The organism is Endozoicomonas sp. ALB115, assembly GCF_049310245.1.
GTDB lineage: Bacteria > Pseudomonadota > Gammaproteobacteria > Pseudomonadales > Endozoicomonadaceae > Endozoicomonas.
In genome coordinates this window covers 115,343-166,282 of record NZ_JBLYZG010000004.1, presented here as the reverse complement: position 1 = coordinate 166,282, position 50,940 = coordinate 115,343, and the positions used below count along the sequence as shown (strand labels likewise).

The window sequence follows — 50,940 nt, the reverse complement described above, 5'->3', positions numbered from 1 at the left end:
CCGATGACAGAAACTTCAACGGCCACAGGAACAGCTCCATCAACAAAATCACGGACAGCCACTACAACTCAGGCAACAGTTGATAAAACAGCGATACGCCAATCAACAACCGGGCAAACAGCATTACCACCTGAAACCACCATAACAGAAGGCAACCCTGGTATATCTGACAGCACAACAGCGCCTCCAACCTCAAAAGCCATCTCAACCGCTGCACAAACCAGGCAATCAAGCCAGACTGCAACAACAATCCACGACACCACCTCTCAGGCAGTCACTTCTGGTTTCACGGATGGCTCAGTCGCTTCTTCATCAATGGCTCCTGCATCAACAGGCACGACAACCGAGCAGACAACAACGCAACAACCAATAACTCAGGAAAAAGCACGACCAAAGTCTGATACCACCAGTCAAACAATGACTTCTGGCATTTCGGATAGCACAACGGCTGCTGCACCGCTGACAGAAACTTCAACAACCACAGGAACAACTCCATCAACAAAATCACCAACAGACACTACAACTCAGGCGACCATTGATAAAACAGCAACACATCAATCAACAACCGGGCAAGCAGCACTATCATCTGAAACTACTGCAACAGAAGGCAACCCTGGTATATCTGACAGCACAACAGCGCCTCCAACCTCAAAAGCAATCTCAACCGCTGCACAAACCCGACAATCAAGCCAGACTGCAACAACAATCCACGACACCACCTCTCAGGCAGTCACTTCTGGTTTCACGGATGGCTCAGTTGCTTCTCCATCAATGGCACCTGCATCAACAGGCACGACAACCGAACAGACAACAACGCAACAATCAATAACCCAAGAAAAAGCACGATCAACGACTGATACCGCCAGTCAACAAATAACTTCTGGCATTTCGGATAGCACAACGGCTGCTGCACCGATGACAGAAACTTCAACGGCCACAGGAACAGCTCCATCAACAAAATCACGGACAGCCACTACAACTCAGGCAACAGTTGATAAAACAGTGATACACCAATCAACAACCGGGCAAACAGCATTACCACCTGAAACCACCATAACAGAAGGCAACCCTGGTATATTTGACAGCACAACAGCGCCTCCAACCTCAAAAGCCATCTCAACCGCTGCACAAACCAGGCAATCAAGCCAGACTGCAACAACAATCCACGACACCACCTCTCAGGCAGTCACTTCTGGTTTCACGGATGGCTCAGTCGCTTCTTCATCAATGGCTCCTGCATCAAGAGGCAGGACAACCGAGCAGACAACAACGCAACAACCAATAACTCAGGAAAAAGTACGACCAAAGTCTGATATCACCAGTCAAAAAATAACTTCTTCCATTTCGGATAGCACAACGGCTGCTGCACCGATGACAGAAACTTTAACAGCCCAAGGAACAGCTCCATCTATAAAATCACCAACAGCCACTATAACTCAGGCGACAATTGATAAAACAGCGATACACCAATCAACAACCGGGCAAACAGCATTACCACCTGAAACCACCGTAACAGAAGGCAACCCTGGTATATCTGACAGCACAACAGCGCCTCCAACCTCAAAAGCAATCTCAACCGCTGCACAAACCAGGCAATCAAGCCAGACTGCAACAACAATCCACGACACCACCTCTCAGGCAGTTACTTCTGGTTCTACAGATGGCTCAGCTGCTTCTTCATCAATAACACCTGCATCAACAAGCACGACAACCGAACAGACAACAACGCAAGAATCAATCACCCAGGGAAAAGCACGATCAACGTCTGATACCACCAGTCAAACAAGGACTTCTGGCATTTCGGGTAGCACAACGGCTGCTTCATCGCTGACAGAAACTTCAACGGCCACAGGAACAGCTCCATCAACAAAATCACCAACAGCCACCACAACTCAGGCGACCATTGATAAAACAGCCATACATCAATCGACAACAGGGCAAACAGCCTTATCATCTGAAACCACCGCAACAGAAAGCGACCCTGGTATATCTGACAGCACAACAGCGCCTCCATCTTCAAAAGCAATCTCAACCACTGCACGAACCAGACAATCACGCCAGACGGCAACAACAATCCACGACACCACCTCTCAGGCAGTTACTTCTGGTTCCACGGATCGCTCAGCTACTTCTTCATCAATGACACCTGCATCAACAAGGACGACAACCGAACAGGCAACAACGCAACAATCAATAACCGAGAAAAAAGCACGATCAACGTCTGATACTACCAGTCAAAAAATAACTGCTGGCATTTCAGATAGCACAACGGCTGCGTCACCGCTGACAGAAACTTCAACGGCCACAGCTCCATCAACAAAATCACCAACAACCACTACAACTCAGGCAACAACTGATAAAACAGCAATACATCAATCAACAACCGGGCAAACGGTATTATCATCTGAAACCACGGCAACAGAAGGCGACCCTGGTATATCTGAAACCACAGCAGCGCCTCCATCTTCAAAAGTAAAATCAACCGCTGCACAAACCAGGCAATCAAGCCAGACGACAACCACAATCCACGAAACCACCACTCAGACAGTTACTTCTGGTTCCACGGATAGCTCAGCTGCTTATTCATCAATGACACCTGCATCAACAGGTAAGAGAGCCGAACAGACAACAACGCAACAATCAATAACCCAGGAAAAAGCACGATCAACGTCTGATACCATCAGTCAAACAAGGACTTCTGGCATTTCGGATAGCACAACGGCTGCTTCACCGCCGACAGAAACTTCAACGGCCACAGGAACAGCTCCATCAACAAAATCACCAACAGCCACTAACACTCAGGCGACAATTGATAAGACAGCAATACGTCAATCAACAACCGGGCAAACAGCATTACCATCTGAAACCGCCACAACAGAAGGCGACCCTGGTATATCTAAAACCACAGCAGCGCCTCCATCTTCAAAAGCAAAATCAACCGCTGCACAAACCAGGCAATCAAGCCAGACGACAACCACAATCCACGACATCACCACTCAGACAGTGACTTCTGGTTCCAGAGATAGCTCAGCTACTTCTTCCTCATCAATGACGCCTGCATCAACAGACACGGCAGTCGAAAAGACAACAACCACAACCACAGCACCTGACACCACACCGCAAGAGAAGACCGCCAGTATTCCCAATCGTACAAACCCGACCGAAAACACAACGGCCACGGCAACAACAAATGCTACGTCTTCGCCAAAGACGGAATCTGATAACAACCAACGACTGCGGCGATTCATCAAATCATTCACAGACAAATGCAAAACGATCCATTTACGATTCAATAAAGACATGGCCAAAATCTATGCCGATACCCGCAACAAGGTCCGCCAGGCACCAGCAACCGAGGGGCAACCATTAGACTGTTTGGAAAAAGGGATTCTTCCGGGGGATTCATTGCTCCAACTGAATCAACAATTCAGCAACAAGTTCCTGAATATTTATAAAAATGCTCACCAGTTTATGAAGCATCTGACCCCGGCTGCAATCAGTGAAAAAAATCACCGTACTGTCCAGTCCATCATCAGCGCCAAGGTCATTTCCGAGTTCCAGACAATGTATGCCACGTTCAGCAATGTACGCCTGCAGATGCTGTCAGACCTGGGCTGTAGCAACCAACAACCTCTGGACCGTGCCGCCATCATACGACTTTCGTCTGGTGTTTATACTCCTCCTGCAACGGCCTCCGTGAACACAGATCATCTGCTCAAAGCCATAGAGCAGCAACCACAGTCAGCCAATCCTGACGGCTTTGATCGTTTTTTGAACGACCTGAGCCAAATTCTGCATGGAAAAACTGGCCAGAAACAGCAGACGACGCCGGAAACCGGGAACTCCCGACCACAGGAAAAACCTGAGTCAACGGAAAAAGTGAACAGTGATATCATTGCCCGGCAACACAGGCCCCACAACCAACAGTTATTAATCCGTATCTTGCAACAGGAGCAAGCCCTGTTTCTTGAGAATATCCAGCAACCCGACATAAATCCTGTCAGGAAACTGAAGGGTAATACCGCTCCAACTCCCCCATCCCATGGCATGACCAGTGTCCAGCCTGATCCGGGCAAGACCGGCACACCATTGGCCATAGCCAGTACACCCAGCAACAATGGCCAAACTGCCACGAGTGCCATAACACCGACGAACTATTCAATCACCGACAACCTGACACTGGCTAACATGCTGGCTGCAAAAATCAGCGATCGTCCCATACACCTGAACCACACCATGGCACCAGGAACCCCAGGAAAGAACGCCTCCCCACTTGACCAGTCACCGGGTATGCAGCTGCTGACTAACAGCCTGGCTCTGGCCAGACAACTGCGGACAGAACTCATGGCCCTGGCCAACAATCTGGCCACCCAGGATAAAGATGTCAGTACACACTGGGACCAGGACGATCTGATTAACCTGGCCATTATCCAGACCCTGCCTGAAGCATCCGCTGGCAAGGCAACGGAAAACTTTCTATCAAGCGTTCTCACCTCAACGACATTGGGCATACAACACCAGAAACCTGACAATATATTCCGGGCTGACGGCTCCCTGCGCGGCACTAGCCAGGCACCTGGCACACCACTTTTCTATGATCCATCAACGGGCCAAACCATCGACCACGGTGCAACCAGGCAACTGGCGAGTGTCATGTTAAAGGCTATGGCTGCAAGCCGACTGGCTGAACAGACAACAAATGACGATATACCACAACATCTGTCCAAAAAGATTATTGACCAGGTAGCACAACTGAAGAATCACCGGCCGAAGAGGTGGGCCAATCGATTAAGCCAATTGCTTGGGCTGGAGCAAGGTTCACAGGCCAGCACCAGGGCCTCACTGGCCACACGTTTCAAACAGCGACTGTCGTTTAGTAAAAGTATCAAGATCACACCACCTACCGACATGCCACTGGTCAAAGGTCTGGCCTCCGGTCGTTACAATCAAACCCAGTCCCGCTTTATGAAACTGGCATCGGCCAGGCAACTGGAGCTGCTGAAATCGCTAGCCAGTCAACCCGACTATCTGGGCCTTGACCATTTTTCTGCCCCCCTGGCCCGGTTGGAGGCCGATGTTGCCGTCGCTACACAGACACCATCGCCTATCCCGGCAGGCTCGGATCAATCGTCGGACAGGCAGCCCCCCGATTGGCAAACCTTCCAACTTGATCAGAGAGCCTGGCAACTGTTTACCCATCTGTATAACGCCCGGTTTGAGGCACCGGCAGAAGCCATAGAACGGATAAAAACAGCAGAACTGATCCAGCGCCAGGGCATTGAGCCTCATCCGGATGAGGCCCAGCGTCTCAATCAGCTGGTGATAACACTATTGCCAGTGCGCACCAGTGCCAGTGACCGGGCCCAACTGATCAACACCAGGGGCAAAGCACTGCCAGGGCCAGTGAAACTGCACCAGTTCAACCGGCAACTCATCGGGGAAATTCTCAGCAGCTACGCAACCATCAAGTCACTGGTCAGCAGACAATTCCCGCAGATATTTGGCGATCGGGTTAGTGATGCCCGATTAAAGGATGAGCTGGTCTCCCAGATAGCAAGGGCGAGTTTGCAGAAGCTTAAGGGCAAAACGACAACCGGTCAGTGGCAACAGGCAGTGACACGGCAAATGATCAGTGAGTTTGCTGATTTCCGTAGCGACCAGGCTGAAGCCAGCTGAAAAAACAGTTGGGCTCTTTTCGTATTGCAGACTGCTGATGTCATAAATCAGGCTGGAATCCTCCTGTGGCAGGGCTTGGCAATATTTAGCCAGCAGTTTCCTGAAGGCATTGTATATCAAGGCCTTTGGCCAATTTTCATTGCAGAGCAGTCTGTAACCCGAAAAGAGCCAAAAAAAACATAACCCGGGAACTTTTACGTCACTGCATAAACGAACAAGGGAGTGCGTCGTCATTTTTTGTGCACTTTCTAATGTACTGTTATGCACTACTACATCATTTCAAGGAGATTGACGTGTACCAACTCCGTTCATCCTGAGCGGAGTCGAAGGGTGTTGGCACGATCTATCATGGCCCGGAGTTTGCGCCCTCCGATGCTTCGACAAGCTCAGTACTCAGGACGAACGAAGTGCAGAGGCTTGTGATAACTACAACCCGTCAAACTCATTGAAACCATGTACTACAACATCAGGAGTCCTGTTTATGATTCAGCAATCCAATCAGCAACCCATTCAGCAATCAATTCAGCAACCAATTTGCGACAGCGCTTCCCAATGTTCAGGGAATGGCACCGAACGTTCCTGGCTCGGCCATGGCGTTGCTATTTCTAAAGCATTTGTGAAATCATTGATTCCAATGGAAGACCCTTGCCTCAGTTTCAATTCCCGCAAAGCAGTGAAAGATCTTTTGCGACTGGCCACAACAACTATCGTGCCGTCGAGTTCCATCCTTTTCATGGCGAAAGATATGGCCAATGCCTGGTCCGGGAGCGGTTTGCCCGGGCCGGATGCAAAACCGGAATTACCACAGACATCAAAAGAAACCCGGGAAGAGGCTCAGGAAAAAGAACCCGGCTCGGAAGACGTATCCCTTCAACAGCCATCCACAGCCCGCTATCAAGGGAGTCAGGGAGCCAAGGGACTGCTTGCCCTTGGCACGCTGGCCAGTTCTTTTCAGTATGCGAATTCGAAACAGATTAAAAATGCAGAAGACCTGGGCAAGATTGGTCGAGATCCCGAATTTCCACCAAACGGCAAATATCAACAGACAGCGGATATTGTTGTCAATAAAGACCATAAACCCATTGGCACATTCACCGGCGATTTCGATGGGCAGTGCAATACCATCAGCGGCCTGTCTGCCTGTTTTGTTGACACTCTGGAAGGCAGCATCAGGAACCTTCACTTTACTGGTGCCAATATAACTTCCCAGAAGACGACCGGGTTAGCAGCCTGTGTTGTTGATGATACTGGCACAGTCAGTAATATCCGGGCGAAAGATGTTCATATTCTCACCAATGGTCATAAAAGTTACGCTGGCATCGGGGGGGGGGAGGTTAAAGGAACGGTTGGCAACACCACGGCGGTGAACAGCCATGTCAAAACCACGGGTCAAGAGGCAAACGCCGGCATCGGGGGGGGGCTGGTTAAAGGAACGGTTGGCAACACCACGGCGGTGAACAGCACGGTCGAAACCAATGGTTATTATGCACACGCCGGCATCGGGGGGGGCATGGTTAGCGAAGGAACGGTTGCCGACACCACGGCGGTGAACAGCAGGGTCCATACCCGGTTTACCGCTGCAGGCGCTGGCATCGGGGGGGGGATGGTTAGCGGAGGAACGGTTGACAACACCATGGCGGTGAACAGCCGTGTCGATGCCGCCACTTTGGAAAGAGCCGGTATCGGGGGGGGGGGGGTTCCCAATTCAGATTGGGTTACCAATACCAAGGCGGTGAACAGTTTTGTCAATGGCAAAAAAAAGAATTTTGGATCTATCCCCAATGATCAGCTTTTTTGCCAAAAAGCAGACCTACGAGTGTTAGCAGCCAATTGCTCTATCAGAACTGAATTTCAGGATTCGGGTTTTTCGTATAATGATGCTTGCCCGGGAAATGGCACTACAGCGTCAACAGACGCTACAGTATCAACAACCGCTTCGGCGTCAACAACCGCTAAAGAGTCAACACCCACTACAGCATCAACACCCATAAAGATTAATGATACAGAAACCCTGGGCAAGATTGGCCGACATCCCGACTATCCACTAGACGGTACCTATCAACAGACAGCAGATATTGTTGTCACTAAAGACTATCAATCCATTGGCAATGCTACCCATCCATTCACCGGGGAGTACGATGGGCAGCGCCGTACCATCAGCGGCCTGTCTGACTGTTTAGTTGATACTCTGAAACAAGGCAACATCAGTCGCCTTGGCTTTACTGATACCCATATAAATTCAACGAAGACGACCGGGGTGGCAGCCTGTACTGCGAATGGCACAGTCAGTGATATCCGGGCCGAAAATGTGCATATTTCCACCTCGGGTGACAATGCATACGCCGGCATTGGGGCGGGTTTGGTTGGTGGTGGAGGAATGGTTACCAACACCACGGCGGTGAACAGCACGGTCGAAACCTCGGGTGAAAATGCACTCGCCGGCATCGGGGGAGGGGGCGTTTTTGGAACGGTTGCCAACACCTCGGCAGTGAACAGCAGGGTCGAAACCTCGGGTGAAAATGCACACGCCGGCATCGGGGGGGGGAGCGTTTTTGGAACGGTTGCCAACACCACGGCAGTGAACAGCACGGTCGAAACCTCGGGTGAAAATGTACACGCCGGCATCGGGGGGGGGGGCGTTTTTGGAACGGTTGCCAACACCACGGCAGTGAACAGCAGGGTCGAAACCTCGGGTGAAAATGCACTCGCCGGCATCGGGGGAGGGATTGTTTGGGTCGAAGGAACGGTTGCCAACACCACGGCGGTGAACAGCAGGGTCGAAACCTCGGGTAAAAATGCACTTGCCGGCATCGGGGGGGGGGGGGTTTGGGTCGAAGGAACGGTTGCCAACACCACGGCGGTGAACAGCACGGTCGCAACCTCGGGTACACATGCAGACGCCGGCATCGGGGGGGGGATTGTTTGGGTCGAAGGAACGGTTGCCAACACCACGGCGGTGAACAGCACGGTCGAAACCTCAGGTACAGATGCAGACGCCGGCATCGGGGGTGGAGACGTTAGAGGAACGGTTGCCAACACCACGGCGGTGAACAGCTTTGTCAATGGCATTAAAGAGAATTCTGGATCTATCTCCAAGGATCAGCTTTTTTGCCAAACAGCAGACCCACGGGTGTTAACAGCCGATTGCTGTTTGAGAACTGATTTCCTGGTTGCATTGGATTCGTCGTACAGTGATGCTTGCAAGATAAAGATTAAAGATACAGAAACCCTGGGCAAGATTGGCCGACATCCCGACTATCCACTGGACGGTACCTATCAACAGACAGCGGATATTGTTGTCACTAAAGACTATCAATCCATTGGCAATGATACCCACCCATTCACCGGCGAGTACGATGGCGATTATCACAGGATCGACAACCTGACTAACTGTTTTGTTAAAAAGCTGCACCAAGGCACCGTTAGCAAGCTTCACTTTACCGGTGCCCATATAAACTCCGAGGGGCCCACAGGTCTGGTGGCCTGTAAAGTTAATGGCACAGTCAGGGATATCCTGGCCGAAAATGCACATATTTCAACCTCGGGCAGGAATGCACCCGCCGGCATCGGGGGGGGAGAGGTTTTCGATGACGGCACGGTTGCCAACACCACCGCAGTGAACAGCACGGTCGAAACCTCTGATTGGTATTCAAACGCAGGCATCGGGGCGGGAAGGGTTGGTGTCGGAGGAACGGTTGCCGACACCACCGCAGTGAACAGCAGGGTCGAAACCTCGCAATACAGTGCCGAGGCGGGTATCGGAGCGGGACTGGTTAAAGGGACGGTTACCGACACCCTGGCGGTGAACAGCACGGTCAAGACCTTGAGTTGGGGGTCAGATGCCGGCATCGGGGCAGGGCAGGTTGATATTGGAGGAAAGGTTGCCGGTACCACGGCGGTCGATAGCAGGGTCGAAACCGAGGGTTTTTATGCATACGCCGGCATTGGGGGAGGACAGGTTGAAGGGATGGTTACCAACACCACGGCGGTGAACAGCAGGGTCGAAACCTCAAGCTCGGGTGTCAATGCATGCGCCGGCATCGGGGGCGGGCAGGTTAAAGGAACGGTTGCCAATACCATGGCGGTGAACAGCACGGTTGAAACCTCGGGTGTCCTTTCAGGTGCCGCCATCGGGGGAGGGCTGGTTAAAGCGGGAGGAAGGGTTGCCAACACCACGGCGGAGAACAGCAATGTCACAACCTCGGGTAACGCTGCACACGCCGGCATCGGCGGAGGGGAGGTTGATATTGGCGGCACGGTTGCCAACACCAAGGCGGTAGATAGCCATGTCAGAACCTCGGGTATGAGTGCATGCGCCGGCATCGGCGGGGGGGAGGTTGATATTGGCGGCACGGTTGCCAACTCCACGGCGAGGAACAGCACGGTCGAAACCTCGGGTGAGGGTGCATACGCCGGCATCGGGGGCGGGCTGGTTAAAGCTAAAGCGACGGTTGCCAACACCTCGGCGAGGAACAGCACGGTCGAAACCTCGGGTGAGGGTGCATACGTCGGCATCGGGGGCGGGCTGGTTGAAGCTAAAGCAACGGTTGCCAACACCACGGCGGTAGATAGCCATGTCAGAACCTCGGGTGACAAAGTTTACGCCGGCATTGGGGGTGGGGAAGTTAGAGGAACGGTTGCCAATACCAAAGCGGTGAACAGCACGGTCAAAACCCTGGGTGAATATGCATACGCCGGCATCGGGGGTGGTAACGTTGTCGCTGGAGGAATGGTTGGCAACACCACGGCGGAGAACAGCACGGTCAATACCTCGGGTGAGAATGCATACGCCGGCATCGGAGGGGGGCAGGTTTCCGATCTGGGAACGGTTGTCAACACCACGGCGGTGGATAGCACGGTGGAAACCTCGGGTGAGAGTGCATACGCCGGTATCGGGGGGGGGAATGTTTACTTTGGAGGAACGGTTGGCAACACCAGGGCGGTGGGCAGCACGGTCAAAACCACAGAAGACCAGGCATACGCCGGCATCGGGGGGGGGTATGTTACAGGAAAGGTTGGCAACACCGCAGCGCAGGGTTGCACGGTCAAAACCTCGGGTGACAATGCATACGCTGGCATCGGAGGGGGCAATGTTGTCGCCAGAGGATCGGTTGCCAACACCATGGCGGAGAACAGCATGGTCAACACCACGGGTAAAAATGCCTACGCCGGCATCGGGGGGGGAGTGGTTTTCAATGGAGGAAAGGTTGCCGACACCGAGGCGGTGGGCTGCACGGTCAATACCACGGAAACGGAAGCATACGCCGCCATCGGGGTGGGATTGGTTGACTATAGAGGAGAGGTTGCCAACACCAAGGCGGTAGATAGCCATGTCAGCACCTCGGGTGAGTACGCACACGCTGGCATCGGGGGTGGGGAGGTTAACAATAGAGGAACGGTTGTCAACACCACGGCGGAGTACTGCACGGTCAAAACCTCGGGTAAAAATGCACGCGCCGACTTCGGGGCTGGGCAGGTTAACTATGGAGGAATAGTTGACAACCCCACGGTAGTGAACAGCACGGTCGACAGTGCCGTCACCGGGGCACACCACCGCGGGCGGAGGAGTGTTGGCGATGGAGGAATGGTTGCCGACACCGGGGTACACCACGGCATCGGGCACAAGAGTGTTGGCGATGAAGGAATGATTGCCGACATGGACGGCAGTAATGCCGCTACAGCGTCAACAGCCGCGGCGATGGGAATTACCACAGGTTCCCTTCTGGCTGCGGGCGGATTGGGGATTGCCGGCTATTCAACCTATCAATGGGTTACTGGTTACCAGGATGGGTTGCGTGGTAAGGAGCTGGCGATGAAACCACTTACCCGTGGTAAAGAACTGGCAAGCGCTGCGGTCAACTCGGTATCCCAGGGTATTAAGGGAATCCGGGAACGAATGAACAGGCAGAGTGTTCCTGTGCAGGAACCAGCCCGTGAAATAAATGAACTCGGTACAGAGTGGGACGGCTTGATAAAGTAGCTGAGATGGACAAACGTTTTAATCAGTGATCACAACTGGAATAATCCTGACTGATACCCGTCACCAAAAAAAACGAGGCTCCTACTACCAAAGGAGCTTTTTTTTAGAAATCAGTGCCATATATGGTCTTGAAATTTGAATGTGTTCAAAAAAATTAAACCAGCGTGGGTATTTTGCGGCGTGTTTCTGGTCACGTTGCTATGGGCAGTGGAGTTTGATAACCGGCCACGAGTCCGACTGGCCATTCCCTACTCATCCGATCATCTTAATTCATCAATCAGTGAGCAGGTCATGCAAAGTGACCGGAACATTGGCCTGAGGTCTGACGAACTTGCATCGAATATCATGGCTGATTACTAGTGTGCGGCTGCAATGCAATTGATGGTTAATGATTCCCAAACTCCGTTCGTCCTGAGCGGAGTCGAAGGGCGTAAACACCATACCTTGAAAAAGACTGTGCCAATCACCCTTCGACTTCGCTCAGGGTGAGCGGAGATTGTACACATCAAACTCATCGCAATGATGTGCTAGAGAGCCAGATAATAAGGTGACATCAACTGCCTGGTTTCTTCCGTGTAGTGAGGAGGCTGGGTATATATAGTGACCGTCTCCTCGTGCGTTTCCAGAGGTTTATCCCGGTTTAACACCAGGATATAGCGGTGGTTCCCATGACGGCTGGAAGAACGCAGCCCAATCTGCTTTATCAGACCCAGTCCTTCCGTGGCAGCCGCTTTCAAAAAATGCTGTGTGGAATCCACGGGCAGTAAAATCCAGGCTTCGCCAGTGGTCGCCAAATGCCGGGAAATCACCCTGGCAAGATCCGTAAAACTCAGGCTGTCGGTATGACGGGCCATGTTGCGTCGCTGGTCGTCCCCCTTGAAGGATTGTTGAAAAAAAGGCGGGTTCGAAATGATACAGTCAAAGCGTTGCTGACTGGTGGCAGAGAATATCTGGATAGCGCTATTGACCAGTTGCAGCTGATCGGCCCAGGGACTGGCGGCAAAGTTAAGGACCGCTTGTTGTGACGCTTCTTCATCCAGCTCCACGGCCGTGATTTTCCCATTGCAGTTCTGAGCAGCCATCAGGCTGAGCAGCCCGGTGCCTGCACCAATATCCAGAATGGACTGGCTATGTCGTAAGCCGGATGACTCAGCAATAAGCGCACCAAAGATGCAGGCATCCGTGGTGACTTTCATGGCGCATTCACCCTGGTCAATTCTGAACTGCTTAAAAGCAAAGTAGCTGTTTCTGGCCATGACGTTTATTTTCTACTCAAGTGCTGCTGAGCCAGAACGGCAACAATAATCATAATCAAGCCAGCATAGGTGGCCGGATAGATAGACTCACCAAGAATATTGGCGATGAAAATCAGTGATAGAAACGGACTGAGGTAGCTGATATTGCTGACCATGGCAGTATTGTCCGCCAGTTTAAGGGCTTTCAGCCACAGGATATAAGCAAAGCCCATTTCAATCAGACCAACATAGGCCGCTGCTGCCAGACCTTCAGAGGCAATGGGCCAGAAATCGGAGAAGAGGGCGGTGGCACCAATAATCCAGGGCAGTCCACAGAGGAAGCAGATCAGCAGGCCAACCACAGGATCCCCTTCGCGCCGGGTATTCAATAGCCAGTAAAGCGCCCAGATAATGGTGCTTGACAGTGCCAGAATAACACCGATGGGACTGGCGAAATTAAGACTTTCAAACTCCCCACGGGTACAGATAAGCAATACACCCCCGTAGGCCAGCAGGCAGCAGAGCAGGCTGGTAAGCGACAGTTTTTTACCCAGCAAAGGAACGGCAAGCAGGGTCAGTGCCATTGGCCAGCTGTAGTTTAATGCCTGCGCCTGTTGCGCCGGAAGCAGGTCGTAAGCGCCGAACAGGGCAACGTGATAGAGAAAAGGGTTTAACAGCCCCAGGGCCAGGAATAATCCCGATGATTGTTTGAATTGGGAGACAACTAAACCAGCCTTTCCCTGAATCATGACAATGATGGTAAGCAGGGTGGTGGAGGTTGCCACGGACCAGAATACCAGCTGCCATGGGTCGAGATATTTAAGGGCTATTTTAAAGGCGGTGGCAATGGTCGACCACAATAAGGCCGTGGCCAGGGCGTAGAAACAGGCTTTGCTATTGTCTGTCATGGATGCTGCTTGGAGACTTTGGGTGAGTAGGTTTGAGTATTGACCAATACTATCTCACAGGCTCCAAAAGAAACAGGTAAGGAATTGTCGCGGAATAAGTTCCGCCGTTGGCTGAGACTTGCTCGCTACCCGCTTCCCAAAAAAGCACAAGTGGCCTGTCTTTTTCGGGCAGCGGGTAGCGCTTATTGAAATGTCGAAGTTATTAAACAACAGTTCCTGAATAGTTAATGAAGGTTACCCTTCAATGGTGATGGTCACGTGACGGTTGTTTCTCCGGCCTTCTCTGGTTTGATCTCCGCTCTCCAGTACACCACCGGCCACGGCTTTGATGCGATTGCCACTGACGCCACGCTCTTCCAGGTATTGTTTGACACTTTCAGCCCTGCGCAGTGCCAGTTTTCGGTTGTGTTCCAGCGGGCCGGTTGAGTCGGTGTAACCAACAGCTGTCAGATGAATGTCAGACTTTTGTTTGGCAACATCAGCGATTTTGTCCAGCGCCTGACGGCCCGGCGGGTCAATGTCTGCTTTATCAAAGCCAAAGTAAACCATTCCCAGTTCTCTCTGTAGTGGGCAGCCATCCGCATCGACGGGAATGCCTTCGGGGGTATCCGGGCACTTATCACTGTCATCGGGAACACCATCCCCATCACTGTCGATCGGGCAGCCATATTGGTTAACCGCCATATCGACAGGGGTATTGGGGCAGCGATCCATATTGTCTGGTACGCCATCACCGTCGGAATCGGGGCAACCGTGAGCATCCACTGTGACACCGTAAGGGGTGTTGGCGCACTTATCCAGGTAGTCAGGAACCCCGTCATTATCGGAGTCTACCGGGCAGCCACTGTGATCGACGGTTACGCCTTTGGGGGTGTCTGCACAGCGGTCTTTGTTATCAGGAACACCATCGTGATCACTGTCACTGCCAGTCAGCGCACAGATAGCGGTACCGACCAGGGCACCACCTATAGCACCATAAGCGGCCGATTTACCTCTGTCGGATGAACTCGTACTGTTGGCTGCAGCGCCAACAAGACCGCCGGTACCCGCCCCGATCAGGGCACATTGGCTCCACCGGTTCAGATGGCCATCACTGGCGCAGCCAGCAAGAAAAAGGGTGATGATGAACAGTGTTAGTGTTTTAAGGGGAGTGATGAAGGGCATGAATCAAACTCCGGGTGTGTCAAGTTAGGGAAGGGTTGACGTCTAATCGGGTAGGGATTTCTCGCGCAGATAAAACAGACAGGTTATTGGATGACTGGCAGCTTCGAGTATAGGCCAAAATATTCACTGCCAGAGTCTCTTTCCATATGAAATGAGCCTGTTGTTTTCCATGATCAGATTATGAAGCCCATTACAGGTGCTTATCTTTATTGGCAGACGACCGATAACCATGACCATGAAAACCAGGATCGTTGTTTATCCTGACTGCGGGTCTTTATCAAGGCGGAAATATTAAGATGACAAATGTCCAGGCCGTTGCCATTCATGACCTTGAGCAGAGTATTGGTGAAACTGAAGTTTTGCGAATTCCGGAGTTGGTTATTGATGCTGGTGAAACGGTGTGCCTTCAAGGCAGGAATGGCTCTGGCAAAACCACCCTGTTAAGAGCCCTGATGGGGCTTGTTCGCTTTAACAGTGGTGACCTGATGGTTCTGGGCAATGATATGAGAAAAATTGGCACCTCCTCTCTGGAAAGACTCCGTGCCGACTCTATCGGATTTATTTTCCAGCATTATCGGCTGGTGCCATATCTAAGTGCATTCGATAACATTTTGTTGCCCTGCTATTTCTCGGCGAAAAGGCGGTCTGAAGCAGAAAGGAAATCTGAAACGGCCGCCAAGGATGCCATTCGTCTGATTCGCAAGCTCAGCTTAACAGACCCGTCACGGCTATCAAAAAATGCTGCGCAATACAGCGCCGGTCAACAGCAACGCTTTGCCATTGCCCGTGCGCTGATCGGCAAGCCTGAAATGGTGTTGGCGGATGAACCGGCTTCGGCTATGGATTGCAAGGGGAAGAAAGCCGTTTACCAGCTGTTACAGGATGAGTGTCGTGCAAGTGGAGCCACACTGATCTGTACCACCCATGATGAAAACGGCATTGATGGTTTTGACCGGTATGTGAACATGGATACCTTGAACCAGGCAAGGGAGCGTGAAAACCGATGGTCATTATGAAGATTATGCGCAGAAGCCTTGGTCAGAGAGCCGGACGCACAACCATTTCGATTCTGGCTCTTGCTTTCAGCATTGCGCTTCTTCTGGTGATCAGCCATATTCATGAAGCTGTACGATCCTATGCCCGACAGGTGTCTTCAGGTGCAGACCTGATTGTCGGAGCGCCTTCACAGCCAGCACATCTTGTCCTTTACAGCCTTTTTCGCATTGGCCCTCCTCCTCCGGTAATATCCTGGGATCTCTATGAAACCATTGCTGAACTGAAGGATGTGGAGTGGGCTGCGCCGGTGTCTACCAACGAAAGCCATCTTGGATATACAGTGACTGGCAGTACTGCACGTTATATGGAAACGCTGCAGCTGAAAGCCCTTAATTTTATTGGCAATGGATCAGGCACGGAGTTCAGAAATCATCGTTCGGCATTTATTGGTGCCAGACTGGCGGGAGACTATCAGCCCGGAGAAACCCTGAAGATAGCCAATGGCTTTTCACCCTCATCAAAAGATGAGTATCAAACGCCATTTATTATTCAGGGGGTTTTAATGGAAACCGGAACCTCACTGGACAGTAATATTTTAATTCCTATTGAAGGGCTGCGAAAAATCCGAAAAGCCCATGGCATAAAAACTGATCATCTTAATTTCATTTTGATAAAATTGCGCCATCACCACACCCTCTTTAAGGTGCAGAAAGAACTGAAGTCAACCTTCAATACACCACTTGAAGTAGTGATTCCTGCGTTAGAACTGGAAAAGCTTGGGCACTATCAGCGAATGCTCAATAATGTGTTTATGGCCATGAGTTTTATCATCGGATTGCTCTCTTTGATGATGATGTATTTTAATCTTTCTGCCGGTTTTGCCGAGCGAAAACAGGAAGTCGAACTGCTACGAATGGTAGGGGTAAGCCCGTGGCAGCTGGCAGTCCTGACATTGGCAGAACCGATGCTGCAAATCCTGTTTGCTCTTTGTTCTGGTGTTGTTCTCTATAAAGTATCGACTCTGTTCCTGGGGGGCTGGATTCCTGTTGTGAGCAGCATCGCACTGCCTTTTGAACAACTGCTTTGGTTGTTGTCGCTGTTTTTACTGGGTTTTCTGGTGGCCTGCCTGCCGGCATGGCGAATCTATGGTTTTTCCCGAAGAACTTAGATTGAATGGTTTAAGGCGGTATCCATGGATGGGGCTGCCACCATAAGTAGCTAACCATATGAAATCATATATTTCTGACTCCTTGTGCTGGCACTCTGCTTCGTTACAACTCCGGTCACATAGCTACGGCTATGCTCCCTCCGTTGTGCCTCGCATAGTACCAGCCCAAGTAGCCAGAAATATTCGATTCCATATGGCCAGCTACTTAAACGTTGAGAATCCTGTTATCTGTCACTGCGTATACCTTCATCTTTTATACAACAACCTGCCAATAAATTTCATCACGTTCGCAGAATTCAAACGTCAATCGATCTATATCTATTGATGATGGCTTGCAAGCTACATTCCCTGTTAAAAATCATAGCAATAATGTCTGACAAATTATGAGAAAAATACTCTAAAAAACATTGAAACCAATTAGAGGTAGTCAAAGTCTATGGTAGGTGTCTACTAAAGAAAAAAGAGGTTTTTATTTATGGACAGCTTGTCATCTTTACCAGCCACCACCCAGCCATTGACAACCTCTGCAAATTCGCCGGGTTCAAATGGTGCGGCAATAACCGTTTCTTCCAATATAGCTGGAACGGATACTGTAACAGTGGCCTCAGGGGATACGAAGAATGAAATGCCAGACAAAGCACCAGGAAAAGAAGGAGGGGCTGTAGGTGATTCAATAAGTGATAAAACCGTTAAGGAAACCAAAGCCGACGCTCAAATGAGTGACAAGGGGGCAGGTGATGCAGAAGAAACGGGCTCTGAAGAGAGTGCAGCAGAGGCAGGAGTAACTCCGAAAGAGTCTGATGAAAAGGAACAGCTTAAATCAATGACAGACAAGCTCCAGTCTGCTCAGATAGATGATGGCTCAGAGGCTCCGGAAGCTGCTGCAGAGCAACCCGAACCGGAGAAAAATGATTCTCCGGAAACTGAAGGTGAGACTCAGGGCGCGGATGAAGGTGCGGAACCTGACGAAGTCATCGAAAACACGCAAGAAGAAGGAAAAAAGGAGGAAAATTGATGGTGTCTGGCTCTTGCGATGCGCTGAAAGCGATGGCTTGTTAATCGGCTGTTTAAGCAAGAGACGCTTTAAAACTGAGTTTCAGAAGAGCCTTGTTGTCAAGCAAGGTATCTTCTGCTGAAAATGGTCGTGTAGATTATTGTCAGACTTTTGCTTTGCTCTCTCATTGATCAATTCGCTATTACTGCACAATAGCAGTGCAGTCTATCCTCCAACAGGCTCATAGTATTCCATTGGTGATTACCTGCGTTCCCATTGATAACCTCGCTATCAGTTCACTGTTGTGTTTAACGAGGTATCCGGAGTCATTACACACCTCAATTGGTATGAAACTTGTATACTAAAATAATAGGCATCATGGGTAGACAGCCTGAACTGGAGGTGACAGTATGTCCGACTTGCCAGTGAAAAAAATTTCTCAACGTTCAAGGAGTGAACATGGATAAAGAGCATCGAGAGTCAAGTACGAATTTGGAAGGCTCCGAGAAGAAACTAAGTTTTGTTATCAATGCTACAGAAGATCGTGTCAGCCGCCTGCGCCAGGCATACCTTGATGGGACGTTGATGGTTGACAGCGAGCGTCTCGCCGAAAAAATGCTTGCCTTTGAACAACAGCTTGAAATCGTGTTTCCCGAGAAAGACAGCCCCTGAGTCAATTTACGTCAGTTAGAAATCCTTTATCCTGCCAAGGCTTGATCATCCACTGTGAATGAAGTACGCTTCAAACGCGTTTGTGAAGGTGTATGCCTTGGTATCAGTCCGATAACGCATGCTCCCATGGCACAGCTGGATAGCGCAGCCCCCTCCTAAGGGGCAGGTCGGAGGTTCGAATCCTCCTGGGAGCGCCACTAAAATCAAGGGCTTGTGGGAATAACAGATAAAGATTTATTTTTACAAGCTCAAATGAGAACAAAAATTGAGAACAAAACAACTGTTTAAATAATAATCGTCGCTTACCGTGACCCCTTCACTTTCGGCGTTTTATTGATGTAGATTTTCTTCCCTTTTTTCGTCTTGTGGCCTGAGTGGTTGTCTTCGTGATCGGAGGCACCTTTGGCTTTCAACTGGTGAAAGGTGAACCGTTCCTCTGCCGTGATTTTTCCGGAAGCAACACAGCGGCTCATGCAGTCCTTAAACCTGGCTGAGAATTGTTTGTTGCTAATCGTTGAACCGTCCGGATCGTGGAACAGGTGCTTTGAATGAACAGAAATACCCGAGCTATCAGCCAACGGCTTCCATGGGTTTACCCGGTGGCATACAAACCAAAACACCGCAGCAAATAGTGACGATGCAGCAACCCCTAAAGTCAGGGTAATTTATTGGCAATATTTATCAAACTGTCTTGATTGATGGTAAGAGTGAAGATTGTTGGTCCATTGCCTAATAAGTGGCGTTTTTCAAAATCTCTGAAGGATCAGACATGTCTGCAACCACATCACTTCAGGTAAATCTCCTCTTCACTGCATTTCAAGGGCGTTGCTCTCAATGCTTGACTCCAGCTCACCATAGCAGGTTCCGGTTTGCTTCTTCCCAAGCTTTCTTTTGGTCGACCCAATCATAAGTAGTTAACCAAATGAAATCATATATTTCTGACTAAGTTGTCAGTCACTCTGCGGCGTTGCAACTCCGGTCACATAGCTACGGCTATGCTCCCTACGTTGCGCCTTGCATAGCAACTGCCCACTTAGCCAGAAATATACGATTCCATTTGGCCAACTACTTATCGGTGATTGAGCGAAAACTGCTCTTATTTATAAAATATTCGGGCTATATTCCACAGCGGGCCTTGACAGATTAGGCAGCCTCATCTAGATAACTTTGGATCTGATCTTCTTTTCTCCTTCATTAAGTTGCACGTTTGTTTCTTATTTGCTCTTCAGGTTCATTATGAATGCGTCTATTCCCCTGACCGTTACCTTACTTTTGTGTTTCACTCTTCCCTCTGCATTTGCCGAAGAATGCTCGGGTATTGCAGCCATGAGTTTTGAAAAAAAGGAACAAGCCTTCATGGAGTTGAAAAAGAGCTTTATCGAAACCCTGAAGCCGTCGGAGCACCTGGATCAGATTCGCAAACTGGCCACTAATCCCTCGCAGTTAGATGAAGTGGGTGATCTTACCCTGCGTAGCCTGCCTGGAACCGTTCGAGAACATTATCCAGAAATACCTGAAACCGTTCTGGATGACTTTACCGAGCAAATTGAAGAGCTGGAGAGAGTCGCGGATTGTTTTCACTTTGGTAAACGAAGCAAAGGCTCTCTGATGAAGCTTCGTTATCGCAAGGTCAAAGAAACCGATAGCCCCTACATTGGTTTCCTGTTACCAAAGGAGCAGGATCAGCCCCGCAAAGTGAAAATAGCCAGTTCTTCATCCTGCCAGGGTAAACACTGCGATTTCACTGTGAAGAACGTCGATGATCTGGACAAAGATATCATCCTGCTGGTTCATCGCCCTGCCCGACTCAGTACTCCAGTTATTCATACAAAACCCATCGTCGACCCCACGACCGATAATACGAAACGCCTGCCTGAGCGTGCCTTTCTTCTGGAACTGGACCTGAAAAAAGTCGTCAAGCATTTTTTCAGCACGCCTGAAATCTATATGCACCTCACTTACTACAATAGCGACCAACCGATTCGTGAAGATACGATTGAAATTCCCTGGGCGAAAAAAAAAGGTGTCAATGTGGGCAATACTGAGCTGATCATCTGGTTGGATGCAGACTCTGTACAACTGACTCTGATGGAAAATGACTCAGAAATACCCTTTAGACTTATTGGTAAAATCGTCAGCAGGATTGTAAAGATTGGATTGCAACTCGCCGGTGCCTTCCATCCTGAAATAGGTCATATCCAGAGTGCACTTGGTATTCTCAATAACCGCACTTCAACCGAAAGTGACGATTTTTATCATGCCCTGGACAGGATGAATGCAGACGACATGCTGGATACCGTTCGCCTCCAGAGAAATAATTTAAATACTTTTGTCCCCATGAAATCAGGGGTCGCCAAAATGGTATTGAAGCCTGTCTACACCTCCAAAACAGGTATGAGTGATGAACTATAACTGACTGGTTATTACGTAATCCCTGCATGTTATTTTTCATCATTGACTTATTGGGACATAACTTCAGCCGCAGTCAGCAAGATAGCTTATCTTATCCACCAATTCCCCTGTCCGGGGCAACAGCTTCCTGAATACCCTGGAACTTCATAACCCATTTAATTGATGAGGTTCCTTGTCTGTCTAAAGCCATGAGGCAATTCTGATCACCGCAGTTTCTTAACAATGGCATCACTGTTTATATCCGATTGAGCTATCTTTAATTGCCTGACAATAAAAATGCCATAAAGGAGTTCATTGATGTCCCTGCCAGTTGTTGAGAATGCTTCTGCGCTGCAATTTCATGCGATCGTGCCGGATAAAAGTGGTGAAGTTGGCAGTGCATTCAAATATCGTAGTGTCCATCCTGTCGAACATTTAGAGATCAAACTGCTTGAACAGAGACCTGAGTGGGAAACCTACGAGGTTTTCAGGAAAGCGAGCAGGAATGATATGGATTCCGACGAGCGCTGGCAGGTTACGCTGCTGAACTCCCTGAATATCAGCAGCTTTGGCAGAGCCATCACCATTGAACCACAACGATATTCCTGGTTTGCCTGGGCGGGGCAGGTATCGGTCAGGGGGGCGGATGGCGAAGGCCAGCCAGTGGGGACGTTAATGTTGCTCAATGACCAGAACGTTAAACTGCTTAATGAAGCTGGCAAGCCCCATCAGCGGAGCCCTTCTTTTCCGTCTGTCCCGGCAATACCGGATGCAGAAAGGCTGGATGAGTCAATCGATCAATTGCTGGAGATGGTCTCCACCACCGCCCGGCAGCATCATATTTATCAATGGGGATTAAAGGGGTTGCCCAGGCTGGCTGACGCCGGGATTGCTTCCTCGGTAACCGGGCAGTGGCCGCTGTTGGAAAGTCTGGCAGAGCCTTACATTGAGCAATGTTTGTCGAAAGGCGCTGTTCTCGGTGATGTTATCCATGGTCTGAGCCAGGTAGTGGATACCCTGGCAAACCTGCACGAACGGGGAGTGGCCCACGGAGATATCCGTCTGGAAGGGCTTCGGGAGTTTTCAGGCTGGCTGGGTCCGGGCCTGCCGGAGCGTTTCAGTAGGGTGGATGTGGTACCGGGGCCAGATACACTGGGCAGCAAACGGTTCATTTTTTACAACAATGCCTGGCAACCGCCAGAACTGCGCTTTCCCGGCGTTTTTGATAATCCTGAACAACCGTTTGCCCCCTGGCAATATACTTCCGCTACCCGGGAGGGCGATATCTGGTCTTTTGGTGTAATGCTGGCGGTTATCGTTTGTGCCACTTTCGGCGAGGGGGAGCGGTTTAAAGCGGATGAAGGTTTGCAGTTATCACTATTTGACTATATGAAAACCAGTGAGTTGTACGATTGTGCAAAATTGGAGCATGCTGTGGACCGGACTACGGGCTTCCTGGCCAATAACAAGAGCCTGTTGGCGCTGAATATGCCGTCCGGTCCGATAAGTATTTCGTTGGCTGAAGACGATCAAAATATGCTGGCACCACTGATTCGTCTGATAGATCAGTGCACCCGGGCAGACCCGCAAAAGCGCCCGACAGCAGAGAATGTCAAAGATCAGCTGAGTCAGCTGGTTTAAGCCATGGGGCTTGAGCAGGACTTGTTGTTTTTCAGAGGTATTTTATTGACGGGAGATTACAGGAACAGCGAACTATCAATATCTGCCGCGAAATAGCAGAGACAGGAGCTCTGCTGGTGGTATCACCACAATGTTTCTTATGCCCCAGACGACTTTTGGTTTTTCTTCCAGCTTGGTTTTTCCGTGACAGTCCTTGACGGGTTGCAGCTCAAAGATAGTTTTCGGGACTAGAATCTGTCTCATTTCCATGCTCCGGTGTCTGTTTCGGTAGGCAACAGGATAGATGCGATTGACATAATTGATGCAAAAAATTAAATCTGAAGTTTATCCTCTGTACTGTGATACTATTTTCACGTAATTCCCGCAGGCCGGTAATACTCTTATGCGCGGGAATTTCGTGAGGCAGATGTTATAAATTGTTGACTGATAAAAACTTGAACGTAGTACAGCGGGTAAATCATGAGTCAAGCGCAATCATTATATGACCGAATGGCTAACACCAGCCTGGTTCTCAGGATTATTATCGGTATTGCCCTGGGTGCTGGTCTGGCGGTTGTTTCGCCGGAAACTGCGGTGGCCATCTCTTTTCTGGGCTCCCTGTTTGTCGGGGCCTTGAAAGCGGTAGCCCCTGTGCTGGTATTTGTACTGGTGGCATCTTCCATTGCCAACCAGAAACAGGGGCAGCACACAAACATGCGGCCGATTGTTTTCCTCTATATTCTTGGCACACTGGCGGCTTCTTTTGTCGCGGTATCCATGAGTTTTCTTTTCCCGGTGACCTTGACGCTGGTGACCAATAGCGGTGCAGCCCTGCCTCCGGAAGGTATTATGGAGGTTCTCCATACACTGCTGTTCCAGGTCGTGCAGAACCCTGTTGAGGCTCTGCTGACAGGCAACTTTATTGGTATTCTTGCCTGGGCCATCGGTTTGGGCCTGGCATTGCGTCATGGCAGTGAGTCTACGCGGGTTATGGTGCATGACCTGTCCATGGCGGTTTCTGCCATTGTACGCTTTGTCATCCAGTTGGCTCCCATCGGTATTTTCGGGTTGGTTGCCAATACCATTGCCCAGACCGGTTTTGGGGTGCTGGCCGGTTACAGCAAGTTACTGGCGGTTCTGATCAGCAGCATGTTGATGATCGGGTTTATTGTTAACCCGTTGATCGTTTACCTGAAGATTCGTCAGAATCCTTTCCCCCTGGTGCTGCGCTGTATCCGGGAAAGTGGTGTGACGGCCTTCTTTACCCGCAGCTCGGCAGCCAATATTCCGGTGAATATGCAGCTGTGTAAAAGCCTGGATCTCCACGAAGATACCTACTCAGTGTCCATCCCCCTCGGGGCTACCATCAATATGGCAGGTGCCGCCATTACCATCACCGTAATGACGCTGGCAGCGGTTCATACACTGGGTATTTCCATTGACCTGCCAACCGCTTTGATGCTCAGCATCGTGGCTGCTGTTTCTGCCTGTGGCGCTTCCGGTGTGGCCGGTGGTTCCTTATTGCTGATCCCGCTGGCCTGTAGCCTGTTTGGTATCTCTAATGATATTGCCATGCAGGTTGTTGCTGTCGGTTTTATTATTGGCGTGATTCAGGATTCTCTGGAAACGGCGTTGAACAGTTCTACCGATGTCGTCTTTACGGCGGCAGCATGCATAGCGGCTGAACGCAAGGCGGCTGGGCGGGCAGAGCCTCCGTCTGTGAGCGTTTAAGGAGTTGTCTGGAAATACCTCCCTATTTTCATTGCCTGACTCCGTTCGGACTGAGTGCTGAGCTTGTCGAAGTATCGAAGGGTGGTGCCACCGAACTTCGATACTTCGACAAGCTCAGCACTCAGGGTGAACGGAAATCGGTAACTTGTTAAAAGACAATTCCTGACCATCGCAATCAATGCGTCATAGTCAACTATTAAAGGGTTTCAATGAGTTTGATGGGTTGTCGTGCCTCCGCACTCGGTTCGTCCTGAGCCTGTCGAAGGACCCATAGGGCCTAAAGGCGGAAACTCCGGACTCTGATAGATCGTGCCAAGCACCCTTCGACTCCGCTCAGGGTGAACGGAGATTGTAAACATCAAACTCATTGAAACCATGTACTGGATTGCCGGATACCGCTCAGGGTGAACGGAGATTGTACACGTCAAACTCATTGAAACCATGTACTGGATTGCCCGATACAAAGAGCGGCCTGTTTGAATCAGTGGGTATCGGGCAACTTATGAGGTCAGGAGGTCTTTGCCTGCTTCCAGGGCTTTATAAGTGCATCCTGCAGGCGGTGAGTCGCTGGTTCGAGTCGATGGCAGTGTATAGTCAATTGACCAGGGCAGGCTGGCTTTTTCAAGTTCTCTGATTTGCAGCTCAAGGTGAGTTTTGAATAGTGGGTCTTGGCTCAAGTCGGGTATGCTGCTGGCTGAATAGTTTGTTTCACCTTTAAGGCAGTCATGTAACGCCCGCCGGGTGACCATTTTCATTCTTGCTTCCCGGATCTGTTCCTCCTTTTTCAGTTGCTGTTGTTCACACTTTTGCCGGGACTTTGCCATTATGACTGTTGCTGTCAGATGATCTGGCAAGTGCGCCATGGTTGTTTCGCTGCAGTGATGCGGCTTCTGATGAAATGGTTGATCGTCAGCCTTGTCTGCCCCCAGTGATAAAGACTGAAGTTGTCGCATATGCAGCAGTTTAAACAGGTACTCTCCTTTGTGAAGATCAATATGATAGTTTTCAACGGTATCCATAATTGCCTTGATATTTTCTCCGGGGCAGTCAGTCCCGCAGGAATGCTCTAAAAATGCATTGATTTCCTGTTCAAGGTTTATTAGCTGGTAGGGAAACAGTGCTGCATCCAGTGGTGGGAAATACAGACGGGCTAACTGTTGGTTGAAATCAGCAAGGTGATCCGGATTGGCTGATATATCATCCGGGTCCCTGAGAGCATTTTCCACCAGTGCTTTTGCCCGGACAAAATGGAGGATGTGTTGTGCGTCTCTTGCAACATCGGACTGACACTTTTCCCGAACCGTTGACTTGATACGTTGAAGCATCTCTTCTTTATAATGCAGCTGGTGCCAATACTTGCTTAACTCTCTGAGAAGCTGGTTTTGTTGCCAGTCCTGCCACCCACTCAGTGCCTGATCTCTGACTTCTGACATCTTTGCCCGGGTATCTTTATTGATCTGATGGGCTTGCTGTCTTGCCTCAATGGCCTTTGGACTGTCTTTGGCAAAGGTTCGTTTCATCTGTTCTGAAATGGTTTCAGACAGTGATGTCCAGACTTCATCCAACCCATTATAGCGTCGGGCGACAAAGCAGCTGCTGCCAAAAAAGGTAATGATCCCGATACAGGCTGTTGTTAGCCAGGGGCTACTCAGTAGAAGAACAATGTTAAAGACATTAACCAACAAAATGGCGGCAGTGGTAACCACTGACGACACGCCGAGAATGCCTGCCACCTTTTTCCGCTCTGCTGCTAACTCACTGCGAGCTGCAATACTGGCTGGGTTGGCTTTGGCGTTGTTGATTTTCTCCTGGTATTTATCAAAGCGCATAACCAGCGGATCCAGAACAAAACCCAAAACATTACCAACGACACTGGTGCGTCGGCCAATATGATGGGCAAGTCTGACGGTTGTCTCCGGGGCCATGGCGGCGAGGCAGTCAGAGGTCAGCCCCAGGGTCAGGCTGGGCATTAAATCCCGGGCACAGCGCAGGTTATTCAACAAACGGAAAATCGCCGGCTTCATCTGGCTGAGACAGTGTCTGGCAAGATAGGTGGATAATACATTCTGTGCGACTTTTTTAGCCTTGTTGATCAGGGTATCCAGACTGTTGCTTAAAAATATTTCGATCACTGGCAGTCCGGTATGAAACGCGGTAATCATGTCCCGAAGCAGCTGGAACCGTTTGATCACCGTAGCCACTTGCGGATTTTCCAGTGGGTCAACATCCAGTGGCTGTGGTTTGTCGCCAGAAAACAGTGAAGCCAGAGCATGACCGCGCATGCAGATCTCAATGCTTTCAAGCAGGCCTGTTACCGATGTGTCCTGCCCAAGCAGGCTTTTCAGCTGAGGCATCAGGAGTGCAAAATCACCCCACATTACCCGAAAAAACTTTGGGTTTTGTTGGGCTACTTTCAGTATTGTACCCAGAGTGTCGGTTATTAAGGCGTGGATTGGATTGTCGGCAGAGAACAGTGACGATATCAGCCCTTTGCCTTCTTTATAAAGAAAGCCCAGTGCATTGGGCAAGCCTGATGCGTTTAGTCCCTCCATCAGTTCGCCGGCTTTCTGGCAGATGGTCCTGCTGGCTTGCGACCCCCAGTTAAACACATCGCCAAAGAGCGTTTTAAATTCTTGATAAGGATCATAATTCAGTAATTTTAAATACCGCTTGCGATACAGCTCGGCAATGCTGTCTTCAATGCTTTCTTCTTCCTTGCGGATAAAATTCAGGTAGCTGAGATAGTATGCATAGGAGTCAGGGTTCAGTGGCCGCAGGCCCACGCTTTTTCTGGATCTTGCCAATTGCCAGAGCACATCAATATTCTGCTCGAAATGTTCACAGGGCAGTATGCCGTCAGGCGCATCCTGGTCGATCAGGTGAATCAGAAGCTGCTGTTGAGCATAGGTCATATCGTAGTAGCACTGCATCCAGTGCAGGCAACTGTCGTAGCTGTCATCCTGTTCACATCGGTTCATTGCATCAATGAATTGTAATGTGGCCAGGTAAAAAGACTGCTCGGGGGTATTGCTTTTTTGTGCCAGTACGGAGCGTATACGATTCGCAGCGGGGGGCTTGAGGAAAAACCAGTGTGGAAACAGGCCCGGTTGGTTTGGCCGTGATTGGTTGCTCAGAAAATGGTGAATTAACTGGGCAGAAACCTGTTGTTCTATATTGGCAAGGCGGCCTGGTTTTTTTTCGGGGGGCGACTGGTTTTTTGCCGGGTTCAGTAATCGAAGAATAAGGATATGTTGTCGTTGATCCATCAAGCTGGGCAGACTGGCTTCAGCTGGAGGTGATTTAAGCTCATGCTCAAGGCGTTTGGCGTGGAGCCAGCCGATCTCGTTGTCCAGTTGCGTCGCTATTTCTGGCATAAGATCCTGCCTGGTCAGGCGACTGAATAAAGCCTGAACACTCTCTGCTGTACACCCTTGCTGATCAGTCGCCAGGGCAAGTTTAGCCGCCTTTATATGCCTTATGCCGCGATACCGTTTTACGTTCAGGCAAACCAGATAAGTCAACACTTTTAGTATGGTTTCAGGTTGTTCCCTGATGTAGTGATTAACTGTTCTCCTTTTGCAGGTGTCTGTTCCGGAAACGGGTACTTTGACTGGTGCGAGCTGTATAAGCTCGTTAAGAACGATTTGAGCGGATTTTTGCAGATGATAGTTTGCCAGACTCCACATAGCCCCCCTTAAGATGATTTCACGCTCTTTGCACTGGTAGCCCAGCGGTCTCAGCCAGGTAGTGGGCTTAAGGGGTTTTGGGTCTTTAAGTTGATTACCCTCGACGTTGTCAATGGCGGTGGCTAACTGCTTTGACGATAGCCTTCCTTTTTGTACCAGGAAGTCGGCGTCCATTTTTGCTTCCAGGCAGTACACATGGTATTCACGCTCAAATTTTCTCAGATTCTTCAATATCGCGAGCTGGCACCTGACATTGTGCTGATCACATTCAAGGTCGTTGAGGTTTTCTCTCAGGATTGCCAGATTTTTCGCCAGGGCGTCCCTGAACCCGGTACGGTTTTGCATCCGGGATTTCTGGAGTTGTTCAAAGGTCTCTATTGGGGTGCTGCCCAGCTTCGCAAGCCGACTTTTCAGAATCTCAAGGGCGGTTCCAGGGAATAAAATAAGCAGGGCCTGTAAAATGCCGTGTGGATAGAGAGCAATCATCAGTTCAGGCTGGTCATCTTCCCCATCAATGGCAATGTTGCTGGGATTGCCATAGATGTGTGGTGAGAGTTTTACGACGGGCAGTGACTGTTGGTAGATTTCCTGCAGTTCTGCTGATCTGTGATGTGTCCTATGGACGACGCTATCTTTTTTGTGGGAAGCGTCTGCCGTTTTACTGTCGCTTTCTTCCGACTCATAGGTTGTGCTTGAGCACTCTTTTTCGGGTTGAACACTTTTGGCTTGCGCTTTGCTAACGGGTTGCCCCCTGCTATTCAGATCACTGTCGATGGCATCGACATCTATGGGCAACTCAATGTCTTGATCCTCTTCATATTCTTCACTGAAGCATGGCATATCAAGATTGATATGATCCAGGGCCTCTGAAGGTGTTGGCAGGACGGCATTGGCGAGTTTTTTTATGCCTGACAGAATATACTGCGCCGTAGAATGCCAGTAAGAGCTTTCTGCTTCTATTGGTGCTTTGACGTTGTCTTGTTCACCGATAGCCGGGTCAGCTTGTGCAGTTGGAGCCTCCGTCGTGTGTTCTTTGACTGGCCTGTTCTGGGGGCTGATGTCTTCAGCCTCACAATGGCAACTATCCAGTGTACAGGTGCTGTCGCCAGAGCGGGTGTCAGTATCTGTTGTGGCCGTTTTTTCTGCCCCCTTCCTTTTTAACGACGGTGTTTCTCTGTTTGAAGACTCCAGGCCGTTCCGGGATGAGTCGGAGCAATAGCTGATCTTATCGAGCTGAACCGGTCGTGTTTGACGGTGGTGAATAGGGGTGTTGTTGAAGTCCGGACATTCACGGATATCTGCTGTGTTAAGAAGCTGCCGGGGTGAGTCTGTATTAACGGGAGTGTTTAGGGGGAAATACGACGATGCAAGTACCGACTGCATTATTTAGCCTGAACGTTGAATAACTTTAACCAACTGTTCAGACCCGATGGGGAGATGATGGTTTCATCTGCTTATTGTAAATGTTTTGGCCGTTTTTCCTTCCGTAGTCTGAATCGTTCAAAACACCCACTCAAACAGGGTATGCACTCCTTTGCTACGCAGTTGTATGCGATTGAGCAGCAAAAAAAGCGATTAAAGTATTCAGGGAGGTGCTTAGTGATAGTCCCTCTTACGGTAGATATTAAGAGGCTGTTTTAAAAATTATTGATCATTAACTCAGAATAACTCTGTTGTCATTCTGTACAGGGATTATGTACAGGATACATCTCACATAGATGTGAACGCGCTGGCCGTTGGCTATCTCTACAAGATGGATTCCGTACATTAATCCCTGTACGGAATGACAACGGAGTAAAGTAACCAGTTTTCTGACATTTTCAAAAACCAAAAAAATCCGTATAACTTATTGAAATTAAATGTTTTCCCTGGATACTCTGTAGCTGTAGGAAATATTTTCAATCCCGATAATCTCTTCCAGCTGCGACCACTTCTGTTTAACGGTTGAAGAAGGAATTCGATTCACCTCTGCCTGCCCGAACAGTTTGTTCTTGATCAAGTCACCGTCGGTCAGGGGGGGTCCCCGGTTATTCAATACATTGAAGAGTCGGTAAGACGAGGCAAAATCCTCCGTACGAACAAATACAATAAACACATGACGCAATAGGTAGCGGGTAAATTTGATCAACGTTGCTTCATCATGGTCGGCCAGATACTCACCAATGACCCTGAAATTGTTGATGAACAGGTTCTCAGTATGAGTCGGTTTTACGGGAAGATTAGCATGCTTGCCCATGACAACATGATTGGTAAACAGCTCGTACTCTTTCATGCGAACCTGCAAGCGGGGTTCTTCCGGGGTGTCTGCATACGGGTCTTCATGGAGGATGCGCTCCTGGAGGTCGGCTTTCACTTTGACATTGCTGATGAGCTGACACAGTTTTGCACAAATCAGCGTCAGCGTGGTCAGGCGTTGCTGGCCATCTACCACCTCAAACCGGTAGTCATTTTTCGGATCCTGAATACAGATCAGACTACCAATAAAATATTAGTGATGCTACGCAAAGCACTGGCTTTTACCTCTGCCAGAATATCAGAAATTTTCAGTGTTTTCGGAAGTAAGCGTATGGGACTCAGGGTAATTTTATTGGGCACTAACCCTTTAATTTCGCAGCCTGTGGTCAGCGCTGAGAAGCTCGACAACGCATGGCAGATTGCCATCTCTGTATGGCTGTAAAATCTGGGGGTATAAGTGAATTTTGGCCTTAGCCAAAGAGAATGACGGTGGGTGTTATTACCTCTATTTTGCTTCAAAATCGTTCAAATTTAAGGAGAGCGGTTCCAAATGATTTTGCTCTTGCTGCTATAAAGGATCCATAGAGACAAAAGGGATTAGAGATCGTATAATCCTCCGAATTTTGTCTGGCGCATACTGATCGATAACTCCTATGTATAAATTGACACGAAGTGCCCTGTTTTGCCTTTCTGCCGAAACTGCCCATGATTTTGCCATGGAAATGATCAGTGCGGGGGGGCGTCTTGGTCTTACCCGGTTGATGGCTCCTGCTGTCCCTGCCAAACCAAGGGAAGTGATGGGACTGACCTTTAACAATCCGGTTGGGTTGGCAGCGGGGCTGGATAAAAATGGTGAGTGTATCGATGGTCTGGGCAGTCTGGGCTTTGGCTTTCTTGAGCTGGGAACCGTGACGCCGGTGGGGCAGCCCGGCAACCCCAAACCAAGAATGTTCCGTATCCCTGAGAGAGAAGCGTTGATCAACCGTATGGGGTTTAATAATCTGGGTGTGGATCAACTGGTCGCGAATGTTCAAAAGAGCCGGTACCAAGGCATTATCGGTATTAATATTGGCAAGAACCTGACCACGGCTGTTGAAGATGCCAACCAGGATTATCTCACCTGTCTGCGTAAGGTATATCCCTACGCTGGTTATGTTGCCGTTAACCTCTCTTCCCCGAATACACCGGGGTTAAGAAAACTGCAATATGGTGATGCCTTGAAAAGCCTGCTGTCAGTGCTGAAGGAAGAACAGGCGTCACTGGCTAAAGCCCATGGTCGCCAGGTTCCTCTGGCCATCAAAATTGCCCCGGATATGACCGACGATGAAATAGCCGCAGTTGCTGCCGAGTTGGTGTCGTATGAGCTGGATGGCGTAATTGCCACCAATACGACACTGGATCGAGATAAGGTCAGCGGCTTTGCGACAGCCGAGGAAGCGGGAGGACTCAGTGGTGCGCCGTTGAGTGATAAGTCCACGGCAGTGATTCGACTGCTTGCCAGTGAGCTTTCCGGTAAGCTGCCGATTATCGGCGTCGGTGGTGTTATGGATGCTCAGACGGCCGCTGATAAGATCCGGGCGGGGGCCAGCCTGGTGCAGATATATTCGGGCTTTATTTATAAGGGGCCGGAGTTGATCCGAGAGGCTGCGGAAGCCGTCTATTCTGTTGATGCATGAGAAAGCGCGTTGATCAAGCGGGTGATGTCAAAAAGCCCCGGACGGGGCTTGTTGACAGCGCAATCAGAGCTGGTTGGCTGAATAGGAGTGAGAGAAGTTATACATTCGGTGTAACCCCGAGATTCCTGTCATTCCTTCCCAGTTATCAACTCGACCTTCACGCCAGCCACTTAACCACGACTGGCGCAAATCTGCCTCCTGATGGGGGCAGATATCCCTGGAACGGCCAGACAGGCCCACTTGGTATCCTTTATTAAAGGCTCTATCTGATTTATCCCTTTTGAGTCTTTTCAACATGGTAATGCCTCTTGCTGATATGGTTTTTGACGGCCTCCCTGGCGCCTCGGGCTTGGTTCAGAATGACCGGACAGCTGACTTCACCCCGTGGTGGAGGTAACTAGTCGCAAGTGCTAACTGTCCCCCAAAAGACAGTGCGGGTAAAGTGTCGACTGAAGAAGGTATTCACCCAAGGAAAGTCAACATTCTAAGTTTTATCCAAATCTGAAGCTTTTGTTGAGAAAACATTGAGAATTTTTAGTTAAGAAGAGCTGTTTTTTAGCTTTTTTCAGGAATATGACGTTATGAGTACAACGATGTTGACTCTGTTTGCCAGTTGTCCCAAGGGGGTAGAATCCCTGCTGGCAGAAGAGCTGAAGGAACTGGGAGCCAGTGAAGTGGCGGAGACGGTTGCCGGAGTCAGCTTTGCCGGTCACCTTGAGTTGGCCTACAGGGCTTGCCTGTGGTCTCGTCTGGCCAGTCGGATTCTGCTGCGCATCGGCGAAGTGGATGCTTCTGACAAGCATTCGCTGTATCGGGGTGTGCAGTCGTTTGACTGGGATGATCATCTGGATCAGGGCTCCAGTTTTCGGATTGATTTCAATGGTTCGACACCGGATATCACCCATACCCGCTTTGGCTCCCAGTTGGTAAAGGATGCCATTGTTGATCAGCTGCGTGATCGTTATGGCTGGCGGCCATCTGTGGATAACAGCAAGCCGGATCTGCGGGTCAATGTGCACGCCAGAAGCGGCAGGGCATTTGTTGCCATTGACCTGTCAGGCCAGAGCCTGCATGAGCGCGGTTACCGCCTGGAAGCCGGTGAAGCACCCCTGAAAGAAAACCTGGCGGCAGCGATTTTGTACCGTGCCCGCTGGCCTGAACTGGCGAAACAGGGCAGCACACTGCTGGACCCTATGTGTGGTTCAGGCACCTTTCTGATTGAAGGTGCCATGATGGCGGCGGATATCGCGCCGGGATTGCTCAGGGCCCGTTTTGGCTTTGATAAGTGGATGGGGCATATTCCCAAAATCTGGTTGGCAGTACTGGAGGAAGCCCGTGCCCGTCGCACGGCTGGCCTGGCTGCGATTAAGACGACCATCGTCGGATATGAAGGTCTGCCAAAAATTGTCGGGAGAGCCAGGGCCAATATCCAGCGTGCCGGGCTGGGTAAGCTGATTACTGTCAAACAACAGGAGCTGGCCAGTCTGAAGGTTGACCCGGAGATTCCAGCCGGACTGGTGATTGCTAACCCACCCTATGGTGAGCGTATGGGTGATGAGGCCAGTCTCGTTTATCTCTACAAACACCTTGGCGAAAAAATCAAACAGCAGACGCCGGGTTGGCAGGCGGCGATCTTTACCTCTTCACAGGCGCTGGTCAGAAGTCTGGGCATGGGGCCGAAGAAAAGCTATACCCTGTTTAATGGTGCGCTCTCCTGCAAGCTGTTTCTCTATGATGTTCGTGAGCGACAGGCTGACCAGCCTGCTTCCGGGCAGAGCCGTGTGGACAGTGCGGCTAATACCTTATTCAAGGCCAGCACCGCCGGTGGTGAAATGTTTGCCAACCGCTTGAAGAAGAATCTGAAGCAGTTGGGTAAGTGGGCCAGGAAAGAGAGTGTCGACTGCTATCGCCTGTATGATGCGGATATGCCGGAGTATGCCGTTGCCGTCGATCTCTACAGGGATTGGGTTCATGTGCAGGAATACGCGGCACCGAAAAGCATTGATGAGACTAAGGCCCATCAGCGTCTGCTGGAAGCGCTGGAAGTGATTCCCGGTGTATTGGGTATTCCGGATAGTCATGTGGTCTTCAAGCGTCGTGAACGTCAGTCTGGCAAGCGGCAGTACGAAAAGCTTGAGCAGTCCGGTGATATGCTTGAGGTAAAAGAAGGGGATTGTCGTTTACTGGTGAACCTGAGGGACTATCTGGATACCGGACTGTTTCTGGATCACAGGAAAATGCGCCTGCGCATTGCCCGGGAGGCCGCAGGTAAAGATTTCCTGAACCTGTTCTGCTACACCGGAACGGCAACCGTTCATGCCGCCGTGGCCGGTGCGGCCAGTACCACCAGTGTCGATCTATCGAATACCTACCTTGGCTGGGCCAGAAAGAATCTGGCGCTCAATGGCCTGGTGGACCGCAAACACCGGTTGGAGCAGGCGGACTGCCTGCAGTGGCTGAAACAGGAGACACGGAACTATGATCTGATCTTTATGGATCCCCCTACCTTCTCAAACTCCAAGCGGCTGCGCGGGGTATTTGATGTGCAGGAAGCCCATGTTGAGTTGGTCGAGCGGGCAATGGCCAGGCTGAAACCGGGTGGGGTGCTCTATTTCTCCAACAACTTCCGACGTTTCCAGCTGGCCAAAGAACTGGAGCAGAAGTTCAGTGTTGAGGAGATCACTGCTACTACCATTGATCGGGATTTCCAGCGGAGACCGGGTATTCATCGTTGCTGGTGTATTCAGCGCTGAGTACTGAAGATGTGAGCATTTAATTCAGTAATATTTATAGTCCATATTAATCTTTGTGGTTATAAAGCCTCACTCTTATAGTGCATGCTGTTAAGTTATGGATTGATGGGGAAAATAATGAATCTGGAGATGATTAATCAGGATCTGTCGACTCTGAGCCCGCAGGCTATTATCCAGTGGGCCGTCCAGCGTGCTGAAAAACCTGTGCTGACCACCAACTTCGGGCCCCATGAAGCGGCCATTATCCATATGGCCACCCGGGTCAAGCCGGATATCCCGGTGGTCTGGATCGATTCGGGCTACGGTACTGACGCGACGTACCGCTTTGCTGATCAGCTGATTCGGCGTTTGCAGCTTAATATCCGGGTTTTTCACCCACAATACAGTCGTGGTTTTCGTGATGCCATTTACGGTGGTGTGCCGGAGGTTGATACCCCGGAACATGATGAGTTTACCCGGCAGGTAAAACTGGAGCCTTTTGCCCGTGCCATGGACGCATCAGCACCGGATTACTGGCTGACCGCCATCCGTAAGGATCAGACTGAATTCCGGCAAAACCTTGATGTGGTCAGTCTGACCAACAATGGCTATTACCGGGTGGCACCACTCCTTAACTGGACGGAACTCGATGTTGAGGAGTACCTGGTTACTCACGATCTGCCCATCGAGGAAGATTACTACGACCCGACAAAAGTATACGGACACCGGGAGTGTGGTTTGCATACTTCTGTGGCGGGTTAGGAACTGGCATTCGGCATTTCTGGTAAGGAATAGTCCTTGAATAATTTACACATTTCGGAGCCTCCGAACTCCGTTCGTCCTGAGCCTGTCGAAGGGCGTTAACTCCGAGGCATGATAGATTGTGCCAGGCACCCTTCGACTCCGCTCAGGATGAACGGAGAGTGAGTTCTGAAAGTCGGAATTATTTAAGGACAATTACTAAGCGCTTCCCGTTACCCGCCACCCGAAAGAGACAGGCCGCTTATTTACTTTTTACTGCCGCCCCGGCAATCCGGTGATGTCGGGGCGGTCTGGTTTCTTGTCTGCCACTCAACGGGGGTGTAAGTGTGTAGCGCCAGCGCATGAATCTGCTCTCGCAGTTCGTCAGCCAGCAGTCCATAGATCATCTGGTGCCGTTTGACCGGCATTTTCCCTTCAAATGCTTCACTGACAATCACTACCTTAAAGTGTGACTCTGAGCCCGGTGGCGTGTTGTGCAGATGGCTCTCATTGGTTACATCGATTAAGTCATTCTGTAAGGACTCATTCAGCTTATCGATGATATTTTCTTTCATTCCCATACATCACCTCTTCAGTCCCGGCCCGAACGACAAGGAGTTTGTCTTACCTGGCAATTTCTTTCTGGCACATTATAAGTAGCTAACCCTGTGAAATCATATATTTCTAACGCCTTGCACTGGTTTATGGATGATTTTTTTTCATGGTCTATGCTCATACCACCTTATTGCAGAAGCCCTCCGCTCAGTTGTTTTCAGGCTATACGGCGAAGTTCTCCTTTTACATGATATTAAAGGTGCAGGTCTTATGGGAAATCCGGATAAAGGTTTTGCTGGCAGAACAGTGAAGTCAGCCATAACCGTTCTGTCTGCTGCAGTGATTATTGCCGCCTCCTCAACCATCGCCCATGCGCAAAAGGCAGAAGCCTCCGATAAGGACAGCGACGATGGTGTGCCTCTCTATACGGTGCTGGCTGACGGGGAGTCCGGTGGCAAGCTCCAACAAAAAAGAAGGGCGAATATCAATCCACAAAACCTCAGTGTATCCAGGGATTTTAAATTCTATAACCAGGTTGCCGCCCTTGACCTTACCGACCCGGTGCAGGCAGAAACTTTTCTGAAGTTTATGGATATCCGGTTGGCAGAAAAGAACCTGAATGAAGAGGTGGTACTGGTCGGTAACAATGAGTCCGAAACCAGGGCAAAGGAAGTGGTGGTGCCGGTTGAGCAGACAGTAGTCACAGCAGAGCAGCAAAGAGCCTTAAAACCTGAGGTGGAAAATGAGACAGGTGTTGTACGTCAAATGCCTGTCAACACCGCCATTACCAGAGATTCAAAAGCACGGGTGGCAAAAGTTGTCAGGCCTGCAAAACTCGATAAGGGGAGGGAGCAGCAAGGGCCGCGTTCAGGGAGTGTACAGAAGGACAATAGCAAGGTCAGTGAGGCAAAGTCAGCACTGGTTAAAGAAAAGGACCAGGCAAGATTGGCCCGGGTAAATGAGGCCCGTCTGGCAAGGGAGCAGGCCAGAAAGAAAGCCGAAGAGCAGAGGCTGGCACGGGAAACGGAAGAGAAAGCCAAAGCGGAAGAGTTAAGGTTGGCTGAGGAACAGCGCAGGGCTAAGAGAAAAGCCAAAGCCGAAGAGTTGAGACTGGCTAAAGAAAAGCGAAAAGCAGAGGAAAAGGCCAAGGCCGAAGCGTTGAGAGCGGCTGAAGAAAAGCGGAAAGCGGAGGAAAAGGCCAAAGCCGAAGCCTTGAGAATGGCTGAAGAAAAACGGAAAGCAGAGGAAGAGAAAGCCAAAGTTGAAGCGTTGAGAGTGGCTGAAGAAAAACGCAAGGTAGAGGAAGAAAAAGCTAAAGCTGAATCGTTGAGACTGGCTGAAGAAAAACGAAAAACGGAAGAAAAAGCCAAAGCCGAAGCGTTGAGAGTGGCTGAGGAAAAGCGCAAAGCGGAAGAAAAGGCCAAAGCCGATGAGTTGAAAGTGGCTGAAGAAAAGCGGAAAGCAGAGGAAAAGGCCAGAGAAGAGAAAGTAGCCGAAAAGAAAAAGCACGAAGCTGCCCTGGTGCAACAGGAATCAGATAAAGCAAAACCATCCAAAGAGGCCGCTGTCAGCATTCTACCCAGCCGCCCTGTGGCGTATCAGATTGCAGCAGAACAGGATCCCGGCATCATCAACTTTGATCAGGCCATTACCCGCCGCTTCAAGGTGGCAGGCTCATACCTGGATAAAGGTGAACACGGCAATAATATCGTCAAGGATCATAGAGGCCGGGAGTTTATGAATGTTATGGCCTTCTGGGATGTGCTGGTGGAACACCGGGACAACGGTGAGCATTATTACTACGGCAGCATTCAGTTCCCCCTGGGCAGTCGCCATCCGGCCATTATTAAAAGTACGGTAACCGGTGATGAAATCGCGCTGGGGTGTAAGGCTGGTGAAGTTCTGGTATTGAAGGGCTTTGAGACAGAAGGGATTGATTATACCCATGGGCTGGTGGATGCCTACCTTGCCCACTCCGTGGTTATGCCAGATGGAACGATCGCCTTTCAGGAGGTGGTGCGTCAGCCTTCCTTCAGTCTGGTTAATGCAGAAACCGGCTGTATGTCCCGCGATATATTCTCAAGAAATCATGTGGATCCGGAAAGGATGGGGCATGACAAAACCCTTGATGCGTTACCGGTCAGAGAGTAATTAGCCATTCTTGATCACCATCAGGCGGTCGCCTGCTCTTGCCTCAGAGTGAATCCAGGCACTGAATGGGCTGCCCCCTGCGGAGCGAGCAATAATGCACTCCAGTGTTTGTGACTCGTCGTTGACGCCGGTAACCGGGTAAGTGGCTTCAAAGCCTTCATTGGATACCAGGGTAATATGTTCGCCAATGGCAACCTCGAAAGGCAGGCGGGTGGATAACTTGATGATGACTTCCGTTGAGCTGAGTGACGTCAGCTCAGTAAGAATGCCGGGTACTTCATCCCGGGTAGGCAGTGCCAGGCTTAAATTACCAGTTACTTTGGTCTGACAGGCGAGAATATAGCCTTTTTTGATTTGCTCAGCAGTCAGTAACGACTGGGCTTCTGTCGGTACAAGCCCCGCTGTCACCCGAAGCATGCAGGAGTGACAGACCCCGGCCCGACAGGACCAGGGTGCCCTGGCATGCTGGCGCAGTAATCCATCCAGAAGGTTCTCGTTCTCATCCATCGGGTAACTGTTGCCCTGAAATTGAATCTTCGGCACGGAAAAAAACCTGATATGTTGCACAGTGAATTTGGTGTGCAAGTTTACAACCTGCAATCGATAATACCAGTTGTACTCATAGTACATGGTTTCAATGAGTTTGACGGGTTGTCGTGCCTCCGCACTCCGTTCGTCCTGAGTGCTGAGCTTGTCGAAGCATCGAAGGACCCATAGGGCCTAAAGGCGGAAACTCCGGACTCTGATAGATCGTGCCAAGCACCCTTCGACTCCGCTCAGGGTGAACGGAGATCGTACACGTCAGCCTCCTAGGAGCCTGTCGGACTTAAGCGTCCGTAGCGACGCTTTTTGAGAAAACTTTACCTCTCCTGCGGTTAATCAATGTTATTAGCTTTTGGCGTTGGTATAATCCCCGTCAAAATAAGATGAGGTTTGCCTGCCGTTAAAACTGTGCAAATGGGCATAATGCTCTCAGTTTATTGCACAGGTTCAAATCGGCAAGGTCGGATTGCGGAATAAAATCGTAGAACAAGGGGTGAAAACCAATGAATGTTGTGATTCGGGAAGATGATTTAATTCTGAGTGTGGCGGACGCACTGCAGTTTATTTCCTACTATCATCCCATTGATTTTATTGATGCGGTTTATCAGGCCTACCAGAAAGAAGAGTCCAGGGCGGCGAAAGATGCCATGGCTCAGATTCTGGTGAACTCCAGAATGTGCGCCATGGGCAAGCGTCCTATCTGCCAGGATACCGGTATCGTTACTGTTTTTGTCCGTGTGGGTATGAATGTACGTTTTGATACTGACCGCTCCATTGAAGACCTGATCAACGAAGGTGTTCGCCGGGCCTATACCCATCCGGACAACGTACTCCGTGCTTCCGTCCTGGCCGATCCTGCCGGTGCCCGCACAAACACCAGAGACAACACGCCAGCGGTTATCCATATGACCCTGGTGCCGGGAGACACCGTTGAGGTGGAACTGGCTGCCAAAGGTGGTGGCTCTGAAAACAAATCCAAAATGGTTATGCTCAACCCATCCGACAGCATTGTTGAGTGGGTGAAAAAGACGGTACCGACCATGGGGGCTGGCTGGTGTCCTCCCGGCATGTTGGGTATCGGTATTGGCGGTACCGCTGAAAAAGCCATGCTGATGGCCAAAGAAGCCTTGATGGAACCCATCGACATTCATGAACTCCGTGCCCGTGGTCCGCAGAACCGGGTGGAAGAGCTGCGTCTGGAGATTATGGATGAAGTGAACAAGCTGGGCATCGGTGCCCAGGGCCTGGGTGGTTTGACCACCGTGCTGGATATCAAAATCAAGGATTACCCCACCCACGCCGCTTCTCTGCCTGTGGCCATGATTCCCAACTGTGCCGCCACTCGCCATGCCCACTTTACCTTGAACGGCAATGGTCCGGTATATCAGAAAGCACCGAATATTGATGACTACCCGGAAGTCAGCCTGGATATGGGCGAAGGGGTGCGCAAGGTCAATGTCGACAATCTGAGCCACGATGACATCAAAAGCTGGCAGCCAGGTGATACTGTGCTGCTGTCTGGCAAGATTCTCACCGGTCGGGATGCCGCCCATAAACGCATGGTGGATATGATCTCCAAAGGGGAAGAGCTGCCGGTTGATCTGAAAGGGCGCTTTATCTACTACGTAGGCCCCGTTGACCCTGTGCGTGATGAAGCCGTTGGCCCGGCTGGCCCAACCACCTCAACCCGTATGGATAAGTTTACCCGCACCATGCTGGAGAGCACCGGTCTTGCCGGTATGATCGGTAAGGCAGAGCGCGGCCCGGCAGCCATTGAGGCTATCAGGGATAATGAGTCTGTTTACCTGATCGCCGTCGGTGGTGCCGCTTACCTGGTCTCCCAGGCGGTGAAAAAGGCGGAAGTGCTGGCCTTCCCTGAACTGGGAATGGAAGCGATCTACGAATTTGAAGTGGAAGATATGCCGGTGACGGTAGCGGTAGACTGCCGTGGCGAATCGGTACACAACACAGGTCCGCAGATCTGGAAAAAGAAGATCGAAGAGCAGGTGCTGAAGATTCAATAAGCCAGACAATCCCCGCCCTGCCATTACTGGCAGGGCTGCAGGGGAAATTTTTCATTCAGGCGTACATTTCAGAAGTTCTTTTTTCAACAAATAAGGCAAGTTGAAAGAGGACATTGTTTGTTTATCAAACGCAGCCCTCAGCCTTCTCTTGCACAAAGTTTGCAGACCGGGAGGCTTTTCCAGAGGGTCGTAGCCTAATTTCTGAGTGACTGTTCGGATAACATCCGGTGTCGAGCTTCTTTGAGGACAGCCGCCGTGCTGGAGCAGGTCAAAAGCAATTTCATAAAACCTGTTTTCGTTGGCCCAGAACAGGGGGGTACCTTTACCCTGGTCACGGCTATGAACATCTGCCTTATGCTGCAACAATAACTTCACCACCTGGTTATGTCCTTGAGCTGCTGCCAGCGTCAAGGGCGTATACTTTCCAGTGGTCCTGCCGTGAACATCGGCCCCTGATTGCAACAGTAGTTCAACAAATTTAATTCGCCCGGATTGGGCCGCAATAGCCAGCGAAGTGCATGGAAAGGTATCACAATCGATGCAGTCAGGATTGGCTCCCGATTGCAACAGAAGTTTCACTAACTCCATATCCCACTTGGCGATGGCCGCTGAAAGTGGTGGAAATGTTCGGTTTTTAAGGCCGTTTACATCATTCGCATTATGCTGCAACAGCAATTTCACGATCTCGATGGGGGCTTTTTCAACAGCCAGTCTCAGCAGGCCTTTCCACGGGCCTTGCCATTGTGCACTATGTTCCAATAACAGCTTGACTACGTGAACATGCCCGTGCATGACCGCTTTGCTCAGGGAATTCTCCCCATAGCTGTTGTCACAGCTTTGAATGTTGGCTCCATAACTCAGCAGTAGCCTGACAATCTCAGTATATCCCCTGACCGCAGCCTTTCGCAGTGGTGTCCCACTTCCGGACGTTTGGCTATTAACGTCGGCCCCTCTATTTAGCAGCAGGCTTATCGCCCCAATCTGGCCATACTCTGCCGCCAGAGTGAGGGGCGTTGCTGCTCCGCTGGTATGGCTGTGAATATCTGCGCCGTGCTCCAGCAACAGGCTGATCGCTTCAACCTGCCCATATTTTGCCGCCTGAGCCAGGGGCGTTTCCTCTCCTCGGGTATGGCTGTAAATATCCGCGCCGTGCTTCAGCAACAGGCTTATCGCGCCAACTTGTCCATATTTTGCCGCCTGGGCCAGTGGCGTTTCCTCCCCGCTGGCATGGCTGTGAATATCCGCGCCATGCTCCAGCAACAGGCTTATCGCGCCAACCTGTCCCCGCCGGGCAGCCTGGGACAGTGGTGTTTCCCCTCCGCAGACATGGCTGTGAACATCCGCACCATGGGCCAGCAACAGGCTTATCGCCTTAATCTGTCCACGCTTGGCAGCCTGAGACAGCGGTGATTCCGCTGCGTGGGCATAGTAGTAGATATCCGTGTCATATCTCCGCCAGACAGCCATGGGGCGCAGTATTTTCCCCGCGCGGACATGGCGGTCAATATCCGCGCCATGCTCCAGCAGCAGGCTTATCGCCTCAACCTGTCCCCACCTGGCAGCCTGGGTCAGGGGAGTCCGTAAGCCGATGGTATTGCCGTTAACGTTTGCCCGGTAATCCAGCAACAGCTGCATTACTTTGATGTTACCCCGGCCAGCAGCCGTAGCCAGTGGTGTCAGGCCCTTGGCATCGCAGTGGTCAACAGGTGCCCCGGACTCCAACAGCAACCGGGTTATGTCAGATAACCCGTATATGGCAGCCCGGCTTAATGGAGTAAGCCTGGAGGGGGACTGGCAGGCAGGTCGCTTGAGCAATTGTTCGTTGCTGCCATCAACCTCTGCACCATTTTGCAGTTGCCACGCCACCATCCTGATATCACCGGACTCAACGGCGCAATTCAGTGGGAGTATGTTGGCAGAGTAGGCACCCACACAACGGTTGTCGTCGGTAACAGCCAGGCCGTTGGTCCTGACTCCGGACTGCATTGCCACAGACCGTTTGCGACCATTGGGTGGTGGTAATCCATTGCGATCGGATGTTGCCAGATCGCCGGGGCCAGAGCTTGGGGGAATCTGTTTTGCACAAGCCGATAAAGCAGTGTCGACTAATGCCTTTGACGCCGCTGAATTTTCAGCAGCACCGGTTGGTGGCCAGCCAGGATAGCCCCTGGCATTAAGTGGTTGCATGGTAATTACCATCAGTCCGAATATGTTTCAGGATCCTTAGAGCAATCACCCTGAAAAAGGTTCCGGCCTGTTACTCACCAGGCGACAGTTGCCTGATTGCTGGTACTTACGCGCATCTTGCCAACCCCGGGATCTTTTATGCCCAGTGTCAGCCGGATATCGTTGATCACCAACTCATCGATGGCCGTAAGATTGAGGCTGCTATCACCAAGGTAGGAATAATTGGACAGTGTGAAGCTGGTGGCCATTAACTTCCAGGCGCATTGTCGGCTATCCAGGGCTGGATCAAACAATCCTTGTTTTTGGCCGAGGGTAATCACACCTCCAATCAGGTCTGTCAGGCTGACCATGGACTCACAATAGACCGTTTTCAGCTGTTCATTGCGCCACATTTCATCGGCAGCACTGAGCCACACCCGGTTTTCAAACTCACGGTCCGGGAAGTTTGATGGCAGTAACATCTGCAGCAGGGCTTCGTAGGGTGGTAATCCCTTAATGGCCTCCAGGTCGGAGTCAACGGATGATGATATGGCATAACGGATTACTTCGGTTTTCAACTCATCCAGCGACGAAAAGTGATGGTGGATGGTTCCCGTAGCGGCACCCATTTCGGCGGCAACCTTGCGGGCAGTTATGCCGGCAAAGCCACAGGACACCACCAGGGAGAGGGTGGCCTCCAGAATAGCTTTGCGTTTTTCATCCTTTGGCCTGTGTGTCATGATGCTGGTAGGTGGTGCGGTGGTTGCCGGTAAAGCCCTGGGGGCCGGAGATACACGCAGGGCGTCCAATATTTTTACCAAATCCCTGACGGTGATTGTTATCTTTGCCCTCACTGTGTCCAGCCTGGCACACTTTTTCGCCGGGGATATCGCGGCTTTTGTGGGAGCCGACGAGGAAGCACTGCCTTTGACCACGGAATATATCCGTATAATTTCGCCTTTTATGTTGTTCATGGGGCTGGCTTACACCTTATCGTATTTTGCCCGGGTTGATGATGCGCCAAATTATGCCCTGGCCGGGCTGGTGCTTACCGCCTTCACGAACATTGTACTGGATGCGTTGTTTATCAAAATGTGGGGCTGGGGTGTCAGTGGCGCAGCATTTGCCAGTGGTATCGCTTATACGCTGGGTACTGCGTTTCTGATGGTACGTTTCTTTGGCAGGCAGGCCCGCATTCGGTTGATTAAACCCTATGGTTCCTGGTCTGAGTTGTTCCGGGCTGCTTACAATGGCTTTTCCGAGTTTATAAATGAGATGTCCGGTGGACTGCTCATGTTCGTTATTAACTGGATTCTGATTATTGAAGCAGGCACTACCGGCGTTGCCGCCTTTACCATTGTCAATTATATCCTGTGGCTCAGCATCATGGTGGCATACGGCACTGCAGAAGCCCTGGGGCCTCTTGTCAGCGTTAACTTCGGTGCCAGAAAGCCAGAGCGTATTGTCAGCTTTGTGAGACTGGCTGTTGGTCTTGCCATTATGGTGGGTATTACCTTTGCGATGGCTCTGCTGGTTTATCCTGAGGAGCTGGCCAGTGTCTTTATTCAGAGTGACGAAGTGGCCACGCTGGCGCTGACCATGTCGATCATTGCCGTCATCTGGCCGACGTTTCTGTTTAACGGTATCAACATTACCCTGTCCGGCTATTTTACCGGTATGCATGCGGCTACCCAGTCCGCCCTGATTGCTGTCAGTCGTTCTCTGGTATTGCCCTTGGTGCTGATCATTCTATTCTGGAAAACCCTGGGGCTTGAAGGTGCCTTTCTTGCCCTGCCGGTGGCCGAACTACTGACGTTTGCCCTCAGTGTCACGCTGTTTTACCGGGCAACACCTGAAATGATGGTGGGTAAAGATGTGGCATCAGCGAATAATAAAGTGGGCAACTCAGGAGTCTGTCGTACTTAATACTGACGTTGTGTTTTGTTTCCAGAACCCACTGTGGTGCTTGCCTGTGGGCAGCCTTCCGAAAGGCTGCCTGAATTAAAACTGCCAACCGTTGCTCCGATAACCTGACTAAATATCACTGGGAAAAGGAAACAATTGATGGATGGCATGAATGGCATTGGCGGGCTACATAGTGTTTACCATCTGGCAGGTAAACCCCAAGGTCAGGAGACGGCATCCGGGAAAAAGTTCGGACGAAAAGTCAGTAAAACGGATCCGGTCCCTAAAAGGGATCTTCTTCCCAAACAATACCGTAACAAAAAAATAGCTGGCTACGTGATAAATGGCGTGGTTATCCAGCCAGTCAATAAGAGTGGCATGATTAACCAGCCAACCAGTACAGCAATTCTTCGGCTGCAGTGGTTTAACTGGGCTACCCACCAATTCCAAGGCAAAGGTTATGCCCCCTCTGTTGCCAGAGTTATGGCAGAACGGGTGTTAACCCAGTGCGGCTATGATTATCGCTCGGTGGAAATCATGGTTAACACCACGCCATTGACCCCACAGTCTGCCTTTCGAGAACTGCAGCGGCAAAATTATCAATGGGCAATGGGGCAATTCACCGCCAAAGGCTACCGCCCGGACCGGTCCCATGAAGCCATTGTTAATGCGCTGAACATCGCTGGCTCAGACCTGAACCGGTTTCAGCAGTGGGTTTCTGATGCTCCTCATGCTCAAAGTGATAAAAATGCCAACACACTGCGCCCCTGGATGATTGAACAAATTGAGAAAAAAGGCTTTTCCCCGGAGGAAGCACGGGCAGTAGTGGATAACCTGATCAGAGAGTCCGATGGCAACGTAGATTATCTGCGCCAGTCGGTTGGGAAAATTCACCCAAAAGGTGCCCCGCGCAAACTCTCTGCAGAGCAGATGGTCCAAAAGAATCGACAGTCACTTAATGTATTGGGGTTGACGGAAGGTGCCAGCCTGAATGATGTAAAAAAAGCCTACCGGAAACTGGCACTAAGGTGTCATCCTGATAAAAACCCTGGGAACGTTGATGAGAGTAACAAGACTTTTCAAATAATTACTGAGGCAAACAGGCACCTGATCGAAGATTCAGATTTGTTCAAAGGTCAAAGCTGATAGCGCCCTGGTGGGGGAATTAATTCAGCAGAGCATCCATTTGAGTCGATTCCCACAAACTGAACGCTGTCTCGTCTCGTTTCAGGAAGGCGATATGAAGATCACCCATCATCTTATCCCGATTGTATTTTAGCTCGTTTGCTTTGTGCATCGCCTCTTCCCACTCAAGCTGGTCCAGACGGGCACCCAGATCAAACAGGTCGTTAGCATAGTCAATAACGCAATCGTAAAGGGTGTTAGAGCAGGAACTGTTTCTCCCCAGGACTTCCTTCAGGGCTTTGGGCAGTTCTTCTGGTGTCAGGGAGCCATTTCTGTTTTTCAGGGAGCGAAAGAGCTTACTGCCTTCATCACTGTTGAGCGTCAGGGTGATTCTCATAATAATGGACTTTTGTTCCATATCCAGATCATTGCAAGCGGCATCAAGCAGGCGATGGGAGGATGGGTCGGACGCTATTCCCTGCAAGAGCGTGATATATCCCATGCTGACTTCATCTTCAGAATTGAATATTGGTTGCATGATCCCGGACAACTGTTCACTGGGAATGGTCTCTGCGATCTGAACCAGTAATTTGATATGGTCTTCCTGAATCAGACGGCGATGGTTGCTTGGATCGCCGTCATCACTTTCAATTGATTGCAGCAAAACGATCAGAGCCTGATGCAGTTCTTCCGGCGAGAGGCTGACACCCATTTGCCATAAGGCGGTGGCATGTCTGGGCATAACCGGGTACATACCCATTGGCTTTGTAAGTGAATAGGGCAAAATCTGCAGGGCAATATGCTTCATGCATTCGTAACAAGACGCCTCATAGTCAGTAATCCCAAGAGCTTTTTTCAAGGCCCGGGACCGTTCTTCAAGAGGCAAAATAGCACCTTTACCCATCAGGTCCTGAATTACTGCGGCCGCCATCTGATCGTCTATGCTGAGGGCAACTCTCAGGTCATGGTATTGGTTTTCCCGGAGTTTGGAAATTTCATTGGCCAGGGTAACAGGAGAAAGATTTCGTGAATCAACGACTTTCTTGCATACCGGGCATTGTGCGGGATCTTCTGGAATCGTCCGATGCTCAGGCCTTCTTTGCACCAGATTGGCTTTTCTGCCCTGAAAACAAGACTCCTGACAGGATGGACAAATAATCACATCCCCTGAATCCGGGTGCTTGAGAGGCACTGAGGAAGGAAATGGTATACCAGGCGTGGAAGCTAAATTATCCATAATTGGGTTTCTCAAGACCAGATTGTGTATTTGGTGGAGAAATCGTTTTTTTCATTCCAACGTATTCATCTGGTGTGTTTGTTTCATTAATAAAAAACAAGGGAATACTGAGGCAGCTTGATACTGACTCTTATGACAGCGATTAAATTACAAAGTTCAGGAAACAGTTGGTTGGATATGAACAGATCCGTAAGTAACTATTCGCTAATACCGGCCACGCAAGTACACCACGCAGGGATACCCCGCCCCATAAGACCTTCAGACTGGATTGACATTAGCTGTCAGGCGGGTCATGGATTCGTAATTCGTTGAGGCGACTTTCATCCATCAGCCAAATCCACTGGCTTAAATCTACTGGCGGTTGCCGGTCATTGGCAATGCAAGCTTCAAGATAACCTGTCAGCCACAGTTTCTGATTTATTTTCCAGAGCTTAAGGGGCGTCAGAACAGTAAAGAGCCACGCAGCCAGTTCTGTACTCCACTCACTTCCGCTACCGTAGTAGTTTTTTCTTCCAACCACCGGGCCGCGTAATGTCTGCTCAGCGATATGGTTGTCCATAGGAACATCCGGATTCTGAATAAACCGGACAAGCCCTTCCCAATGATTTGCCAGGCTCTCGATCTCTCCCCAGCGAGCACCGGTAGACAGACAAATCTGAGTGAACAAACCTGATGAGTCAACTCCACGCCAACGAACCCAGCCGCAATGCCCACCTGTCTCTGAAGAAGATACTATTGCTCCTGGGGACATTCCAGAGGGTTCTGTTCGGCACGGTCGGGAGCCCTATACCGTTCAGGAGCTGGTATTCGGGTTAAGACCATTCGATACTGGCTTGAACAATGGTTGACCCCGGAGGGAAAGCCATCAGTGGCAAACCGCCAGCCAATCTGCATGGTCATCACTTTGGCCCACAGCTTCAGGCTTATGCGTTGGTCCAGCATCATGGCTGCGCCGTTACCCAGCCTCAATTACTGGAACTACTCTGGGATATCTACCTTAGTGAAAGCCAGATCAGGGAGCATGTAAAACGGAGGAAAATCAGCGGCGGGACGCGAAGCGATGCAGGACGGCAAAGTCGCGACACCTTTGCCCCTGAGACTTGCTTGCATGGGTTGGCGGGAGGTTCGTCCTCCCATCTTTTATGACCAGGGATGGTCGGTATACTGGCAATGCAAGGGCAATGCAGGCAAGCGTTGATATCCATACCGTTCGCACTGAGCGAAGTCGAAGTGCGGTGCTCCCATCCTTCGACTCCGCTCAGGAAGAACGGGGTGTAAGGGTATTAGTGTGCATCAACCTCCAGACGGGACTGTTCAGCCCTGGAGTTCTCCTGCTGAGTCTGTTGTTTCTGTCAGCAGTAAAAGCCACTGCGCCCCACTTGCACCACTTCGCAGAGTACCTGCACCGGATAGATCACCTTCTCCTTATCTACCTTGTCATCAACTGAACTATTGTGCTTAACGAGGTGTCCTAAGTCATTAAACCACTTCAGTTATAACTGGCCATGAGTTCAATACAGCTGAATTGTCCCTTTCCTTTAACCATCACATGGTAGTATGTGTCAGTTTTAAGTGGGCTGATATTGATTGATTTCCTGTCACCTTGGCTGAGCTCTGAAAATTCGTACTCGCTGTCGGTTGGCCACTGATCTGGTCGAATGAGTATTTCAAGCTCTCCGTTACCACTTCTGCCGTCTATGGTGAAAATCAAGCTTTTGGTTCCGGAGGGGATATAGATATAAAAATAACGGTTTTTATCAGAGCTTAGACCAATCTTGGGTATTTTATTATGTAACTGGGGGTTTTCAATATCATGGTCAGTGACTGGAGTATCAGGTAGAATAGGCTCATCATCACCATTGTCAGGGATAGAGTCATAATCCCGTGGACCATAACCTGAGAGTTGGTTATCTGTACTTTCATAGTCCAGAGTAATAGCATGTGCGTTGAAGATAAATGTAAGGTTAATAATCACTACTGTTAATCGGCTTGCTATAAGAGAGTGCTTCATCTGAAAAGCCTTTGAATACGAATTTAATCATTAAATGAATATTGGATGTGGGAAGATCTGAAGAGTTTGAATAGTAATAATCTACGTATAAAATACACCTCGAACAGGTAGACCAACGGATAAAGTGGGAGGTAGAAAGCAGTAGCGCATGAGTAATGAATGATCATTAAATCTTTATGATAGTAGCTCTCAATTTTTCTATTATTCTTTATCTACTAATAATACTTTTTTTTTATAACTGATATTCTTAGCCTGTTGAAGTTTTACATCGGTAACCAGACGTAAGCGCTTATTTGAGGACGTCTTCAAAGACCTGCCTTTGACTGCCACGCTTTCACCTGTTTCAAAAACAGGAGCGAGCCATGCATCAAAAAATATCGAATCGCCGCACTTCTGCACAGTGGCAAAACCTTATCGACCAGCAACAGGAAAGTGGTGTCAATCAAAAAGCCTTTTGCGAGTTAAATAATATTTGCCTGTCAACGTTCACCCTCTGGAAGCGCAAATTAGCACAGACCGCTGTTATATACACTGATTAAGTGGGCAAGTAATAAATACCGGATATCGACTCGGGAAGCGGAGCGAAGGCTCGGAAAACTGAGGAAGATGAGGCCGAACTTATTTGCTCACTGGGAATTACTTCGTGCATCAAATGTGTGACCAAGAGCCGTATGACAGGATACACGTACGGATCTGTGAGAAGCTTGGGGGGGAAATTCCCTCAGGCTAACTCGACTCTGCTGGACAGAAAAAGGCGCAGATAGCCGTGTTCCAGACGCTGATCACCAGTTGCCTGCTGGCGGGTATCGATCCTTACAAATACCTGGTTGATGTTCTACAGCGTATCAGCCTCCACCCGGCCCCGTGATATCAGGGAACTGATACCGCGACTCTGGAAAGAGAAATTCGGGGCCAATCCATTAAAAGCCGATCTCGACAAGTAGGGGGAGTCTGCCCCCTGCTTGGACGCTTACGACCACCTTCACCTTTTTACCTCGTCATCAACTGCACTATTGTGCTTAACGAGGTGTACTAAGTCATTAAACCACTTCAGTTATAACTGGCCATGAGTTCAATACAGCTGAATTGCCCCTTTCCTTTAACCATCACATAGTAGTATGTGCCAGTTTTAAGTGGGTTGATATTGATTGATTTCCTGTCACCTTGGCTGAGCTCTGAAAATTCGTACTCGCTGTCGCTTGGCCACTGATCTGGTCGAATGAGTATTTCAAGCTCTCCGTTACCACTTCTGCCGTCTATGGTGAAAATCAAGCTTCTGGTTCCGGAGGGGATATAGATATAAAAATACGGGTTTTTACCAGAGCTTAGACCAACCTTGGGTATTTTATTATGTAACTGGGAGTTTTCAATATCATGGTCAGTGACTGGAGTATCAGTGACTGGAGTATCAGGTATAGCAGGCTCATCATCACCATTGTCAGGGATAGAGTCATCATCCCGTGGACCATAATCCGAGAGTTGGTTATCTGTGCTTTCAACAGTATCGAGCCAACCGTACCACTCATCATCATGTAATTTTCCAATTCTGTCTATCCATGCCCGGTAAGCTTTGTAATCATTACTGCGTGTCAAGGATAGCATTTCAGAAATTTCAGAT

35 protein-coding genes, 1 tRNA gene and 1 pseudogene (1 of these 37 running past the window's edge) are annotated in these 50,940 nt (G+C 50.1%); 20 read left to right on the top strand and 17 right to left on the bottom strand.

The window, feature by feature from the left end; translation table 11 throughout:
- Both ACO6VE_RS03465 and ACO6VE_RS03460 read left to right on the top strand, forming a co-directional pair.
- Positions 1–5,676, top strand: a 5,676-nt coding sequence (locus tag ACO6VE_RS03465) for a beta strand repeat-containing protein (protein WP_422459715.1), incomplete at its 5' end; no start/stop codon positions are given.
- A 481-nt stretch (positions 5,677–6,157) separates the two neighbouring features.
- Positions 6,158–11,656 carry a beta strand repeat-containing protein gene (locus ACO6VE_RS03460; protein ID WP_422459713.1) on the top strand — a complete coding sequence of 1,833 codons (5,499 nt, stop codon included), beginning with the start codon at positions 6,158–6,160 and terminating at the stop codon, positions 11,654–11,656.
- A 527-nt stretch (positions 11,657–12,183) separates the two neighbouring features.
- On the opposite strand, the gene ACO6VE_RS03455 is transcribed toward ACO6VE_RS03460, so the two are convergent.
- The 3 genes from ACO6VE_RS03455 to ACO6VE_RS03445 all read right to left on the bottom strand — a co-directional run bounded on the left by ACO6VE_RS03455 (position 12,184) and on the right by ACO6VE_RS03445 (position 14,963).
- Positions 12,184–12,912 (bottom strand): tRNA1(Val) (adenine(37)-N6)-methyltransferase, encoded by a 729-nt coding sequence (locus tag ACO6VE_RS03455; RefSeq protein ID WP_422445818.1) that lies wholly within the window; start codon positions 12,910–12,912, stop codon positions 12,184–12,186.
- Between the two features lie 5 nt (positions 12,913–12,917).
- Positions 12,918–13,799 carry a DMT family transporter gene (locus tag ACO6VE_RS03450; protein WP_422459711.1) on the bottom strand — a complete coding sequence of 294 codons (882 nt, stop codon included), beginning with the start codon at positions 13,797–13,799 and terminating at the stop codon, positions 12,918–12,920.
- Between the two features lie 234 nt (positions 13,800–14,033).
- Positions 14,034–14,963, bottom strand: coding sequence for an OmpA family protein (locus ACO6VE_RS03445; protein ID WP_422459709.1), 930 nt, complete (start codon positions 14,961–14,963; stop codon positions 14,034–14,036).
- 296 nt (positions 14,964–15,259) lie between these two features.
- On the opposite strand from ACO6VE_RS03445, the gene ACO6VE_RS03440 reads away from it, so the two are divergent.
- From ACO6VE_RS03440 to ACO6VE_RS03420, 5 genes are all read left to right on the top strand, one after another.
- Complete coding sequence (locus ACO6VE_RS03440) at positions 15,260–15,979, top strand: ATP-binding cassette domain-containing protein (RefSeq protein ID WP_422459707.1); 720 nt, start codon at positions 15,260–15,262, stop codon at positions 15,977–15,979.
- Positions 15,976–17,127, top strand: a complete 1,152-nt coding sequence (locus tag ACO6VE_RS03435; RefSeq protein WP_422459705.1) for an ABC transporter permease — start codon at positions 15,976–15,978, stop codon at positions 17,125–17,127. The genes ACO6VE_RS03440 and ACO6VE_RS03435 overlap by 4 nt, the downstream gene beginning before the upstream one ends.
- Positions 17,128–17,602: 475 nt before the next feature.
- Positions 17,603–18,142: a hypothetical protein gene (locus ACO6VE_RS03430; RefSeq protein WP_422445808.1), complete on the top strand. Its 540-nt coding sequence runs from the start codon at positions 17,603–17,605 to the stop codon at positions 18,140–18,142.
- Positions 18,143–18,580: 438 nt separating this feature from the next.
- On the top strand, positions 18,581–18,793 hold the full coding sequence (locus ACO6VE_RS03425; protein ID WP_422445806.1) for a flagellar biosynthesis anti-sigma factor FlgM: 213 nt from the start codon (positions 18,581–18,583) through the stop codon (positions 18,791–18,793).
- 120 nt (positions 18,794–18,913) lie between these two features.
- Positions 18,914–18,990 (top strand) — tRNA-Arg (locus ACO6VE_RS03420).
- 105 nt (positions 18,991–19,095) lie between these two features.
- Here ACO6VE_RS03420 and ACO6VE_RS03415 read toward each other — a convergent pair.
- On the bottom strand, positions 19,096–19,371 hold the full coding sequence (locus tag ACO6VE_RS03415) for a hypothetical protein (protein WP_422445804.1): 276 nt from the start codon (positions 19,369–19,371) through the stop codon (positions 19,096–19,098).
- 658 nt (positions 19,372–20,029) lie between these two features.
- Here ACO6VE_RS03415 and ACO6VE_RS03410 point away from each other — a divergent pair.
- Together ACO6VE_RS03410 and ACO6VE_RS03405 are read left to right on the top strand one after the other, a co-directional pair.
- Positions 20,030–21,205: a hypothetical protein gene (locus tag ACO6VE_RS03410; protein WP_422459703.1), complete on the top strand. Its 1,176-nt coding sequence runs from the start codon at positions 20,030–20,032 to the stop codon at positions 21,203–21,205.
- A 297-nt stretch (positions 21,206–21,502) separates the two neighbouring features.
- A complete protein-coding gene (locus ACO6VE_RS03405; RefSeq protein WP_422459702.1) occupies positions 21,503–22,825 on the top strand; it encodes a hypothetical protein in 1,323 nt (440 codons plus the stop codon).
- A gap of 75 nt (positions 22,826–22,900) precedes the next feature.
- On the opposite strand, the gene ACO6VE_RS03400 is transcribed toward ACO6VE_RS03405, so the two are convergent.
- The gene (locus ACO6VE_RS03400) at positions 22,901–23,068 is read right to left on the bottom strand and encodes a hypothetical protein (RefSeq protein WP_422459700.1); all 168 of its coding nucleotides are present in this window, start codon (positions 23,066–23,068) and stop codon (positions 22,901–22,903) included.
- A 216-nt stretch (positions 23,069–23,284) separates the two neighbouring features.
- Between ACO6VE_RS03400 and sstT the strand changes: the two genes are divergently transcribed.
- Positions 23,285–24,535, top strand: coding sequence for a serine/threonine transporter SstT (sstT, locus tag ACO6VE_RS03395; protein ID WP_422445798.1), 1,251 nt, complete (start codon positions 23,285–23,287; stop codon positions 24,533–24,535).
- 500 nt (positions 24,536–25,035) lie between these two features.
- Here sstT and ACO6VE_RS03390 read toward each other — a convergent pair whose 3' ends face one another.
- Both ACO6VE_RS03390 and ACO6VE_RS03385 read right to left on the bottom strand, forming a co-directional pair.
- The gene (locus tag ACO6VE_RS03390; RefSeq protein ID WP_422459698.1) at positions 25,036–29,604 is read right to left on the bottom strand and encodes a hypothetical protein; all 4,569 of its coding nucleotides are present in this window, start codon (positions 29,602–29,604) and stop codon (positions 25,036–25,038) included.
- A 472-nt stretch (positions 29,605–30,076) separates the two neighbouring features.
- The gene (locus ACO6VE_RS03385; protein WP_422459696.1) at positions 30,077–30,652 is read right to left on the bottom strand and encodes a DUF262 domain-containing protein; all 576 of its coding nucleotides are present in this window, start codon (positions 30,650–30,652) and stop codon (positions 30,077–30,079) included.
- A 457-nt stretch (positions 30,653–31,109) separates the two neighbouring features.
- Here ACO6VE_RS03385 and ACO6VE_RS03380 point away from each other — a divergent pair, with 457 nt between their 5' ends.
- Positions 31,110–32,132, top strand: coding sequence for a quinone-dependent dihydroorotate dehydrogenase (locus ACO6VE_RS03380; RefSeq protein WP_422445792.1), 1,023 nt, complete (start codon positions 31,110–31,112; stop codon positions 32,130–32,132).
- 63 nt (positions 32,133–32,195) lie between these two features.
- On the opposite strand, the gene rmf is transcribed toward ACO6VE_RS03380, so the two are convergent.
- The gene (gene rmf / locus ACO6VE_RS03375) at positions 32,196–32,429 is read right to left on the bottom strand and encodes a ribosome modulation factor (protein ID WP_422445790.1); all 234 of its coding nucleotides are present in this window, start codon (positions 32,427–32,429) and stop codon (positions 32,196–32,198) included.
- 284 nt (positions 32,430–32,713) lie between these two features.
- On the opposite strand from rmf, the gene rlmKL reads away from it, so the two are divergent.
- Both rlmKL and ACO6VE_RS03365 read left to right on the top strand, forming a co-directional pair.
- A complete protein-coding gene (rlmKL, locus tag ACO6VE_RS03370; protein ID WP_422445788.1) occupies positions 32,714–34,885 on the top strand; it encodes a bifunctional 23S rRNA (guanine(2069)-N(7))-methyltransferase RlmK/23S rRNA (guanine(2445)-N(2))-methyltransferase RlmL in 2,172 nt (723 codons plus the stop codon).
- Between the two features lie 117 nt (positions 34,886–35,002).
- Positions 35,003–35,626: a phosphoadenosine phosphosulfate reductase family protein gene (locus tag ACO6VE_RS03365; RefSeq protein ID WP_422459694.1), complete on the top strand. Its 624-nt coding sequence runs from the start codon at positions 35,003–35,005 to the stop codon at positions 35,624–35,626.
- 245 nt (positions 35,627–35,871) lie between these two features.
- Here ACO6VE_RS03365 and ACO6VE_RS03360 read toward each other — a convergent pair whose 3' ends face one another.
- Positions 35,872–36,180, bottom strand: a complete 309-nt coding sequence (locus tag ACO6VE_RS03360; RefSeq protein WP_420810395.1) for a BolA family protein — start codon at positions 36,178–36,180, stop codon at positions 35,872–35,874.
- Between the two features lie 250 nt (positions 36,181–36,430).
- Between ACO6VE_RS03360 and ACO6VE_RS03355 the strand changes: the two genes are divergently transcribed.
- Positions 36,431–38,311 (top strand): hypothetical protein, encoded by a 1,881-nt coding sequence (locus ACO6VE_RS03355; protein ID WP_422459692.1) that lies wholly within the window; start codon positions 36,431–36,433, stop codon positions 38,309–38,311.
- Here the strand turns inward: ACO6VE_RS03355 and ACO6VE_RS03350 are convergent, their stop codons facing one another.
- Entirely contained in the window at positions 38,312–38,854 is a 543-nt protein-coding gene (locus ACO6VE_RS03350) for a 2Fe-2S iron-sulfur cluster-binding protein (protein WP_422459690.1), read from the bottom strand.
- A 503-nt stretch (positions 38,855–39,357) separates the two neighbouring features.
- Between ACO6VE_RS03350 and ACO6VE_RS03345 the strand changes: the two genes are divergently transcribed.
- A complete protein-coding gene (locus tag ACO6VE_RS03345; RefSeq protein ID WP_422445780.1) occupies positions 39,358–40,878 on the top strand; it encodes a fumarate hydratase in 1,521 nt (506 codons plus the stop codon).
- 51 nt (positions 40,879–40,929) lie between these two features.
- On the opposite strand, the gene ACO6VE_RS03340 is transcribed toward ACO6VE_RS03345, so the two are convergent.
- Together ACO6VE_RS03340 and ACO6VE_RS03335 are read right to left on the bottom strand one after the other, a co-directional pair.
- Positions 40,930–43,065 carry an ankyrin repeat domain-containing protein gene (locus tag ACO6VE_RS03340; RefSeq protein WP_422445778.1) on the bottom strand — a complete coding sequence of 712 codons (2,136 nt, stop codon included), beginning with the start codon at positions 43,063–43,065 and terminating at the stop codon, positions 40,930–40,932.
- A gap of 74 nt (positions 43,066–43,139) precedes the next feature.
- Complete coding sequence (locus tag ACO6VE_RS03335) at positions 43,140–43,784, bottom strand: TetR family transcriptional regulator (RefSeq protein WP_422445776.1); 645 nt, start codon at positions 43,782–43,784, stop codon at positions 43,140–43,142.
- On the opposite strand from ACO6VE_RS03335, the gene ACO6VE_RS03330 reads away from it, so the two are divergent.
- Both ACO6VE_RS03330 and ACO6VE_RS03325 read left to right on the top strand, forming a co-directional pair.
- Positions 43,783–44,970 (top strand): MATE family efflux transporter, encoded by a 1,188-nt coding sequence (locus ACO6VE_RS03330; RefSeq protein WP_422445774.1) that lies wholly within the window; start codon positions 43,783–43,785, stop codon positions 44,968–44,970. The genes ACO6VE_RS03335 and ACO6VE_RS03330 overlap by 2 nt on opposite strands.
- 138 nt (positions 44,971–45,108) lie before the next feature.
- On the top strand, positions 45,109–46,095 hold the full coding sequence (locus ACO6VE_RS03325) for a J domain-containing protein (RefSeq protein WP_422459688.1): 987 nt from the start codon (positions 45,109–45,111) through the stop codon (positions 46,093–46,095).
- A 19-nt stretch (positions 46,096–46,114) separates the two neighbouring features.
- Here ACO6VE_RS03325 and ACO6VE_RS03320 read toward each other — a convergent pair whose 3' ends face one another.
- The 3 genes from ACO6VE_RS03320 to ACO6VE_RS03310 all read right to left on the bottom strand — a co-directional run bounded on the left by ACO6VE_RS03320 (position 46,115) and on the right by ACO6VE_RS03310 (position 48,256).
- Positions 46,115–47,311 (bottom strand): hypothetical protein, encoded by a 1,197-nt coding sequence (locus ACO6VE_RS03320; RefSeq protein WP_422445770.1) that lies wholly within the window; start codon positions 47,309–47,311, stop codon positions 46,115–46,117.
- A gap of 274 nt (positions 47,312–47,585) precedes the next feature.
- Positions 47,586–47,978, bottom strand: a complete 393-nt coding sequence (locus ACO6VE_RS03315) for an IS66 family transposase (protein ID WP_422445768.1) — start codon at positions 47,976–47,978, stop codon at positions 47,586–47,588.
- A gap of 65 nt (positions 47,979–48,043) precedes the next feature.
- Entirely contained in the window at positions 48,044–48,256 is a 213-nt protein-coding gene (locus ACO6VE_RS03310; RefSeq protein ID WP_422445766.1) for a hypothetical protein, read from the bottom strand.
- A gap of 236 nt (positions 48,257–48,492) precedes the next feature.
- On the opposite strand from ACO6VE_RS03310, the gene ACO6VE_RS03305 reads away from it, so the two are divergent.
- Positions 48,493–48,759: a hypothetical protein gene (locus tag ACO6VE_RS03305; protein ID WP_422459686.1), complete on the top strand. Its 267-nt coding sequence runs from the start codon at positions 48,493–48,495 to the stop codon at positions 48,757–48,759.
- A 41-nt stretch (positions 48,760–48,800) separates the two neighbouring features.
- Here ACO6VE_RS03305 and ACO6VE_RS03300 read toward each other — a convergent pair whose 3' ends face one another.
- Complete coding sequence (locus ACO6VE_RS03300; RefSeq protein ID WP_422459684.1) at positions 48,801–49,322, bottom strand: PPC domain-containing protein; 522 nt, start codon at positions 49,320–49,322, stop codon at positions 48,801–48,803.
- A gap of 362 nt (positions 49,323–49,684) precedes the next feature.
- On the opposite strand from ACO6VE_RS03300, the gene tnpA reads away from it, so the two are divergent.
- Together tnpA and ACO6VE_RS03290 are read left to right on the top strand one after the other, a co-directional pair.
- Positions 49,685–49,861 carry an IS66 family insertion sequence element accessory protein TnpA gene (tnpA, locus tag ACO6VE_RS03295; protein ID WP_422459682.1) on the top strand — a complete coding sequence of 59 codons (177 nt, stop codon included), beginning with the start codon at positions 49,685–49,687 and terminating at the stop codon, positions 49,859–49,861.
- 199 nt (positions 49,862–50,060) lie between these two features.
- A pseudogene (locus ACO6VE_RS03290) lies at positions 50,061–50,266 on the top strand (transposase domain-containing protein); the annotation flags it as partial.
- 106 nt (positions 50,267–50,372) lie between these two features.
- Here ACO6VE_RS03290 and ACO6VE_RS03285 read toward each other — a convergent pair.
- Positions 50,373–50,940: the 3' portion of a collagenase gene (locus tag ACO6VE_RS03285; RefSeq protein ID WP_422459680.1), read on the bottom strand. The gene runs 1,700 nt beyond the window's last position; 568 of the gene's 2,268 nt are visible here — the last part of the coding sequence; its start codon lies off the right edge, out of view — the gene reads right to left on this strand; it ends in the stop codon at positions 50,373–50,375.

What these genes read in the sequence shown, in the direction of transcription:
- ACO6VE_RS03460 (WP_422459713.1), top strand. Translation starts at nt 6,158, where the DNA reads ATGATTCAGCAATCCAATCAGCAACCCATTCAGCAATCAATTCAGCAA.
- ACO6VE_RS03455 (WP_422445818.1), bottom strand. Translation starts at nt 12,912, where the DNA reads ATGGCCAGAAACAGCTACTTTGCTTTTAAGCAGTTCAGAATTGACCAG.
- ACO6VE_RS03450 (WP_422459711.1), bottom strand. Translation starts at nt 13,799, where the DNA reads ATGACAGACAATAGCAAAGCCTGTTTCTACGCCCTGGCCACGGCCTTA.
- ACO6VE_RS03445 (WP_422459709.1), bottom strand. Translation starts at nt 14,963, where the DNA reads ATGCCCTTCATCACTCCCCTTAAAACACTAACACTGTTCATCATCACC.
- ACO6VE_RS03440 (WP_422459707.1), top strand. Translation starts at nt 15,260, where the DNA reads ATGACAAATGTCCAGGCCGTTGCCATTCATGACCTTGAGCAGAGTATT.
- ACO6VE_RS03435 (WP_422459705.1), top strand. Translation starts at nt 15,976, where the DNA reads ATGAAGATTATGCGCAGAAGCCTTGGTCAGAGAGCCGGACGCACAACC.
- ACO6VE_RS03430 (WP_422445808.1), top strand. Translation starts at nt 17,603, where the DNA reads ATGGACAGCTTGTCATCTTTACCAGCCACCACCCAGCCATTGACAACC.
- ACO6VE_RS03425 (WP_422445806.1), top strand. Translation starts at nt 18,581, where the DNA reads ATGGATAAAGAGCATCGAGAGTCAAGTACGAATTTGGAAGGCTCCGAG.
- ACO6VE_RS03410 (WP_422459703.1), top strand. Translation starts at nt 20,030, where the DNA reads ATGAATGCGTCTATTCCCCTGACCGTTACCTTACTTTTGTGTTTCACT.
- ACO6VE_RS03405 (WP_422459702.1), top strand. Translation starts at nt 21,503, where the DNA reads ATGTCCCTGCCAGTTGTTGAGAATGCTTCTGCGCTGCAATTTCATGCG.
- ACO6VE_RS03400 (WP_422459700.1), bottom strand. Translation starts at nt 23,068, where the DNA reads ATGAGACAGATTCTAGTCCCGAAAACTATCTTTGAGCTGCAACCCGTC.
- sstT (WP_422445798.1), top strand. Translation starts at nt 23,285, where the DNA reads ATGAGTCAAGCGCAATCATTATATGACCGAATGGCTAACACCAGCCTG.
- ACO6VE_RS03390 (WP_422459698.1), bottom strand. Translation starts at nt 29,604, where the DNA reads ATGCAGTCGGTACTTGCATCGTCGTATTTCCCCCTAAACACTCCCGTT.
- ACO6VE_RS03380 (WP_422445792.1), top strand. Translation starts at nt 31,110, where the DNA reads ATGTATAAATTGACACGAAGTGCCCTGTTTTGCCTTTCTGCCGAAACT.
- rmf (WP_422445790.1), bottom strand. Translation starts at nt 32,429, where the DNA reads ATGTTGAAAAGACTCAAAAGGGATAAATCAGATAGAGCCTTTAATAAA.
- rlmKL (WP_422445788.1), top strand. Translation starts at nt 32,714, where the DNA reads ATGAGTACAACGATGTTGACTCTGTTTGCCAGTTGTCCCAAGGGGGTA.
- ACO6VE_RS03365 (WP_422459694.1), top strand. Translation starts at nt 35,003, where the DNA reads ATGAATCTGGAGATGATTAATCAGGATCTGTCGACTCTGAGCCCGCAG.
- ACO6VE_RS03360 (WP_420810395.1), bottom strand. Translation starts at nt 36,180, where the DNA reads ATGAAAGAAAATATCATCGATAAGCTGAATGAGTCCTTACAGAATGAC.
- ACO6VE_RS03355 (WP_422459692.1), top strand. Translation starts at nt 36,431, where the DNA reads ATGGGAAATCCGGATAAAGGTTTTGCTGGCAGAACAGTGAAGTCAGCC.
- ACO6VE_RS03345 (WP_422445780.1), top strand. Translation starts at nt 39,358, where the DNA reads ATGAATGTTGTGATTCGGGAAGATGATTTAATTCTGAGTGTGGCGGAC.
- ACO6VE_RS03340 (WP_422445778.1), bottom strand. Translation starts at nt 43,065, where the DNA reads ATGCAACCACTTAATGCCAGGGGCTATCCTGGCTGGCCACCAACCGGT.
- ACO6VE_RS03330 (WP_422445774.1), top strand. Translation starts at nt 43,783, where the DNA reads ATGATGCTGGTAGGTGGTGCGGTGGTTGCCGGTAAAGCCCTGGGGGCC.
- ACO6VE_RS03335 (WP_422445776.1), bottom strand. Translation starts at nt 43,784, where the DNA reads ATGACACACAGGCCAAAGGATGAAAAACGCAAAGCTATTCTGGAGGCC.
- ACO6VE_RS03325 (WP_422459688.1), top strand. Translation starts at nt 45,109, where the DNA reads ATGGATGGCATGAATGGCATTGGCGGGCTACATAGTGTTTACCATCTG.
- ACO6VE_RS03320 (WP_422445770.1), bottom strand. Translation starts at nt 47,311, where the DNA reads ATGGATAATTTAGCTTCCACGCCTGGTATACCATTTCCTTCCTCAGTG.
- ACO6VE_RS03310 (WP_422445766.1), bottom strand. Translation starts at nt 48,256, where the DNA reads ATGATGCTGGACCAACGCATAAGCCTGAAGCTGTGGGCCAAAGTGATG.
- ACO6VE_RS03305 (WP_422459686.1), top strand. Translation starts at nt 48,493, where the DNA reads ATGCAGGCAAGCGTTGATATCCATACCGTTCGCACTGAGCGAAGTCGA.
- ACO6VE_RS03300 (WP_422459684.1), bottom strand. Translation starts at nt 49,322, where the DNA reads ATGAAGCACTCTCTTATAGCAAGCCGATTAACAGTAGTGATTATTAAC.
- tnpA (WP_422459682.1), top strand. Translation starts at nt 49,685, where the DNA reads ATGCATCAAAAAATATCGAATCGCCGCACTTCTGCACAGTGGCAAAAC.